The sequence below is a fragment of the Chryseobacterium jejuense genome, assembly GCF_017877355.1.
Taxonomy (GTDB): Bacteria; Bacteroidota; Bacteroidia; order Flavobacteriales; family Weeksellaceae; genus Chryseobacterium; species Chryseobacterium jejuense_A.
Window position 1 is genome coordinate 1 of record NZ_JAGIPR010000018.1, and the last position, 57671, is coordinate 57671.

At 36.0% G+C, this 57671-nt stretch carries 57 protein-coding genes and 2 tRNA genes; 28 read left to right on the plus strand and 31 right to left on the minus strand.

Annotation, left to right across the window (positions count from 1 at the left end):
• Positions 1-18 precede the first annotated feature (18 nt).
• Both J2772_RS23190 and J2772_RS23195 read left to right on the plus strand, forming a co-directional pair.
• Positions 19-91: transfer RNA gene (locus J2772_RS23190), tRNA-Lys, on the plus strand.
• 67 nt (positions 92-158) lie between these two features.
• Positions 159-231 (plus strand) — tRNA-Lys (locus tag J2772_RS23195).
• A 53-nt stretch (positions 232-284) separates the two neighbouring features.
• Here J2772_RS23195 and J2772_RS23200 read toward each other — a convergent pair.
• Complete coding sequence (locus J2772_RS23200) at positions 285-464, minus strand: hypothetical protein (RefSeq protein WP_209921179.1); 180 nt, start codon at positions 462-464, stop codon at positions 285-287.
• A gap of 399 nt (positions 465-863) precedes the next feature.
• Between J2772_RS23200 and J2772_RS23205 the strand changes: the two genes are divergently transcribed.
• The 3 genes from J2772_RS23205 to J2772_RS23215 all read left to right on the plus strand — a co-directional run bounded on the left by J2772_RS23205 (position 864) and on the right by J2772_RS23215 (position 5165).
• Entirely contained in the window at positions 864-2279 is a 1416-nt protein-coding gene (locus J2772_RS23205) for a tetratricopeptide repeat protein (protein ID WP_209921182.1), read from the plus strand.
• A 116-nt stretch (positions 2280-2395) separates the two neighbouring features.
• Positions 2396-3817, plus strand: a complete 1422-nt coding sequence (locus J2772_RS23210; protein ID WP_209921185.1) for a tetratricopeptide repeat protein — start codon at positions 2396-2398, stop codon at positions 3815-3817.
• A 1138-nt stretch (positions 3818-4955) separates the two neighbouring features.
• Positions 4956-5165, plus strand: a complete 210-nt coding sequence (locus J2772_RS23215; RefSeq protein ID WP_209921188.1) for a hypothetical protein — start codon at positions 4956-4958, stop codon at positions 5163-5165.
• A 269-nt stretch (positions 5166-5434) separates the two neighbouring features.
• Here the strand turns inward: J2772_RS23215 and J2772_RS23220 are convergent, their stop codons facing one another.
• Together J2772_RS23220 and J2772_RS23225 are read right to left on the minus strand one after the other, a co-directional pair.
• Positions 5435-6595, minus strand: coding sequence for an FAD-dependent oxidoreductase (locus tag J2772_RS23220; protein WP_209921191.1), 1161 nt, complete (start codon positions 6593-6595; stop codon positions 5435-5437).
• 25 nt (positions 6596-6620) lie between these two features.
• Complete coding sequence (locus J2772_RS23225) at positions 6621-7376, minus strand: helix-turn-helix domain-containing protein (protein WP_209921194.1); 756 nt, start codon at positions 7374-7376, stop codon at positions 6621-6623.
• Between the two features lie 306 nt (positions 7377-7682).
• Here J2772_RS23225 and J2772_RS23230 point away from each other — a divergent pair, with 306 nt between their 5' ends.
• The gene (locus J2772_RS23230; RefSeq protein ID WP_209921197.1) at positions 7683-8159 is read left to right on the plus strand and encodes an alcohol dehydrogenase catalytic domain-containing protein; all 477 of its coding nucleotides are present in this window, start codon (positions 7683-7685) and stop codon (positions 8157-8159) included.
• On the opposite strand, the gene J2772_RS23235 is transcribed toward J2772_RS23230, so the two are convergent.
• Positions 8144-8686, minus strand: coding sequence for a GNAT family N-acetyltransferase (locus J2772_RS23235; protein ID WP_245365313.1), 543 nt, complete (start codon positions 8684-8686; stop codon positions 8144-8146). The two genes, J2772_RS23230 and J2772_RS23235, sit on opposite strands and share 16 nt — an antisense overlap.
• 196 nt (positions 8687-8882) lie before the next feature.
• Here J2772_RS23235 and J2772_RS23240 point away from each other — a divergent pair, with 196 nt between their 5' ends.
• From J2772_RS23240 to J2772_RS23255, 4 genes are all read left to right on the plus strand, one after another.
• Positions 8883-9128 carry a hypothetical protein gene (locus J2772_RS23240; RefSeq protein ID WP_209921203.1) on the plus strand — a complete coding sequence of 82 codons (246 nt, stop codon included), beginning with the start codon at positions 8883-8885 and terminating at the stop codon, positions 9126-9128.
• A gap of 115 nt (positions 9129-9243) precedes the next feature.
• Positions 9244-10056, plus strand: coding sequence for a class I SAM-dependent methyltransferase (locus J2772_RS23245; protein WP_245365314.1), 813 nt, complete (start codon positions 9244-9246; stop codon positions 10054-10056).
• Between the two features lie 195 nt (positions 10057-10251).
• A complete protein-coding gene (locus J2772_RS23250) occupies positions 10252-10830 on the plus strand; it encodes a Crp/Fnr family transcriptional regulator (RefSeq protein WP_209921205.1) in 579 nt (192 codons plus the stop codon).
• 431 nt (positions 10831-11261) lie between these two features.
• On the plus strand, positions 11262-12197 hold the full coding sequence (locus tag J2772_RS23255; protein WP_209921208.1) for a ketopantoate reductase family protein: 936 nt from the start codon (positions 11262-11264) through the stop codon (positions 12195-12197).
• A 204-nt stretch (positions 12198-12401) separates the two neighbouring features.
• Here J2772_RS23255 and J2772_RS23260 read toward each other — a convergent pair whose 3' ends face one another.
• The 6 genes from J2772_RS23260 to J2772_RS23285 all read right to left on the minus strand — a co-directional run bounded on the left by J2772_RS23260 (position 12402) and on the right by J2772_RS23285 (position 16007).
• Entirely contained in the window at positions 12402-12752 is a 351-nt protein-coding gene (locus J2772_RS23260; protein ID WP_209921211.1) for a 4Fe-4S dicluster domain-containing protein, read from the minus strand.
• Between the two features lie 137 nt (positions 12753-12889).
• On the minus strand, positions 12890-13189 hold the full coding sequence (locus J2772_RS23265; RefSeq protein WP_209921214.1) for a 2Fe-2S iron-sulfur cluster-binding protein: 300 nt from the start codon (positions 13187-13189) through the stop codon (positions 12890-12892).
• Positions 13190-13218: 29 nt separating this feature from the next.
• Positions 13219-14271 carry an NAD(P)/FAD-dependent oxidoreductase gene (locus J2772_RS23270; protein ID WP_209921217.1) on the minus strand — a complete coding sequence of 351 codons (1053 nt, stop codon included), beginning with the start codon at positions 14269-14271 and terminating at the stop codon, positions 13219-13221.
• 1 nt (position 14272) lies between these two features.
• A complete protein-coding gene (locus tag J2772_RS23275; RefSeq protein ID WP_209921220.1) occupies positions 14273-14842 on the minus strand; it encodes an NADPH-dependent FMN reductase in 570 nt (189 codons plus the stop codon).
• A gap of 6 nt (positions 14843-14848) precedes the next feature.
• Positions 14849-15349: a DUF2480 family protein gene (locus J2772_RS23280; RefSeq protein WP_209921223.1), complete on the minus strand. Its 501-nt coding sequence runs from the start codon at positions 15347-15349 to the stop codon at positions 14849-14851.
• Between the two features lie 31 nt (positions 15350-15380).
• Positions 15381-16007 (minus strand): superoxide dismutase, encoded by a 627-nt coding sequence (locus tag J2772_RS23285; protein ID WP_209921228.1) that lies wholly within the window; start codon positions 16005-16007, stop codon positions 15381-15383.
• Between the two features lie 192 nt (positions 16008-16199).
• Here J2772_RS23285 and J2772_RS23290 point away from each other — a divergent pair, with 192 nt between their 5' ends.
• Positions 16200-16820 (plus strand): helix-turn-helix transcriptional regulator, encoded by a 621-nt coding sequence (locus tag J2772_RS23290; RefSeq protein ID WP_209921231.1) that lies wholly within the window; start codon positions 16200-16202, stop codon positions 16818-16820.
• Positions 16821-16851: 31 nt separating this feature from the next.
• Entirely contained in the window at positions 16852-17493 is a 642-nt protein-coding gene (gene hxpB / locus J2772_RS23295) for a hexitol phosphatase HxpB (RefSeq protein WP_209921233.1), read from the plus strand.
• Between the two features lie 55 nt (positions 17494-17548).
• On the opposite strand, the gene J2772_RS23300 is transcribed toward hxpB, so the two are convergent.
• A complete protein-coding gene (locus J2772_RS23300; protein ID WP_209921237.1) occupies positions 17549-18175 on the minus strand; it encodes an RNA polymerase sigma factor in 627 nt (208 codons plus the stop codon).
• 242 nt (positions 18176-18417) lie between these two features.
• Here J2772_RS23300 and J2772_RS23305 point away from each other — a divergent pair, with 242 nt between their 5' ends.
• From J2772_RS23305 to J2772_RS23340, 8 genes are all read left to right on the plus strand, one after another.
• On the plus strand, positions 18418-19365 hold the full coding sequence (locus tag J2772_RS23305) for a FecR family protein (protein WP_245365315.1): 948 nt from the start codon (positions 18418-18420) through the stop codon (positions 19363-19365).
• Positions 19366-19417: 52 nt separating this feature from the next.
• Positions 19418-22699, plus strand: a complete 3282-nt coding sequence (locus J2772_RS23310) for a TonB-dependent receptor (protein ID WP_209921241.1) — start codon at positions 19418-19420, stop codon at positions 22697-22699.
• A 317-nt stretch (positions 22700-23016) separates the two neighbouring features.
• Positions 23017-24321, plus strand: coding sequence for a hypothetical protein (locus tag J2772_RS23315; RefSeq protein ID WP_209921245.1), 1305 nt, complete (start codon positions 23017-23019; stop codon positions 24319-24321).
• Between the two features lie 73 nt (positions 24322-24394).
• On the plus strand, positions 24395-25321 hold the full coding sequence (locus J2772_RS23320) for a T9SS-dependent choice-of-anchor J family protein (RefSeq protein WP_209921247.1): 927 nt from the start codon (positions 24395-24397) through the stop codon (positions 25319-25321).
• A gap of 178 nt (positions 25322-25499) precedes the next feature.
• The gene (locus tag J2772_RS23325; protein WP_245365316.1) at positions 25500-26240 is read left to right on the plus strand and encodes a hypothetical protein; all 741 of its coding nucleotides are present in this window, start codon (positions 25500-25502) and stop codon (positions 26238-26240) included.
• A gap of 6 nt (positions 26241-26246) precedes the next feature.
• Entirely contained in the window at positions 26247-27593 is a 1347-nt protein-coding gene (locus tag J2772_RS23330) for a S41 family peptidase (RefSeq protein ID WP_209921250.1), read from the plus strand.
• Between the two features lie 36 nt (positions 27594-27629).
• Positions 27630-27899 (plus strand): hypothetical protein, encoded by a 270-nt coding sequence (locus J2772_RS23335; RefSeq protein WP_209921253.1) that lies wholly within the window; start codon positions 27630-27632, stop codon positions 27897-27899.
• 161 nt (positions 27900-28060) lie between these two features.
• Positions 28061-28786 (plus strand): sterol desaturase family protein, encoded by a 726-nt coding sequence (locus J2772_RS23340; protein WP_209921255.1) that lies wholly within the window; start codon positions 28061-28063, stop codon positions 28784-28786.
• Positions 28787-29057: 271 nt separating this feature from the next.
• Here the strand turns inward: J2772_RS23340 and J2772_RS23345 are convergent, their stop codons facing one another.
• The 3 genes from J2772_RS23345 to J2772_RS23355 all read right to left on the minus strand — a co-directional run bounded on the left by J2772_RS23345 (position 29058) and on the right by J2772_RS23355 (position 30633).
• Entirely contained in the window at positions 29058-29336 is a 279-nt protein-coding gene (locus J2772_RS23345) for a hypothetical protein (RefSeq protein ID WP_209921258.1), read from the minus strand.
• A gap of 26 nt (positions 29337-29362) precedes the next feature.
• Complete coding sequence (locus J2772_RS23350) at positions 29363-30124, minus strand: hypothetical protein (RefSeq protein ID WP_209921261.1); 762 nt, start codon at positions 30122-30124, stop codon at positions 29363-29365.
• Between the two features lie 86 nt (positions 30125-30210).
• Entirely contained in the window at positions 30211-30633 is a 423-nt protein-coding gene (locus J2772_RS23355; protein WP_209921263.1) for a MarR family winged helix-turn-helix transcriptional regulator, read from the minus strand.
• Between the two features lie 50 nt (positions 30634-30683).
• On the opposite strand from J2772_RS23355, the gene J2772_RS23360 reads away from it, so the two are divergent.
• The gene (locus J2772_RS23360) at positions 30684-32936 is read left to right on the plus strand and encodes an ATP-binding cassette domain-containing protein (RefSeq protein WP_209921266.1); all 2253 of its coding nucleotides are present in this window, start codon (positions 30684-30686) and stop codon (positions 32934-32936) included.
• 310 nt (positions 32937-33246) lie between these two features.
• Here the strand turns inward: J2772_RS23360 and J2772_RS23365 are convergent, their stop codons facing one another.
• The 8 genes from J2772_RS23365 to J2772_RS23400 all read right to left on the minus strand — a co-directional run bounded on the left by J2772_RS23365 (position 33247) and on the right by J2772_RS23400 (position 41619).
• Positions 33247-34284: a phytase gene (locus J2772_RS23365; RefSeq protein WP_209921268.1), complete on the minus strand. Its 1038-nt coding sequence runs from the start codon at positions 34282-34284 to the stop codon at positions 33247-33249.
• A gap of 4 nt (positions 34285-34288) precedes the next feature.
• The gene (locus tag J2772_RS23370; protein WP_209921270.1) at positions 34289-37099 is read right to left on the minus strand and encodes a TonB-dependent receptor; all 2811 of its coding nucleotides are present in this window, start codon (positions 37097-37099) and stop codon (positions 34289-34291) included.
• Positions 37100-37218: 119 nt separating this feature from the next.
• On the minus strand, positions 37219-37602 hold the full coding sequence (locus tag J2772_RS23375; protein WP_209921271.1) for a hypothetical protein: 384 nt from the start codon (positions 37600-37602) through the stop codon (positions 37219-37221).
• Positions 37603-37754: 152 nt separating this feature from the next.
• On the minus strand, positions 37755-38111 hold the full coding sequence (locus J2772_RS23380) for a nuclear transport factor 2 family protein (RefSeq protein ID WP_209921272.1): 357 nt from the start codon (positions 38109-38111) through the stop codon (positions 37755-37757).
• Positions 38112-38113: 2 nt separating this feature from the next.
• Complete coding sequence (locus J2772_RS23385) at positions 38114-38695, minus strand: FMN-dependent NADH-azoreductase (RefSeq protein WP_209921275.1); 582 nt, start codon at positions 38693-38695, stop codon at positions 38114-38116.
• 44 nt (positions 38696-38739) lie between these two features.
• The gene (locus J2772_RS23390; RefSeq protein ID WP_209921278.1) at positions 38740-39573 is read right to left on the minus strand and encodes a sigma-70 family RNA polymerase sigma factor; all 834 of its coding nucleotides are present in this window, start codon (positions 39571-39573) and stop codon (positions 38740-38742) included.
• Between the two features lie 354 nt (positions 39574-39927).
• A complete protein-coding gene (locus J2772_RS23395) occupies positions 39928-40650 on the minus strand; it encodes a hypothetical protein (RefSeq protein WP_209921280.1) in 723 nt (240 codons plus the stop codon).
• 87 nt (positions 40651-40737) lie between these two features.
• Positions 40738-41619, minus strand: a complete 882-nt coding sequence (locus J2772_RS23400) for a cupin-like domain-containing protein (RefSeq protein WP_209921283.1) — start codon at positions 41617-41619, stop codon at positions 40738-40740.
• A gap of 395 nt (positions 41620-42014) precedes the next feature.
• Between J2772_RS23400 and J2772_RS23405 the strand changes: the two genes are divergently transcribed.
• The 3 genes from J2772_RS23405 (at position 42015) to putP (ending at position 46369) form a co-directional block, all read left to right on the plus strand.
• Complete coding sequence (locus J2772_RS23405; RefSeq protein ID WP_209921287.1) at positions 42015-44585, plus strand: M1 family aminopeptidase; 2571 nt, start codon at positions 42015-42017, stop codon at positions 44583-44585.
• Positions 44586-44611: 26 nt separating this feature from the next.
• Complete coding sequence (locus J2772_RS23410; protein WP_209921292.1) at positions 44612-44800, plus strand: hypothetical protein; 189 nt, start codon at positions 44612-44614, stop codon at positions 44798-44800.
• 69 nt (positions 44801-44869) lie between these two features.
• On the plus strand, positions 44870-46369 hold the full coding sequence (gene putP, locus J2772_RS23415; protein WP_209921295.1) for a sodium/proline symporter PutP: 1500 nt from the start codon (positions 44870-44872) through the stop codon (positions 46367-46369).
• Between the two features lie 212 nt (positions 46370-46581).
• Here putP and J2772_RS23420 read toward each other — a convergent pair whose 3' ends face one another.
• Positions 46582-47361 (minus strand): MBL fold metallo-hydrolase, encoded by a 780-nt coding sequence (locus J2772_RS23420; protein ID WP_209921297.1) that lies wholly within the window; start codon positions 47359-47361, stop codon positions 46582-46584.
• A 175-nt stretch (positions 47362-47536) separates the two neighbouring features.
• Here J2772_RS23420 and J2772_RS23425 point away from each other — a divergent pair, with 175 nt between their 5' ends.
• Positions 47537-48643, plus strand: a complete 1107-nt coding sequence (locus J2772_RS23425; RefSeq protein WP_209921300.1) for a hypothetical protein — start codon at positions 47537-47539, stop codon at positions 48641-48643.
• 77 nt (positions 48644-48720) lie between these two features.
• On the opposite strand, the gene J2772_RS23430 is transcribed toward J2772_RS23425, so the two are convergent.
• Complete coding sequence (locus J2772_RS23430) at positions 48721-49863, minus strand: MFS transporter (RefSeq protein ID WP_209921304.1); 1143 nt, start codon at positions 49861-49863, stop codon at positions 48721-48723.
• A gap of 104 nt (positions 49864-49967) precedes the next feature.
• On the opposite strand from J2772_RS23430, the gene J2772_RS23435 reads away from it, so the two are divergent.
• Together J2772_RS23435 and J2772_RS23440 are read left to right on the plus strand one after the other, a co-directional pair.
• Positions 49968-50324 carry a winged helix-turn-helix transcriptional regulator gene (locus tag J2772_RS23435; protein WP_045495896.1) on the plus strand — a complete coding sequence of 119 codons (357 nt, stop codon included), beginning with the start codon at positions 49968-49970 and terminating at the stop codon, positions 50322-50324.
• Positions 50325-50589: 265 nt separating this feature from the next.
• Entirely contained in the window at positions 50590-51156 is a 567-nt protein-coding gene (locus tag J2772_RS23440; RefSeq protein WP_209921306.1) for an AAA family ATPase, read from the plus strand.
• 48 nt (positions 51157-51204) lie between these two features.
• Here the strand turns inward: J2772_RS23440 and J2772_RS23445 are convergent, their stop codons facing one another.
• The gene (locus J2772_RS23445) at positions 51205-52284 is read right to left on the minus strand and encodes a DUF418 domain-containing protein (RefSeq protein ID WP_209921309.1); all 1080 of its coding nucleotides are present in this window, start codon (positions 52282-52284) and stop codon (positions 51205-51207) included.
• Positions 52285-52296: 12 nt separating this feature from the next.
• On the opposite strand from J2772_RS23445, the gene J2772_RS23450 reads away from it, so the two are divergent.
• Positions 52297-52464 (plus strand): hypothetical protein, encoded by a 168-nt coding sequence (locus J2772_RS23450; RefSeq protein WP_209921310.1) that lies wholly within the window; start codon positions 52297-52299, stop codon positions 52462-52464.
• Positions 52465-52502: 38 nt separating this feature from the next.
• Here the strand turns inward: J2772_RS23450 and J2772_RS23455 are convergent, their stop codons facing one another.
• The 6 genes from J2772_RS23455 to J2772_RS23480 form a co-directional block, all read right to left on the minus strand.
• Complete coding sequence (locus J2772_RS23455; RefSeq protein WP_209921312.1) at positions 52503-53069, minus strand: Crp/Fnr family transcriptional regulator; 567 nt, start codon at positions 53067-53069, stop codon at positions 52503-52505.
• Positions 53070-53100: 31 nt separating this feature from the next.
• Positions 53101-53841, minus strand: a complete 741-nt coding sequence (locus tag J2772_RS23460) for a GNAT family N-acetyltransferase (protein ID WP_209921314.1) — start codon at positions 53839-53841, stop codon at positions 53101-53103.
• A gap of 171 nt (positions 53842-54012) precedes the next feature.
• Positions 54013-54348, minus strand: a complete 336-nt coding sequence (locus tag J2772_RS23465) for a nuclear transport factor 2 family protein (RefSeq protein ID WP_209921317.1) — start codon at positions 54346-54348, stop codon at positions 54013-54015.
• Between the two features lie 78 nt (positions 54349-54426).
• Positions 54427-55152, minus strand: a complete 726-nt coding sequence (locus J2772_RS23470; RefSeq protein WP_209921320.1) for a class I SAM-dependent DNA methyltransferase — start codon at positions 55150-55152, stop codon at positions 54427-54429.
• 47 nt (positions 55153-55199) lie between these two features.
• Positions 55200-55616 (minus strand): GNAT family N-acetyltransferase, encoded by a 417-nt coding sequence (locus tag J2772_RS23475; RefSeq protein WP_209921323.1) that lies wholly within the window; start codon positions 55614-55616, stop codon positions 55200-55202.
• A gap of 217 nt (positions 55617-55833) precedes the next feature.
• Entirely contained in the window at positions 55834-57336 is a 1503-nt protein-coding gene (locus J2772_RS23480) for a hypothetical protein (protein WP_209921326.1), read from the minus strand.
• Positions 57337-57671: the final 335 nt, after the last annotated feature.

Genomic DNA, 57671 nt, shown 5'->3' on the forward strand with positions numbered 1-57671 from the left:
TTGAAAAAGTAGGTGGCCGACTCGGTAGCTCAGCTGGTAGAGCAATACACTTTTAATGTATGGGTCCTGGGTTCGAATCCCAGCCGGGTCACAAACTAAAAAGCTGCTGTTTTTAGTAGTTTTTACAAAAAATAATTTACTTGAAAAAGTAGGTGGCCGACTCGGTAGCTCAGCTGGTAGAGCAATACACTTTTAATGTATGGGTCCTGGGTTCGAATCCCAGCCGGGTCACAAATGAAAAGAACTACAATTTTGTAGTTCTTTTTTGTTTTATACTGTATATTTCATGACAGTAACTTTTGATATTTTTGATCAGCAAAAGCACCAAAGACAAACTTTTCAACAGTTTGATTTTCAATATCAGTTTCCATTCTGAGTTTCTCAGTGTTCATCGCTTCCTGATAGGTGGCTTCAAAGGATTCAGGGAATTGTTCAAGGCTTTCCAGACGGATCGTTCGATACATTGAACTCTCATAGGATAAAAGTTTCCGATATTCAATATTAATGTTGGATTTTATGATGATAATTTAAAGTTATTTTTTTTAATATGTGAATATAGTTTAGTGTTTTATATTTAATAAGTTAAAATTATACATAGTTTTTCGAATGTTGTACAGAAAATGTAACACTTTAAACTTCAGGTAGTCTTATTATATAGATATTGATGATATAAATTATGTATATTTATATCATGAATTAAAGAGAATATCAAATTATTGACAGGTTTTTTAACTTATCCATAAAAAATGCATAAGTAGGTATATGAAAATACCATTGAAAAGAAAAAAGTAAATTAAAAACTAGTTATTATTAAAAATATTGTAACATATTCAATACTCATAAAAGAGATGATGATCTGTGCAATGAGCATAGGTATATTGTGGTGTATTGTCTCATGTAATAAGAACTCTCAGGACAAAGAGAGGGATAAGTTTGACTCTGTTCTGATAAAAAAGAGTGCAGACTTACAGCTTGGAGGTGAGTACGAAGCACTTATTGAACTTAATGTTGAGTATCTGAAAAAAGCAAACAAAATGAGATATAAAGAAGGAATTGCCCTTTGTTATCTTAATATGGCAGAGGTAAATATTTCTGCAGGAAACTATGAGAAAGCTTTATTTTTTTTCAATAAGGCAGAAAACGACCTGAAAAATTCAGAAAATGGTTTTCATAAGGCAGCTTTCTATGATGATTATAGTCTGTATTATTCTCATCTTAAGTTGCATGATAAAGCCATAACATATAATAGTAAAGCATTTTTATATCTAAAAGAAGCAAAAGATTCAGAACTTAAAAGAAAACTTCTTCCCAGGCTTCATATCAATAAAGGTATTAATTATATTTTTAAAGGATGGTATGGAACTTCTCTGAAATCCTTTCTAAAGGGAAATGCATTGGAAAACTCAGCATATAGTAACTGTATGGTTGCTCAATACTATCTATTCAGGCACCAAACGGATTCTGCAGAGGTATATATTAAACGGGCGGATGAAAAGATGCTCAGCCAAAAGACAAGTGATGCAGAATCTCTATGGGTGTATTATACCATGGGATACTACTATAATGAGGTAAATAATAATGAACAGGCAGAAAAGGCACTTAAAAAAGCTCTTGAAATCAATATTAAAACAAGACGTACTTATTCTTCACATATCCAAAATGTTTATAAATCTCTTGCAGAGCTTTACAAAAAAAAGAATGATGGAGGTAAAGCTTATTACTACTTGAGAAAATATATGGAAGAGGAAGGGCGTTTGGATGTGGCACGCCTCGATACAATGAATAAAGCAACGGAGAATTTTATTTCCGAGCTAAAGCCTGAGTCTGACTGGCACAGAAGTGATTTGCCTCTGGCTATTGCGCTATCCATCACTGCATTAACTGTTTCCGGTATATATGTTCAGAAAACAATTAAAACTCAAAGGCTCAGAAAAAGAGCTTTAAAGGAAGAAACAGAAGAATTGAAAAGCCATGTAAGAGCAAAAATGCTGAAGGAAGTGACTGAGCTCGCCCAAAAAAACGATTCCTCATTCCTGATGAAATTTAAAGACCTGCATCCGGATTTTATAAATACTCTTTTAAAAATCAATCCGGATCTTGAAAACTCTGAGCTTACCTTTTGTGCCATGCTGAAACTTCATTTTTCATCCAAAGAAATTGCCGATTATACCTTTGTACAGCACAGATCTGTTCAACAAAAAAAATACAGAATAAGGAAAAGACTTAATATTCCCGGAGAAGAGGACATTTATGTTTTTTTTGATAAAATTAGCAGTTAAAAGAATAATGAACTAATGCTGTTATGTGCAATTTAAAAAAATGTAATACCGCTTTGTTTAAAAAGTCATTTTTTAATCTTAATTTATACAAAAATTCAGTTAAAGGAAAAAGCATTATGATCCGCGTTTTACTTTTTATTGTACCCATTATTCTGATGTCTTGTAACCCGAATTCCAGGGAATACGAAAAAAGCTTTGACATCCCTTTAATGAAGCAAAATGAAGAATTCAGATTAGCTGGACAATATGATTCTTTGGTTGATCTTAATAAAAAATACTACAAAATAGCAGAGAAAATAGGGTATGAAGATGGTAAAGCTTTATGTTATATAAATTTAGCGAGAGTCAATATATCCCTGGAAAATTATCAAAAATCCAATATTCTTTTTAATAATGCTCAGGAAATTCTGGAAAAATCAGACAATCCTTTGCATAAAGCTATATTTTACAATTATTACGGTAGACTTAATTCTGAGCTGAGAAGAATTGATAAAGCATTTGAGTACAATAATGAGGCATTAAAGAATATTGAGAAAAGTGAGGATTCCGAATTAAAAAGGAGAACTCTTTATAATATTTATATAGAACAGGGAGATTATTATACCCAAAAAAAGAATCCCAAGGCTGCTCTGGAATATTTTCAGGAAGCAAGAAAATTTGATAAAACCGGTATTGCAGATTGTACAATAAGTGATTATATATACATGCATAAAAATAAGGATTCAACTTATAAATATATAACAAGTGCTTATCATAAAATGATTGTCAGAAATAAAGAGGATGCTATTGCTCTTAATATTCATACAATTATGGGGGAATATTACCTTTATTATAATGAACATGATAAGGCAGAAAAAGAATTTTTAAGGGCTTTGGAGATTGATAAAAAAACCAGACATATTTTTGCTCAGTATACAAAGTATATTTATAATGATCTTAGGACTTTATATGAAATAACAGGAGATAAAGAAAAAGCTTACTTTTATCTGAATGCTTACACTGAAGCAAAAAATAAGACCAATGCAGCATTATTGGCAACCATTAATCAGGATATGGAATCTTTTATTTCAGTATCAAAAACTGATGCTGAACAACATAGAAGTAAGGTTCAATGGGTTATTTTTCTGTCTCTTGCAGGACTTTCTTTACTGGCAGTCTATTCGTGGAGAATCATCAATATTTTGAGGAAAAGAAAGGCTGACCTGAGATCTGAGGCTGAAAACCTGAAAAACAGGATTCATGATAACAGGCAGGAAGAAATCATTGAGATGGCCAAAAGGAATGATTCTGGATTTCTTATTTGTTTTAAAGAAGTATATCCTGGATATATAGAACAACTTTTAGCCATTAACTCTAACCTTGAAACTTCAGAGCTGGTTTTCTGTGCCATGCTGAAGCTGCATTTTACTTCTAAGGAAATTGCCAATTATACACTTGTTCAGCATAGAACCATTCAGCAGAAAAAATACAGGATCCGGAAAAAAATGAATATTCCCACAGAAACAGATATTTATGTTTTCTTTGATCGTATTAAATGATTAATGAACGTTGTTCTTAATAAAAAAATTATCTCTCTCTTAGATTAAGATAATAAAAACATCATATTCCGTGTCTTTCTTTACTTGTTACTTCTTTTTTTATTTCATGCAGTTTTGATGAAGAAGGGAAGATTCCGGACGCTGGGAGAGTATGATTCTCTGGCTACTCTAAACAAAAATTATTAGCGGCAGACGGAAAAGTGAAGTATAAGGCCAGAAAAGCTTTATGCGGTGTGAATTGGGTGTTCTGTGCTCTGCTGAAACTTCATTTTACTTCCAAGAAAATTGCCCAGCTATGCTTCTATCCAGCACCGGACTGTTCAATAGAAAAAATATAGAAGCAGAAAACAGTTTAACCTTCCAACAGAAACCAATATTTTGATCAGTTTTTTGATGACTTAATGTAGAAAAAAAACTGTCTGATGCATCACATCAGACAGTGTTTCGAAATGTTTTTTTTTCGCCACCTGAATTTTCTTAGTGGTCTTGAGTCCAAATATGAAAATTTTTAATCAAATAATAAAAAATAGGTCTACTACACGAGTACTACAGATCATGTTTTTGTGTTTAATACATTGAAAATCAATCTATTGATTATTTTGTGTGTTTTTGATGTTAATGCATATGAATTTTAGGAAGCTCTATGAAATGAAGTCCTAAGAATATAAGATATGAACTATTTCAAAAGAACTTTTTGTATTTTTTATCTAAACATTTCCTATTATGTTCTATTTATAAAAGTAGTATTTACTTTTTTTGTTTGATTATAGTTGTTTGATAATCAGTGCTGTGTGTTAGTGCTGTACAAGTGTAGTAGGTGTTTTTTTTACTTTTTTCGATTTAAAATATAGATTTGTAACCGTATCTCGAACGTGATGTGATGAATGATTAAAGTTTTTGAGATGATATAACTTGCTAATATAAAGGAAAGTATGTGGTGATTATCAAAAACGATAAAACACTTACAATACAGTTAATTAAAAAATAAAGCACAAATGGGGACTCCGGTAAAGGAATCTACCGGAGATAAAAGTAGCATTTAATTTAGTTGGGAAATAGCTGTCTCAATATTTGAGGCAGCTATTTAATCCGCAAATTATGTTGAGTACATTTTTTAATCATATTTTTTTAAACACAAATGATAGAAAATGAAAGATACTATGATTCAGGATGTTCATATATAGTACATTATGTATATCCTGAAGCATTGGCTGATAAAGCAATGTTTTTTACAGTTGAAGTGTTTAGGGTTTCATTATGTTATCAGAAGAAAGCTGTTGTATTGGCTGAAATCTCGTATAAAACTCTGAAATCAGTGCTTTGTTTAGTATGGTGTATGTTACAGTAATGATGAAACTTTAAAAATATAGTTATAAGAATAAAAAAACACACAAAATAGACCAATCCAAAAACACAAATGAATCTCCAAAATCAGGATCTTAAAAGGAGAGAAGAAATATTTATTTTTTTAGAGGGAAAAACGGCTGTCTCAGTTGAGGCAGCCTTTTTATTATAAAGTTAGGAAGATGGAGCAGGGAAGCAGGAAGTTATTGTGATGTATAAAACAATGATATTGTGACAACCTAAGGAAATTTTGAATTTTATTCTTCCAGTTTTTTATCTTAAATGTCCGTTAAAGAACTCCAGCATGGTTGCTAAGGCCGTTTCAGAATGCATACGCTCTCCGTTTTCAAGAGATTCTTTGGTTGCATCTGCAGCTCGTTTCTGCATATGGATTTCATAATGGGAAATAGCTTCCTGTAAAGAGGTATAGCGGCTATCTGTTAAATGTTCACTGAGTTCCAGGGCATCAAGCATTGCCATATTGGCTCCTTCTCCCGCAAATGGAGGCATAACATGGGCAGCATCACCCATTAAAGTTATATTTGATTTTGTTTCCCAGCTTTGATTCAATGGCATAGCATAGATAGGACGGGGAATGAAAGGAGTAGCAGCATTTTCAAACAGTTCATGCCATATTTCATTCCATTCCGGGTATTCTGTTTTAAACCATTGAAGAATGGCTGTATTATCTGAGAAATCCAGTTCGGAATTTGCTGCCCAGTTTTCATCAGCTTTAAAGCTTGCATAAAATCCAAGATCACCATTTTCCTTTTGGCCCATCAGTATATTTTTAGAATTCCCAAAGGCCATTATTTTCCCACCATTAATCAATGCATTGATACGGGGAGCATGTTGTTTCGAAACAATTCCTTCCAGCATAATAACTCCCGAATACACCGGTTTGTTACCTGTGAGATAAGGACGGATCTTGGAATGAGCTCCATCTGCAGCAATCACAAGGTCTGCATAAGCCGATGTCCTGTTTTTAAAATGAATCAACCAGCCCTCGTTTTGAGGTTCCATGGAGATAAAGTGACTGTCCCATACAACGGTGTCCTGCTGAAGAGATTCCAGCAACATATTTCTCAAAGGCCCACGATCTATTTCAGGACGGAAATGCTCAGCTCCGAAATCCTCGTCTGGTTTGGTATCATGGTCACTGAATAGAATTTCAGCCTGTTCATTCATGATAAGTGTTTTATCTGCCCCGGGGCGGAATGTCTTTTTAAATTCTTCTAGTAAATCAGCTTTACTTATGGCTGCCAGTCCTGAATTTTCATGCATATCAAGGGGAGAACCTTGCACACGTGCTTCTTTATTTAAGTCTCTTTCGTATACTTTTACATGGGCATTTTTAAGCTGTAAAAGTCTTGCCAGTGTCAATCCGGCAGAGCCACCACCTACGATAGCTATTGATATATTGTCTATCAGCATTGTATTTAAATTTTACAGGACAAAATTACTGTCCCTTCAGCACTGATAATAGTATAAATCGGTCATCTTTATTTTTGGATAATTCTTTGGGAGCAACACCAGAAAATTTTTTAACCTCCTTAATGAAATGATTCTGATCTGTATAATTAAGTTCCGGAAATAATCTGCCTTGTGCAATATGCTCTAAAGAAGCTCTGAAACGTAAGATCGTAGAATAGGCCTTTAAAGACAGGCCCAGTTGCTTTGTAAAATAACGATTGATCTGCCTGCTGTTCCAGTTCACTTTTTCAGACAGTTCTTTCACGCTCATTTCGCCTTTTGATGCATAGATCAGCTTAAAAAGCTTACGTTTTTTCTCATCTGTTTTCTGGGGAATAAGTTCCTTTATCTTTTGTATTGCTTTGGTACAGCAAAGTTCAAAATTCTGTAAATCATCAGCTTTAAAGTTCCAGAAATCCTTGGGAAGCTCTTTTGTTGTATTAAGTATGTCGGCAATGGTTGTATTTAAAATATATTCAACGGCAATAGGTTTAAAACTGACAACAAAAGCCTGTGTTTGTGGCAGAATCTGCCTTTGTTCAGGATATGTTTCCAATCCGATAAGAGCCACCTGAAAAGGTTCCGAAGAAGATTGTATAAAAAATAAATCAACCCTTCCATCCGGAATAATAACCACTTCCTTCGCCTCATCCGACCGGTTATGGAAAGTCCCCAGATTTTCTACAAAATCTGCAATACTTTGATCTGGTTCAATGAAATGAAACTGAAAGTCACGATCCATAATAAATAAAAGGGAGTAATATTCTTTAACAGATTAAATTACAAAAATATGCCTAATCCCAGATAAATTATTATTTAAATTAGGTTGAACCAAAATCATATGCCTAAATGAAACCTGTTTATTAGTAGCTCAAAGTCTATGCGCTTATGTAGTTTAATTTTCCACCACATAAGGACACCGAAAATATCACAGGATTTTAAAAATATTTGCGCATTTGTGGGCTTAAAATATACCTGAATATATAAGAAATATACCTGTTTTAATACTTTAAACCAGTCTATTTTTGTGGGTATAACGTAAAAGATTATGAAAGCAATCGTATTGGAACAGTTCGGTGGAACAGAGCATCTTGTTGAAAAAGAAATTGAAAAACCGGGCATCAAAGATCATGAAGTTCTTGTTAAGGTAAAAGCCTTCAGTATCAATCCTGTAGATGTTAAAGTACGGGGTAGAAAGGCTCCACTAGCAGAAAGTCTAGCTCAATATAATCCGTTGATTTTAGGTTGGGATATTTCCGGAGTGATTGTTGAAGCAGGAAGTGAAATCACTTCATGTAAGATCGGAGATGAAGTCTTTGGGATGGTTAATTTTGCCGGACACGGTAAAGCCTATGCTGAATACGTAGCAGTTCCGGCAGAACATTTAGCAGTTAAGCCTAAAAATGTTACACATACTGAAGCGGCGGCCAGCACTTTGGCAGCATTGACTGCCTGGCAGGCTTTTGACAGTTATGGTAAGCTAAGATCAACTTACTCAATAAAAGATCATCATTTCGAAAAATAGTCTTCTTCAAGAATGGCATATTCGTAGTTATCGCTCCATCCGCTTTGTAAGGGAAGTAATTTTCTGCGATGTGCTTCCCTTATCATTCCACATTTTTCCATAACTTTATAAGAGGCAATATTATCAATAGCGCAGCCTGCTTCAATTCTATGGAGTTTTAAATCTTCAAAACCAAATTGGATGATTCTTTCAAGTGCTTCGGTTGCATACCCTTTTCCCCATGTGTCAGGGCTAAGTTTATACCATGTTTCTGCATTTTTGTAATGAAGCTTAATAAGATCAATACCAATAATGCCTACAAATGTATGGTGAATGGTTGTCTCTATTAAAAAAGTAAACTTTTTCTGGTTTTGTCCGGATTCTGTTTCTGATTTCCAGATATCGATTAACTTTTGGGTTTCTGCTATATCTTCAGAGTAAGAACTAGGATTAAATAATGTACTTTCAGGCCTTAATAACATTTCATGTACATTAGAAGTATCGTTTTCGTTGAATGCTCGCAAGATTAACCGCTTGGATTCCAACATAAGGTGATTCATTTTAATAATCTATTTTTTGATTGAATATGGAAAAGCAAGATATAAATAATAATTAGCATTTAGTCTTGGAAAGCTGTTTGAAATATAAATGCAGTTAGAGAAATCATATTTTTTATAATTACGGTTTCCCATAAGTTACATATCGGGGCGTTGCCTAATATTGCAATATAATCCCATATTGACCATGGAAATTGTATTCATTATTATTTTGATCCTATTGGTGTTTTATGCATTCGGAGCATCAGGAAAATTAAAAAAGGAAATTCTTAAAAAAGACAATCAGATTGCAACGTTAAGTAGAGAAAACAGCCAATTAAAGGCTGATGTATCCAAACTTCAAATGGATAAAGTGACTTTGACTAAAAAAATAGCAGAGTTGCTACAGCATAATGATGCTAGCTGGTGTTTCACATTTGTTACAATAAGATAAAGAATAATAATACTCCATTGGTTTTCATGAAAACAGATAGGGTTTCCCATATGGGTTAGTAGCAAAGTCTCTATATTTGAATGATGTAACGCATTATAAATGTTTTATGATGCCAATGAAAAAGAAGAATAATATGCAAGAAGAGAAAATTGACTTTTTACACCATAATGAGTCAGCATGGAACAAACAGGCATTGGAACAGAACGAATGGTCGCAGGCTGTAAGTACAGAACTCATCAATGATGCAAAAGAAGGAAAATGGGAAGTACACCTTACGCCAAAGCCTTTAAATAAAGCATGGTTGGGAGAGGTTAAAGGAAAGAAAATTTTGTGTCTGGCATCAGCTGGAGGACAACAGGCTCCGGTATTGGCTGCTATAGGTGCCGAGGTTGTTGTTTTTGATATTTCGGAAGAGCAGTTGAGACAGGATGAAAGGGTAGCAGAGCGCGACGGATTATCTTTGAAAACCGTTCAGGGAGATATGAGAGACCTGAGCGCTTTTGAAGATGAGTCTTTTGATATGGTTTTTCATCCCATATCCAATCATTATGTGGAAGATGTAAATCCTGTATGGAGAGAAGCCTACAGAGTATTGAAAAAAGGTGGCTCTTTATTGTCCAGTTTTTTCAATCCGGTTGTCTTTGTAGCAGAACGCAATCCACAGGATATGGCAGACGGAATTATCAGACCTAAATATACTTTGCCTTATGCAGATATCAGAGACCTGGATCAGGAGCAGATTGCCCGGAAAATGGAGAATCAGGAAGCTTTGGTATTTGGACATACTCTTTCAGATCTGATTGGCGGACAAATGAAAGCTGGTTTTGTTATTGAAGACTTTACAGAAGAAATGCAACCAAATCCAAGGTTTTTAATAGATAAATTCCTGCCAACTTTTATGGCGACAAAGGCTGTTAAATTAAGCTAAGAGTTTTAAACTTCTAATATTTGCTGAGAGTATAATTGAAGACATAATCGTTCCCCTTCCTCGGAGGGGCGGCAAAAGTTCAAAGAATTTTTGGCGGGGTGTTTCCTCAACAGATCTTCGATGTATATTTTAAACCAAATTCACAGAATTATCCCTATTTTAGACGGCTAAAAATAGATAGCGCTGTAATTTCCAATGGATAAATCATCGATTAATAATTATTTCCATTCCCTGTTCAGTATCAAAGATGAAGTGGTGGAGAAAATCACGGAAACCTTCAAATCTTTTGATGTTAAGGCTAATGCTGTTTTACTGGATCAAAATACCATCAGTACCAAGACCTATTTTCTGGAAAAAGGATACGTTCGTTCCTATCTGCTGAATGAGGATAATGAGGAAATTACCACCAATATTTACGCTGCACCGTGTTTTGTGAACGATTTTTTATCCTTTTTCAGACAGCAGCCAACCAAAGAAATCTATCAGGCTGTTACAGACTGTACATTCTGGGAAACCGGATTGGAAAACGTGCAATATAACTTTCACAATATTCCTGAATTCAGAGAGTTCAGCAGGCTTCTTTTTGTCCTGAATTATCACAATATTCACGACAGACTGATTGAAATGGCAAGCCAGAAAGCTTCAACACGTTATGCTAATCTGATGAAGAAAGATCCGGATATTTTTCAACATGTTCCGTTGAAGATTATTGCTTCTTACTTAGGAATTAAGGACAGTTCATTAAGCAGAATCCGAAGAGACATTAATAAGTAAAAGGCTGGAAGCTGGAAGAGGGAGGCTGGAAGTTATTGCAGACGGAGTATTCATGATGATTTTTTATTTAATTGAGTATTTGTAAAGGTTGGAAGCGGGAAGCTGGGAGTTATTGCATACGGATAGTTTATGATGATTTTTATTTAATTAAGCATATATCAAATCTGCAGTGTACAATTTTATCGTAGATAAAATTTTTGCGCCTTAAAAATATTCTCAGTATCCAAAATCATTTGCGCCTTCGCAATTTCCAACAAACTCATTCATATAACAAGAAAATCTTTAAAAGTAGAGTAAAACTTATTTTAGGACCTCCATAACTCCCAGCTTCCAGCCTCCTTCTTCCAATCTTAGCCTCCAAATTATCATTTCTTTTCATTTGTCAAGTGATAGATTGAAATTTGTCATCCATCTTTGCTAAAAATAATTTCATGAACAAAAAACATATAGTAGTTGTCGGATTAGGAGGTGTAGGTGGATATTTCGGGTTTAAAATTAACCAGAGTAATGAGACTTCCGGAAAATATACTGTTTCCTTTGTAGCAAGGGGAGAAACTTATGATAAAGTAAAAGAAAACGGATTAATTTTACTTTCACCGGAACACCCCAATGATCGCACCCATCCGAATGGAATAGAACAGAATATCAGTGATATTAAAAATCCTGATCTTGTCCTGATCTGTGTAAAGGAATATGATCTGGAGAATGTCTGCAGACAGCTGAAAGAGGTCATCACTAAAGATACAATATTACTTCCTATGATGAATGGAGCAGATATTTACGACAGAATCCGAAAAGTAATTCCGAATCATGTTATTCTGCCAACCTGTATTTATGTAGCTTCTCATATTAAAGAAAGAGGAACGGTGGAACATAAAGGAAAAGCAGGAAAGATGATTGTAGGAAGAGATCCGGAGCATTTTTCCACTGATATTGCATGGGTAACAGATCTTCTTCAGGAAAGCAAAATTGATTTTGATTTTAAAGACAATTCTACAACAGATATCTGGACTAAGTTTATCTTCATTGCAAGCTTCGGACTGGTAACTGCTAAGTACAATTCATCCATAGGAACCGTTTGTACTGATGAGCTGCAGAAACAGGAAGCAACAGAAATTATGAAGGAAATAAAACGGATTGCAGGTCAAAAAGAAATTCATCTTTCCGAAGATATTATAGAGAAAACCTTTGAAAAAGCGTCTACATTTCCTTTTGAAACGCCAACATCTTTACAGCTGGATATTCATTCCGGAAAAAAAGAGAATGAACTGGAACTGTTTGCCGGAGCGGTTTTGAAATATGGTGCAGAGGTGAGTATTGAGACTCCTTATACTCAGAAAATCTACAGTGAGATTAAAGGGAAATAGGTAAGCAAAATCAAAAAGAAATTATAAAGAGGCTGTCTCAAAAGTGTCATTCTGAACGAAATGAAATGTAGTGAAGAATCTCATGTATTTGTTTATCAAAGAGATTCTTCCTTCGTCAGAATGACAAAAGCCAAATTATTTGACTTTTGAGACAGCCTCTTTATTTATAAAAGCAGAATAGGCATAGTAATTTGTAGCTTTGAATTAAGCTCCGTGCATGAATTGCTGTCGATCCAATAATACTTCTTCTGTTTCTTTATGATCCGGATCATCAATACAGCAGTCTACCGGACATACCGCCTTACACTGAGGCTCTTCATGAAAACCTTTACATTCTGTACATTTTCCGGAAACAATATAATAAACATCATCAGAAACTGCCTGATTGTAGGTATCTGCGTCTGCTTCTGTACCATCCGGGAAGGTGATATGCCCTGAGAGTTTCGTTTTATCCTGCCAACGCCAGTCGATGGCTCCTTCGTAAATGGCTGAATTAGGGCATTCAGGTTCACAGGCACCACAGTTGATGCAGTCATCTGTTATTTTAATAGCCATATTCTTTATTTTTAAAATGTTGTAAAAAAGGGATTCCTTCAACATTGAACTGTTTTAGAAATCCCTACTAAACTTAATTAAAACAGTTCCAACAATTTATTACATCATAAACTGTGCAAACTTGTATTTTGAATCTGTTAATCTGCCGCAATCTCTATGGAAAGGCCATCCATTTGGGCGGTCAGATAGATTTGACATGCTAACCTGCTGGTTTCCTTGGAAGTGAAGAGCTCTGAAAGAAGAGCATCCTCCACATCATTTTTTTCAGGCAATGACGGTTCATTGTTCAGAATAAAACAATGGCAGGTGGCACATATTGCCATTCCGCCGCACATGGCTTCCATAGGGAGTTCATAGGCTTTACAGATATCTTTTAAAGTGAGTCCCATCTCCAGTGGGCAGATCAGAGTATGTTCAATACCGACCTGATCTGTCACTGTGATTGTAATTTCATCTTTCATGGTTATTAGTCAATTGTTGCTACTACTTGCTTTTCTGCTTGTTTCTTCGTTCCGTCAAAACCTTCGATACCGCTTACCGTAGTATATTTCAGAACAAACTTTTTATTAGGATTCAGTCGCTGGTAAATGCTTTGGCAGGCAATAGCCGCTTCATGGAATCCACATAAGATCAGCTTCATTTTAAAAGGATAGGTATTAATGTCTCCTACAGCATAAATCCCACCGATATTCGTCTGGAAATCTGTGCTGTTATCCACTTTAATGGCATTTTTTTCCAGTTCCAGTCCCCATTCTACTAAAGGGCCAAGTTTAGGAACCAATCCGAACAAAGGAATGAAATAATCTGTTTCAATGGTTTGAATAGCGCCTTCTTTTTCCACCACAATTTCCTGTAGCGAACCTTCTCCTTTAATACCGATAACTTCTGCCGGAGTAATCAGGTTGATTTTTCCTTCATGCTTTAATTTTTTCACCTTTTCCACGGAATCCAGAGCTCCTCTGAATTCATTTCGTCTGTGAATTAAAGTTAATGAGGAAGCTATTTCTGCTAAATGTATCGTCCAGTCCAGAGCAGAATCACCACCACCGGCAATCACCACACGCTTTCCGGTATAATCTTCCGGCCTTTTGATAAAGTAATTAACCCCGCGGTCTTCATACAGAGAAATGTTTTCAATAGGCGGTTTTTTAGGTTCAAAACTTCCGAGACCCCCGGCAATAACTACTGCTTTAGCTCTGTGTTTTGTTCCTTTATCGGTAATCACTTCGAATAGGTTTTCTTCCAATTTCAGAAGATGTACAGCTGTTTCATTGAGAGTGAATCCGGGTTCAAACTGTTTGATCTGTTCATATAAATTATCAACCAGTTCACCAGCCAATACACTCGGGAATCCGGGAATATCAAATATGGGTTTCTTGGGATATAATTCTGATAACTGGCCTCCCATCTGGGGCAATGCATCAATAATATGGCAACGCATTTTGAGAAGGCCGGCTTCAAAAACCGTAAATAACCCTGCAGGGCCGGCACCAATGATCAGTATATCTGTTTCTATCATGTTATGAGTGATTTATTATCGTTTTTTCAATTTTCTTTGTGGTGGCTATGCTGATAAGTTTATCCAATTTACCGGTATAGAATGCTGAGATCTGCTTTGGATTTTCACTATCAAATAATGAAGCTCTGAGAATCGGAACACTGAAGGGAAGCGGCCATGCCCGTAATGACTTGGCAATAGCATCCATCGCATTAATTCCCTGCATAGCCTGTAAACCATCTGCCCAGCATACCAGTCCTATAGTTTTATCGGTTAGATAAGGCTCATAAGAATTAGCGGTCACTTCCAGCCAATCAAGGCAGTTTTTCATCACTCCCGGAATGCTTCCGTGATAGAGTGGAGCCAGCCAGAAGTGAAGATCAGCATCCTGAAATAGTTGAGTCATTCGTTCCACCGCCAAAGGTGTTTTGGTGAGCGTTACATCAAATAAAGGAATCCCGGAATCTGCGAGCGTAAAAATATCAGTGCGGATCCCAAGTGTTTCAAGTTGCTCTGATATATAGGCAGAAATCAATCCGGAAGTGGATTCTGTTCTTCTTTCCAGAGATCCGTTGAATATAATTGCTTTCATTTTGTTTTATTTTTTGAAAATTACTTTTGGAAGTCCTATTTCGCCATACATCAGGCTTTTCACCAAAGGTTTTAAAAGTTCAGTAGCTAATACATAAAGGGCCGGATCATGAGAATTACTTGCCCTTACAACAACTTTCTGATCTTTAAAATGTTTTAGATCTGCATAGATCAGGCGGCGCTTCCAGAGATCAAGCAATACCTTTTCGGAACTGTTTAAATCTACATAAACCGCATAAGGTGATAATTTTTCCATGAGAAGCATATAGGCCCAAGGGGGAATAATAGCATCAGTGGAACAAATAATTCCGACAGCCTTGTTTTGATACACAGAATAATCTACTGCCGAAATGGACTCTTTAAATTCCTTTTCCTTGACAATCATTCCCATAAAAAGATGATCTTTAATATCTAATTCTACAATTTCTGTAGTAGGCTTATAATCTAAAAAGTCAAAAGCAATAATGCCTGAAGCAGCTGCTTTATTGACGAAAACCTGAGTATCCATTGCTTCTGTTTTTATCTTGAAATGTTGTGTGCTATCTTATTTTTGAAAGTGCTTCTTCATATTTTTTCTCTACCGATGCCCAGTCTAATACAGACCAGAATGAATCCAGATAATCTGCTCTTTTGTTCTGATAAGCCAGATAATAGGCATGTTCCCAAACATCGATTCCAAGGATTGGAAAACCTCTGTTCACCGGAAGAACATCCATCATAGGATTGTCCTGATTAGGAGTAGAGCTTACCGCAAGAGAGCCATTAAATTTTACATACAACCAAACCCAGCCGGATCCGAATTGTCCAAGCCCGGCCTTTTTCATTTCTGCCTTAAGATCTTCAAGGCTTCCAAAAGTGGAGATGATAGCTTCATTGAGTTTTCCTTCGGGAGTTAATTTTGGTTGTGGAGAAAGGATTTCCCAAAATAAAGAATGGTTGAAGTGCCCACCGCCATTATTTCTCACTGCCGGACTGTATTCGCTGATTCTTTGTAGTAAGGAATCAAGATCCGGATTGGTTTCATTGGTTTGTTCCAGTGCTGCATTCAGGTTATCTACATAAGCCTGATGGTGGCGCTGGTGGTGAATAGTCATTGTATTTTTATCTATAAATGGCTCCAGTGCTTCATACGCATAGGATAACTGAGGTAGTGTAAATGGTTTCATTGCATTTATTTTTGATTAATGTAGGACAAAGGTAGAAATATATTTTAATTAAACAACTTTTTAGTTGTTTTATAGATTGACTGGTTTACGATTTCAAATTGCTGTAAATTAGCTATTTGTGTTTTGTATTTGAAGATTATAGAAAATGACTATCTTTGTTGTTGGAAAATAAAACAACCTAAATATTGTCAAATGAAGAAACCGGCAGCAGATCGCATTCTGATGTTTTTAAAGATGAGAAGGGAAGCCACTTCACTTCTGATTGCTAAAGAATTATCCATCACAAAAGAGGGAGCGAGAAAGCATTTGCTAAACCTTGCAGAGGCCGGATTGATTGAACCGACAATGAAAAGTGAAGGAGTAGGCCGCCCTTCTACTTACTATATTCTTACAGATAAAGGCTTGGCACAGTTTCCGGATACTCATGCGGAAGTAACGGTTCAGCTTTTACAATCTGTAAAAAATTTGTTAGGGGAAAATGCACTGGATTTACTGATTACTGATCGCGAGAAGAGTACTTATGAGCGCTATGAGAAGGTTCTTTCAAAGACCCAAACTTTAGAGCAGCGTCTGGAAGTTCTTACCGAAGCCAGAAGCAAAGAAGGCTATATGGCGGAATGGAAAAAAGAAGGAAAAGACTATTTCCTGATCGAAAACCATTGCCCAATTTGTGCTGCAGCTACTGAATGTCAGGGATTTTGCCGGGCTGAGTTATCCAATTTCCAGTCATTGATTGGGAATGAATATACAGTGGAAAGAGTAGACCACATTATTTCAGGAGGACAGCGGTGCGTGTATAAAATCAGTCAGTAATATATTTCATTATTAATACTTATTCTTAGATATGGCTTTAAAAGCAGTAATTTTTGATATGGACGGGGTTCTTGTGGACTCAGAAGGATTCTGGGCAAAAGCAGAACGGGAAGTATTTTCATCATATGGAGTTCAGATCACGGATGATTTGGCTGCACAGACGAAATATATGACTACGAAAGAGGTAACCGACTTCTGGTATGGACGATTCCCTTGGGAAAACCTTGATGTGCCTACTTTGGAACGGGAAGTAGTCTCCAGAGTTATTGAACTGATCCAGTCTGAGAACTGTACCATGTCCGGAATTCAGGAATTTATTAAAGATCTTAAAAGCAAAGAATATAAAATAGGGTTGGCTACGAACGCTCCTTTACGCGTTGCAGATGCTGTTCTTGAAAAACTTAAGATTCGGGATTATTTTGATGCCGTTCACTCCTCTGAATTTGAAGAGCAGGGAAAACCGCATCCTGCCGTATATCTTAGTTCTGCCCAGCAATTGGGAATCTCACCTGAATATTGTATTGCCATTGAAGACAGCCATTCCGGATTGAAAGCAGCTAAAGCAGCAGGGATGAAAACCGTTGTTTTTACGAATAATGACGAAAGCATAAACTTTGAGCATGCAGATTTTAAAATCCTAAACTTTGAATCCGTTCAGCTGCCTGTCTTCTAAATGTACAGAATATTTACTTCTATCCTCCATCTTCTGACTTTCATCTTATTTAGAGTCAGTATTTTGTAAGGATTTCCATCAGTATTAAAATGGAGATTAATTTTTTGGAAGACTGATAATCCGGATTGAGCTGTTCACGGATTTCCCCCAGAGCCTTACTCAGTTTATTGCTTACAGTTTTGTTGCTTATTCCCAACGCTTCTGCTGTTTCCTGAACAGACATATTTCTTCGGATCCTCATATCATATACCTGCTGTTCAGTGGTGGGAAGCTGAGAAACAACTTCATCAATCATGGATAATAAAGTACTGATCTCATTTTCTTCCAGAATTTCAAAATACTCTGTGTCTGATGCATCTATTTCTGCAGGGATATCAAATTCATCAATACTCAATGTTGGAGGTATTTTTTTAAAGCTATTGTAGTAATCCAGAATCCGGTAATGCAGATGGCGAAGCAGATAGCCTTTTGCACTTCCTGACTCATCCGTTTGTATCATTTCTGTATGTTCAAGGATCTTTATCCATAAATTCTGAAGCAGTTCTTCGGAAACTTCCTTATCCTTTGTCCGCACGAAAACGAAACGGTACAGACTATCCCAGTACCGGTCATACATCAGCATAAATGCAGGTCTGTCACCTGATTTTATTTTCTTTAATAAAGTAGAATCTGTTAGGCTCATATTGCTGCAACAAAATTACCTAAAGGAAAATTAACTTTTTGTGAACTTTAATTATGGTAAGGTTAAATATTTCTGATGAATATCCCTTAATTGTGAATTTAATGTTTAATAAATGTAAAATAGATTGAAAAATCTCAAGATGGTGATATTAGTATGAACTGAATGTTAAAAATGTGTTGGGGAAGTTTCTCATTTTCATAGTCTTATTGATAGAAGTATCGGTGAATACTATAAAATATTTTATGAAACGTTTTAATTATAAAAATATCGAGGCCTTTGTTTTCAGACTCTGGACACGTGAAGTTTCAGAGGAAAAAATCTCTGAAAAAGAAAAGGAAATTTTAAAGAAATGGAAGTCTCATGCAGAAAAAGACCTGGATGAAGCCCATCTGCAGGAATCTAAAAAAAGAGTGCTGGCTGGACTGGAACATTATTTTGTTCCTTATGAAAAAATAGGATACAGAAACCGTTTTCAGAAGAATGTGTACAAAATTGCAGCGGTCATTATTCTGCTTTTAACATTGGGCGGAGTCTTTACGTATCATACATTCATTAAGCCGGATGTTTATTTTGCCATATCAGAAAACAGGATTGTGCATCTTAAAGACGGATCTGTGGTAACCTTATTACCCGGAGCAGAACTTACGGTGGAGAAATCATTTCCAGCTTCTACAAGAATGGTGGATTTGAAAGGAGATGCAATTTTCTCCGTAGCGAAATCAAAAACTCATCCTTTCATTGTTCATGCTGAGGGTTTCAGTACAAAAGTATTGGGAACGGTATTCAAAGTTTCTCAGTCCGGGAAGAAAAAAGCAGTAGATCTTTATGAAGGAAAAGTGGCAGTATCTTCAGCAGGAGTACCTGTTTCTTATCTGAAACCCAATCAGAAATGGACCAATCTGGGGGTTGCCCGTACAACAGCTATTATTTCATTCGCTCCCGATGGAGTTTCAGGAAAGCCGCATCCTAAATTATTGTCTTTAAGTTTTAACGATGTTTCTCTAAAAGAAGTGATTACAGTGCTGGAAGGCAATTATGGTACAAAGATTCATTATCCTAAAGAAGCCGAAGACAAAAAGATTACAGCAGATTTTACAGGAGGAACTGTGAGCGAAAATATAGAAGCACTGGCCTTTATTCTGGGGTTTGAAGTTCAGAAAAAAGATAATGCCTACATCCTGAAACAATAATGATCAAAAAACAAATAATCAGATAATCTTAATTAAAAGAGAACACTTACGTATGAAAAGTTTGAAATGTGGTTTTACCATAGCAGCCTTATTTTTTACTGTTGCAGCAGAAGCACAGGAATTGGTTCAGAAAGTGTCATTTTCTGTTCCAGCAAGCAGGCCATTAATTGAAGTTCTGGAAGAGTTTGCCGGAAAAACAGGAATGAGGCTGGCCTATTCAAAATTTGATATCAAAGAGCTGAAGGTAAAAGGAGCAAAATGTGAAAATTCTACGATCAATAGCTGCCTGAAAGATATTACCAATGGACTTCCTGTAGTGTACCGGTTACATGGAGATCTTATTTCAATAAAATATGAAGGCTCTACTACTTCTATACCGGGAAACGGGCGTATATCAGGGAAAATAGTAGATGAAGTGGGAAATCCTGTTGCGGGAGCAGACGTGATTATTACAGGGAAAACAACGGTAACGGATAATAATGGAGATTTCTCTATGGATTTACCTTCCGGGCTTTATAATATGATGGTAAAAGCACCTAAATACAATACGCTTCGGGTAGAAAAATTATCGGTCATCAACAAAGAGACCAATACGGTTTCATTTGCGTTGAACAGAGCTTCGGATAAAATTACTGATATCAAAGAAGTAGTGGTTACAGCAACCCGTAAAGCAGATACCCAAGCAGGATTATTGGCTCAGCAGAAAAAAGCAGCCCAGATGAGTGATGGAATTTCTGCCGAACAGATTTCTAAAACCCCTGATAATGATGTGGGGGGAACTCTGAAAAGAGTAACAGGAATTACAACTATAGATAATAAATATGTAGTTGTAAGATCTATGGGAGAAAGATGGAATACTGCAGCGATGGATGGGATCAACCTGCCGAGTACCGAAGCCTACAATCAGAACTTCTCTTTCGATATTATTCCTACATCAATGGTGGAAAGTGTTGTTGTAAGTAAAACTGCAACGCCGGATATGAATGCCAGTTTTGCAGGAGGTTTTGTAGAAGTTAGAACCAAAGATATTCCCAATGAAAACTTTACCACCGTAAGCATGGGAACTTCTTATAATGATCAGTCTGCTTTTAAAGAATTCCTGACCCGTAAGCGTGGAAAATATGATTATTTCGGGTACGATGACGGAACAAGAGATTTTCCACAGGGTCTTCAGGCTATAAACTGGAATAATCCTATGTTCTTTGAAGAATCCAGTCAGTTTAAGAATGATAATTTCACAACGTATAAGACAAGAGGAGATATGGGGTCCAATTTGCAATTGGCATTGGGAAGAACGTATGCCCTTAAAAATAATAACAAATGGGGTTTTGCCGGAGCATTTATTATCAGGAATGAACAGAATAAACTGGATATAGATCATACCGGAAGAGGAAACTGGCTGGATACTACCGGGACAGCTTTTGATGCCAACGGGAAAATGCCTTTTTATAATTTTAAGAATTCGGGAGCATCCTATAATTATAATTCTACGGTAGCAGGAATGTTGAATGTTGGGTTGCAGTTAGGAAAGAGTAGGTTTTCATTCCGTAATTCATATACCCACATATATGATAATACACTCACAAGAATTACAGGCTGGGATGAATATACCAACGGAAGTGGTTCACCTGCCGCTGCAGAAGCTTCATCCAATTATTTTTATCACGGAATAATTCCCAACAATGATCCTTCACAAATTGCATCTTTAGACAAACCTTTTACAAATAATACTGTTTATCCTGTTTATCAGATGTTTTTACAGAATAAGCTGGAAGGTAATCATAAGTTCGGAAATATGGAAGTTAACTGGTTTGCTGCCAGAACGGGAGTTTCATCAGACACTAAGGATTATACCCAATACAATACTTTATATAAATTTATAGGACATGAGATCCTGAATTATCATGTAGCTAATAATTCTTCAAGTGATTTTGCGAGGGGATATATTGCCAGCAAAGAAACAGATTATAATTATGGAGCTTCTTTTAAATGGAGTATGGACAGAGGAAGCTTTAAAAATGATATAAAAGTAGGATATGCCGGAGCTTCAAAAACCAATACCAATCAACAGCAGAAATTTTTATTGAGAGTAGATGGAAACAGAAACGTTCCGAATCCGAAAATTTTAGAAATGTACGGATCTCTTGCCGATTGGTTTGATGGTTCTCATTATGCACCTGGAGGTATTGGATGGGAGACCAGACCGTTGTATGTAGATGGTAAATATGAAGGTGAAGTTGAGCAGCATGCGATGTATGTGATGTTTGATAACCGCTGGAAAAATAAATTCAGGTTAGTCTGGGGATTACGTGCAGAATATTTTCAATATGACCTAGTTTCTCAGCAAATGGAATCTAAAGACTCCAATAATTTTCCTAAAACGGGTATAGATGATAAGCCATGGCAATGGATGCCTTCTGCTAATTTTACTTATAGTCCCACCAGTAAAATAAATCTGAGATTAGCCTATAGTAAGACTGTAATTCGTCCCCAGTTTAATGAACGTACCGGATTACCTTATTTTGATCCGATTGCTAATGGGCAGATATTCAATACTCATATGGTATCGTCTACAGTTAATAATTACGATTTTAAATTTGAGTGGTTTCCGGGATTAGGGGAAATATTTTCAGCAGGGCTGTATTACAAAGATATTGATAGACCTATTGAAAGAGAAGGATACATTACCGGCGAAGGAAATTTACAGCTCTACAACGGAAATTCTAAAAATGCAAAATTGAAAGGATTTGAAGCAGAAGTTAGGAAAAATCTGGGCTTCATTGCAGCCAATCCTTTCCTGGAAAAGCTCTTCATCAATGGAAATTTTACCTATAATATTACGAAAGTGATTGCCTTTAAAGATAAGGCAAAAACAACAGATCAAGATGCCACCTATGAAGTAGACAGACCTCTTTACGGGCAAACTCCTTACGCTTATAATGTAGGATTAATGTATGATGGAGAAAGATTAGGATTCAGCTTTTTATATAATGCTAAAGGTGATCAGTATATTACTGTAGGATATGCTTATAACGGAGAAGAAATCCAACGTCCCTATGCTGTAGCTGATGCACAGATCTCATATAAATTCTTAAAAAACAGGAATTTGGAACTTAAGCTGAATGTAAGGAATATGTTCAACAGGGTAAAGGAATATTATAACAACTTCAACTCTTATCTAGGATATACTGATAATATAGGGAATAAAACTGCCAGAGAATTGCAGGAACTTGTACCTGGTGCTACCACTAAATATGATAAAGATATTGATAAGATTGTATTTCGTGCTTACAGTGGAAGAATATTCGGGTTAAGTGTCAACTATACATTCTAGGATATTATTCAATATTAATCAATCAAACAATGAAAAAAGAGCTCTCAATATAGAAGCGTACAGGTTTCGGAAACCTGAAAAAAGCTTCGGAATAATACTGATGATGCGCACAGCAGTACCGGATCAATCAAAAACCGAACGCTATGGCCTTTTCCCGGAAAATAGCGGCTCAACAGGGAACTCAGACAGCTCAGCTCCTCCTGATCTGTAGGATGAAAACAATAACCAAATCGCAGGAATATAGAGGCGGATATTTCTGAATATTAAAAAACTTCCGGTCATAAAATAAATAACCGGATCTATCAAAAATTATAACAATGAAAAGATTAACTCTAATTGCAGCTGCTGCATTATCTCTTACAGCTTGCCAGAACGATCACTTAGCAGATTCTTCAACTCCTTTTGAAATGAAATCTACTTCAGCTGAATATCTTACAGCTTCTGCACTTCCTGTTACTAAAGTGAGTGGACCTATTACTTCCAATACAACGTGGAGTGGAGTCATTGAAATTGATGGTACGGTAGCCGTTAAAGACGGAGCAACCCTTACTATCCAGCCTGGAACATTCATCAAAGCAAAACCTAATGCAATAGGAGAAGGTTCAGGGATCCTTGTTATTACGAAAACAGGAAAAATCAATGCTACAGGAACTGAATCTCAGCCTATCGTTTTTACAAGTTACAGACTTTTAGACGGAGATGAAGATACTACAGCTACTGCGGGAGATTTCGGAGGGGTGATTCTTTTGGGAGATGCTCCTACCAACGTACCTTTTACAACAACTGTAGAAGGTCTTCCTACTAATAATCCTGAATTTTATTTTGGTGGAACAATTTCCGGACATAATGCAGGGATCATGAAATATGTTCGTATTGAATTTGCAGGTTATGATTTCGTAGGAGCTAATTCCGGAAACGAAGTTAATGCTTTGACTTTAGCTGGCGTGGGAAGTGGAACTACTTTAGATCATATCCAGGTATCTTACGGACAGGATGATTCTTTTGAATTTTTCGGAGGAACAGTAAATGCTTCCAACCTGATTTCTTTTGCTGCAGAAGATGATAATTTCGACTTTGACAACGGATATACAGGAACTATTACATGTGCTCTTTCTTTAGCTGATTACAATTCATCGCACACGGTAAGCGGAGGAAGCCCTGACTCTAACGGTATTGAGCTTGATAACAATGCTACAGGTACATCTACTGCATTAATCACAAACCCTGTTATCAATAACCTTACTATTATTGGAGCTAAATTCGGAGCTGCAGGACAAGGAGCTGCTTACGAAAACGGTATCCATATCAGAAGACATGGTAAATTAACTTTAAACAATGCTGTAGTAACAGGATATCCTGTAGGAATTAAAGTAGAAAATACTGGATCTGAGCTTTCTTCAGTTTCAAACTTAGCTTCAATTCAGGTACACGGATTTACAACTTCTGTTACAGGAAATGGTACGGCAGGAATCCCAACTGCTAACCTTCTTACAGGAAGTACAGCTGCATTATGGGGAATGAACCAGCCATTCTTTAACGAAGGAAGCTGGAATGTATCTCCAAGAAACTGTGGTGGATTCCAGGGAGCTTGGACAAAATACAATTTTGCAATTGTAAACTAAAAAACTATAAAAGCAGGGAACGGCTTATACCCATTCCTTGCTTTTTTTCTTAAAAATCTTAATAATCAGTATCATGAAAAAAATAATTTTATCATCTGTTTTGTTTTTATCTCAGCTGGCCACAGCACAAACTCTGGTATGGGGAAATACTTTTGACACTCCTGCCGATCTTCAGGGATGGACATTCCATGATCTGAATGGCAACAATAACGGGTGGCTTCAAGGAGCCAATATTTATCACAATGGTACCTCTTTAACCTATGGAAGTGCCGGTGTTCTTAGACACTCTACAAACCTGGTTCCCACTGGAAGCGCAGCAGGGTTTGGGACTGAAGATGACTGGATTATTTCTCCACAGATTGACCTTACAAGTGCATCTGGAACAATCACTCTTACTTCTTCTATTGGAAGACAGAGAGCTTCCCATCTTATTGTGGGTAGGGATCTTTATATCTATGTAAGTACACCTCAAAAAGAAGTTCCTGTTTTAGCAGATTTTAAGGCCCTGGCAGTAGATGGAGCAGGAAATTATCTGCAAAGTCCATATAAAATACAGGTGGGTTCATCAACTAATCCTTTTCCGGCAGACCTCACTCAGTTTGTAGAAAATCTTGTTGATCTTTCAGCTTTTGCAGGAAAGAAAATTTATATAGGAATGTGGGCCAACAGAAATGCTAGCGGGAATAATATCATGAATATCAATATTGATGAAATGGCTATTTATGCTGCATCAAATACCTTGAGCACAAAGGATGTAAAAAAGAAAGAAAATCTGACAAAAATCGCAGAAAATCCTGTAAAAGAATACTTACAGTTACAACTTAACCCCGCATTAAAAGAAAATAAAACAACCGTTCATCTTTATAATGCAGCAGGGCAGAAAGTTCTTACCACTCAGTATTCAAAATTAATTAATATCGCAGGTTTATCAGAAGGAGTATATATTGCAGAAATAACTGATGGAAAAATCACGGAACGTTTGAATTTTATTAAAAAATAAACATTCTGCTTTTTTTAACTGACCATGAAACAAAACATGAAATTTTAATATACAATAATGGATGGCTGTTTTGAAAAAAGAGGCTATCCAGAACATATCCAACTAGTTTTTTTATAATTGTGTGTTGCCCTGCACAATAAGCAGGGCAATATTTTTTAAGTTCAAAATACTATAAAAGATGAATAAGATCTTTGCACTACTATTATGTATCCTATTGTTTTCCTGTACAGACAATACTGTAATGGAGAGATATGATGTAGCACAAAAACCAGGAGAAGTAACTGTAAAAGGATTCTCCAAACCTGATGTACTTCAGCTGAGGTTTAACGGAGAACCTGTATCTATTGACGGGGAAATCTCCTATACCAATAAAATAGAAACCACGCTTCAGTTTGTAATGGATCAGGGAGAAACCAACAAGCTGGCAATATATAATAATGAGACAGGGAAGGAAGTTGTACAATATAATATTACCTATGATAATATAGAGGAATATAAAAAATTATACTTCTTCAATCTTCCGGGAATCTTCCTGCAGGCTGAGGTGATAAAACCACAGGTTAATTTTGGGAAAGTAGGTTTTGAATTTATTTTCCCGAATCTGGGTGAATTTTCAGGATCATCCCTTAAAAATGTAAAAGGCGTTTTAAAAAGAGAAAACGGAACTGTACTGGCAGAATTTGATAATATCGGAAAAGATAGTTTCACTCCAGTAAAAATCTATAGTTCTTTCAGCTCAACGGCTCCGGTGTATCTTGAATTGTACAAGCCGGGAACTACAGAACCTTATGCAGGATCTGCAATGATTAAGGTGAAAATAAAACAGGATATGGGGGCTAATATGATTGTACTCCAGGAAAAATTAGAAAATGGAGTATGGGTAGTAAAAGGAGATGTAGATGTGGCAGAATATTTATAATCAGGGATGAGAAAATTTTTAAAACTTCAGTTCATAGCGATTATAATCATCCTTATTTCCTGCACGGAAAATGATGAAAATGCACCTGTCTTTCCTGAAGGAAGTACAGAATCTGTTAATCTTTGGGTGCAAGATAGTCTGAAGCGATATTATTACTGGGCAGATCAGATGCCCGCTAAACCGGATTATCACCTACCTGTAAAAGATTTTTTTAAAAGTCTGCTGGCTCCTCAGGATCGCTTCTCTTTTATTGTCAATACTGAGGAACCTTCCAGTTATCCACGTTCGATCCGGAATATGTATGGCTTTGATTATACCGTTATTCAACAGGCAAATGGAGATGTAGTAACAGTAATTAAATTAGTTCTTAATGACTCTCCGGCGTCTAATGCAGGGCTTGAACGTGGAATGATCATTACCAGAATTAACGGGAAAACAGTGACGGCAAGCAATGCTGAGTCTATCACTTCAACCATGAAAGATCTTACCGTTCTGGATCTCACCGTAGGAAATTGGAAGAATGATACTGTTGCTGATGAAAAGGAGGTTAAGGTATATTATGGATTATCTTTTGAACAACCGCTATTGTCTAAAATATTTGAAAAAAACGGCAAAAAGGCAGGCTATCTGTATGTCTATGATTTCCCGGATGGGATGACGCAGAAACTCAGCCAAACTTTTGCAGAATTTAAAGCTGCCGGAGTACAGGAATTGATTCTTGATCTTCGGTACAATTATGGCGGATCAGTATCTGCAGCCGCTGCTCTTTGTTCTCTGATTCCTTCCGGAATAACATCTGCTTCTCCATTCATTATTTTTAAAGGAAATAAAAATGGCGGCGAAGTAAAAAGAACATTCTCTCAACAAATTGCCTATGACCCGAAAGCCCTTGATTTTAATACGTTACGCACAAATGCTTTAGGCTTGAATAAAGTTTATATTCTGACTTCAAACAGTACGGCCTCTGCTGCTGAAATAGTTATCAATAATCTGAAGCCTTATATGCAGGTTACTCAGGTAGGAGAGGTAACACTAGGAAAAGATATGGCAGGCTTCACTGTAGAAGACAAACGTAAGCCTCAAAAAATCCGTTGGCAGATTCATCCGGTAATTTATAAAGTATTTAATGCCAATGGAGTGGGTGAGTACAGCAATGGGATTTCCCCACAGGTTCCAGTTAATGAGTATGCTGTACTGCCTTTATTATCTTTAGGGCATCCTGATGAAACTTTGATTTCTTCTGTTTTGAATGGAACTTATTTTAAATCTGGAAATCAAAAAGAATCTGCTGAAGGAGTGAAGATTTTATATCAGAGCGATGTTCCTCCTATAGCTGTTGGAAAGGATTTATAGAATATGCACTGACATTAAAAAAGAAAAATTAAAACCATGCAGGGAATAGAACCAAAACTCCACACCAGCCTAACCAGTCGTATAGAGTATTACCGTTTGCTGATAGAAGCAGCAGATGATTCTGAAATCCGTTCATCTGACGTCAATACACAGATTGCTGAGTTGAGTAATTTGTATGAAGAATACCTTATGAATAAAAAAAATCTTGAAGAGAGCATAAGGAAATACAGGGCATATCATAACGATCTAAGAAGAAAACTAACGGTGAGGCTCCGGGAAATTAAGAGAAAAACGAGAGAGAAATAATATGTTTTTAAAACTTAATCATGGGTATTAGATAACAGAATTGTCTTTTTGAACCAGAGAGGGTTCAATGATCTTCCATCTGATGTTTACATTGGCTTTATTTCCTTATTTTATTTCAAAATTCATACATTTATAACATCAAGTTGAAAGAAGATGCTTTTATGAATATTAATGAGACTGTACTTTCTGATTATTTAAATATATTTTGGCAGTTTTCCTGGCCACAATGGATGGTGTTCAGCCTGATTAGCAATGTTTTTTTGTATTTATTTTCCATTGGATTGTATCTTTTCATAGATAAAACCTGCCGTAAAAGCCCATTGCAGGAAAAAGATCATCCTGTTTCAGCATCAGATTTTTATCTTAGCCTTTTTACCGTTGTCTGTAATAGCATGGTCATGCTGATAGGTGTTTTTCTATGGAAGAAAGGCTGGATTGAACTGGGAAATACCCAATCGGGGATGAGAATCAGCCTGGAGGTTATAGTATTACTTCTTTTAATGGATCTCTTCATGTATTTCTTTCACTATGCCGCCCATTTACCTTTTGTCTATAAAATGATCCACGGAAAGCACCATGAGCATGTAAGTACCAATTATTTGAGCCTTTTTGTTCTTCATCCTTTTGAAACCATAGGGTTTGGATTGATGATGCTGATGTTATTACTATGTTATGATTTTTCGGTTATTTCCATTTCTATTTACCTGTTCATTAACCTTATTTGGGGAACCATTGGACATCTGAACCGTGAATTTTTTCCAGCCCGCTTTGACAAGTTCTTTGTAGGAACTACCAGATTCCATAACCAGCACCATGTGGATGAAACTAAAAACTTTGGATTTTATACCTCCATTTGGGATAGACTGTTTGGAACATATAGAAGATAATATGGGCCGGGAAAATATTTGAATAAAATTAGGAGTGATAAATTCTCTTGCAGATATTTGATAGCATTTTTAGCCACTACGAATGCCAAATAAAATAATCCAACATTTTAAAAACCTATGTGTCTATCTGGTAAAAAACTGAAACATATAGGAATTTTAATGATTATCCATTGCTGAGTGAAATGCCTTTGCGGTCTTTTACATTATAGATTACAAAAACTTTGAGATCTTTGTGTTGAGAATAACAGCTTCTATCTTCTGTTTCCCAGTACTAATTTTCATTCAGTTCCTTGGCTTCATCCCAGCATGCTGCACAAAGGATTTTATAATCACAATTGGTAAACCAGTTTTCCTGTTCCTGATCCGTTTCAACCTCTTCCTGAGCTTCTTCACACTTATTGCACCAGGCATCAGGACGGCCAAGATCACCTTCGTCATATTGATGAAAACCAACAGGAACCCGATCCAAAAGACTATGGGCAAGATGGGTACATAGCAAACCTATTTTCTGCTTCCCATGCAGGGAACATTCAGTATATTTTTTTGACATTTTTTAATAAAATTATGATGTAGATCTTAAGTGTATTCAAAGCAGATCACTGCTTTTTTGATTGAATCATCATGGAATAAATAGATCTGATCAGCAGCATTTTCTTGAAAATCATAGCCTTCAATACAGCCTATATAGTCTAATGATTTATCATTCAGAGTGGGTTTGTTTATAAGGTTATCACCACCAAAATCACTGTCTTCAAGGCTCTTTTTCTCAATATTAAGCTCTTCAAAGATACCATGTAATTTTTTCTCTGCTCTTTCAACCATATACTCCGAATCTTCATCTTTTTCAAGATCTTCAACGGTTAGCTGGCGAAGTCTTTCCAGTCTGCGGATGTCATCTACGGTTAGCCCAGGTCTGTAAGAGTATTTGTCATATAATTTACCATGTTTGTTGTAGTAAGCTTTTTTCAGCTGGTACATGGCTTCATTCATATTATATTCAATGTCCAGATCAGAGAACTCTTCACCATATTGTTCCGGAGTGATTTCTGTAGAGGTTTGAAAATAATTCCAGTCTGCATCGAATTTATATTTGCCATCAATAATATCAAAACCCAGCATATCTGCTTTCGTAAATTGAGTATGATATTCTTCACGCCCTTCTCCTACACAGCCATCATAAATTTCCTTTACAGAAACAATATGAAGCCATTCATTTTTAGAAGGGTCAAGCAGTTGAAGATTAAAAGAACAGATAGGCAGAAAATATTTTTTATGGTTTTCCAGGTCATCATAAAACACATCTTCATAAGCCGGAAAAAGTTTGATGAGTTCATTCATAGAGTTGAAATTAATTTTTTTAATAATTTAGTGTGTTACAAAGAGTATCTTTCAAAAATACGATTAATTACAAGGAATCTGGAGTATTAAAGCTTGATTTCACTCAAAACCTTGCTTAACAGATAATTAAACTGTTCAAGTTCAGCCGGACTAAGTATTGTTGTAGTTTGCTGGGTAATTTTTTTTCGGAATGTTTCAGAGTTTTCAACTACAAATTTTCCTTTTTCAGTGACGGAAAGTATGAATTTTCTACGGTCTGTCTCATCCTGCTCCTGAGTAATAAAATCATTGTTGATGAGAGGTTTCAGTTGCTTTGAAACTGCTGCCGGTGTGATTTTAAAAGCAGAAGATATCTCTTTTCCTGTTGATCCTTTTTTACGAAGAATAAATTCTATGATATTGTAATGAGAGGCTGTTATTCCGTTAATATCTCCTCTGTTCATATGAGCGAGAATAAGGCATTGGAAATCGGTAAAAGTATCAAAAAAATTTTTTTCAATTGGTTTCATGGAATAAATTAATTAACTTGGTTAACTATTAACAAAGTTAATAATTTAAAATGGAAAACATAGAAATTACCCATGCGAGACAGAATAATCTCAAGAATATTTCCATAAAAATACCCAAATATAAGATCGTTGTTTTTACGGGAGTATCAGGTTCCGGGAAATCTTCTCTGGTATTTGAGACCATAGGAGCCGAGGCACAGCGGCAGATTAATGAAACACAGAACAGTTTTATCAGAAACCGGTTACAGCATTACGGAATCCCGGATGTAGATAAAATTGAAAACCTGAATGTTCCTATTATCATCAATCAGAAGAGGTTGGGCGGAAATGCACGTTCCACAGTAGGAACCGCTGCAGATGTTTATGCTTCTCTGAGGCTTTTGTTTTCAAGAATGGGACATCCTTTTGTAGGGTATTCCAATGTATTTTCGTTCAATAATCCGCAGGGAATGTGTACTGAATGCGAGGGGTTGGGTTTTGTACAGACAGTGGATGTTAAAACCCTGATCGATCAGACAAAATCTTTAAATGAGGGAGCAATTCAGTTTCCAACCTTTCAGCCCGGTGGATGGCGTTTAACAAGGTACACCCAGTCTGGCTATTTTGATAATGATAAAAAGTTGAAAGATTTTACTTCCCAGGAACTAGACATCCTGTTATATGCACCTGAGCATAAACCCAAACATCCGGATGAAAATTGGGGAAAAACTGTAAAATATGAAGGAATTATTCCCCGGATTGAAAAAACATTTCTTAAAAAAGATTCCAAAGAAAATCTGACAAGAAAAGATGCTTTGCGTAATGTGGTGGTCACAAAGACCTGTCCATCCTGTCAGGGAAAACGGCTAAATGAAAGGATTTTAAGCTGTGAAATCAAAGGCAAAAATATTGCAGACTGTACAGCATTTTCCATTGATGAGCTATTGGAGTTTATCAACAGTCTGGAATCAGAAGCATATGAAGTAATTATTAAAGAACTTTCCGGAAAGCTGCAGAATATCATTGATATAGGTTTACAGTATCTTACACTGGGCCGAAGTACCAATACACTTTCAGGAGGAGAATCTCAACGAATAAAAATGGTGAAAAGTTTGGGAAATAGTCTCGTAGACTTACTCTATATCTTTGATGAACCAAGTATTGGTTTACACCCTAAGGATCTTGAGAATATTAATCACATTATACAACAGATCAAAGATAAAGGCAACTCTGTTTTGGTAGTGGAGCATGATCCGGATCTTATTAAAAGAGCAGATTGGATCATAGATATGGGCCCGGGTTCAGGAAAAAATGGGGGTGAAGTGATCTATGAAGGTGATTTCATCAATTTAAAAAAATCTAAAGGAAAAACAGGGGCCTATTTTAAGAAAAAGACTGCTATTAAAGGCTTGTGCCGAAAACCTAAAGGTTATCTTGAGATCAGAAATGCTAATCTCCATAACCTTAAAAATATAAGTGTCGATATCCCGGTAGGGGTTATGACTGTTGTTACCGGCGTAGCCGGTTCCGGAAAAAGTACTTTAATTAACCATGTTCTGCCTGCATTTTATCAGGATTTAACGGTGATAGACCAGTCTTTGTTTACAGCAAGTAGCCGCTCAAATCTTTTAACCTACTTAAACCTCTCTGATACTGTGCGAAAATTGTTTTCAGAATGTAATCATGTTTCGGAAAAACTTTTTAGCCGGAATAGTGAAGGAGCCTGTAAAAACTGTAAGGGATTGGGAGTGGAAAAGATAGATTTAGCTTTTATGGATGATATAGAACAGCCATGTGAAGTATGTAGTGGTTCCGGTTTTGATCCGAAAGTTTTTCAATATCAATATCATCATCAAAATATTGTAGAAGTGATGAATATGACGGTATTAGAGGCAAAGGATTTTTTTACCGATAAAAATATTGCCAAAAGCATTGATCTGCTGATAAAGCTGGGGCTGGATTATCTGACATTAGGGCAACGGCTGGATAGCTTTTCCGGAGGTGAAAGGCAGCGTTTGAAACTCACCAGAGAACTGAAGAATACGAACCAGATTATTGTGCTGGATGAGCCAAGTACAGGGCTCCATCCAAGCGATACTCAAAAGCTGCTGTCTTTTTTTAATGATCTTGTAGACCAGAATAATACATTAATTGTTATAGAACACAATCTGGACATCATTGCTCAGGCTGACTGGATTATTGATATCGGTCCAGGTGCCGGAAAATTTGGTGGGAAAGTTCTGTTTGAAGGAACGCCTGCAGATTTATTGGAAAATAACATATCCTATACTGCAGAATTTCTGAGAAAACATATTATTACGTAAACACAAATTGAAGCACAAATTTTCACTGGTGTTGAAGACAGCATTGTGCTGTTTGTGAAAATATGAGTTGAGAAGAATTCTAAAAAAATAAACCATTAAAATTTTGAAGAGGATAAGAAAAATTAAGAGTAAATCTTTCGGTTTTGGGTAAATTTCAACCTTCAAGCGAAACTTCTCTTAATTCTTCTTAAACCCTTATTAATCCTAATGATTTAGAGTAATTATCTAAACACACATTTAATTATAAATAACCATGAATGCTGACAATGGTAATATTGTGTTATTTATGAAAATATTAGTGTTTAAAAAATTATTTTTTTGCTTTTATAGCATTTTGAATTCTCTCTTCAAGAAGCCTCCAGTCATACATATGAAAAACTCTACCATTACTCATGGCTACAAAAACTCCTTTGGGGAATTTTGGACCTAAATTTACATTCGTTACTTCCGAACCATCACTTTCAAGGGTAGAAACCGGGATGGCAGCAATTCTTCCTTTTGCCGGGTTTTCTCTCAGATAGACATTGAAGGAATCATTCTGCTGATCGGAAACCAAAATATATCCTTTGCCTTTGGAAGTAGGATAGATGGATATACCTTCCACATCAGATGTAAAATCGCCTTGTCCAAAAACAACAAGCTCTTCATTTCCTTTTGCCGGGTCTGCATGATATTGGTGAACGCCAAATTGTTCATCAGAATAATAAATATATCCCAGTTCATCATCCACTGCGATACTTTCAATCTCCTTCAGACCGCTGTATTTTCCAAACTTACGGACAACATCTCCTGTGATATGTCCATTCTTTTCCGAAAGCTTATATTGCCATACATAACCGTCTTTTGGTCCTGATTTTCTTCCGACAATCACAAAAATATCTCCTGTTTTTGGATTTTTATACATGGAAATTCCCATTGGTCCACGTTCTGCTTCACCCTCGAAGACAGAAATTTCGCCAACTTCTTTCAATTCAGGAAGAGAATACAGCTTTACCTTATTGGTTTCACGTTCTGTAACCGCTGCGATATCTGTCTTTTTTCCATTTAAATCAAAACCATATTCAATATCCACATTATTGGGACGTTTCAATCCTGATACTTTATGGGTGATTTTACCATTAAGATCAAAGGCATACAGTCCGCCATCGGTATCTTTATCTGTTCCAATGATGATACTCTTTGATGCATCTTTAGGATTGATCCATATGGCCGGATCATCAGTATCATGCACCACAGTTTCTGTAATAACGGTTGGCTTTAATTTTTCTCCTGCTTGAGTCTGTCCTTTGCAACTCATTACAAAAGGAACAACAGCAAGTGCTGCGATATAATATGTTATCTTCTTCATGTTCTTAAAAATCGAATTTCACTCCTAAGGTAAATCGTGGTCTGTAATATTCTGCCTGTGCCGTTCTGCTTGGAATACCCTGGTAATATCTTAACGGCTGATTGGTGAGATTATTGGCTTCTGCAAAAACTCTTAGCTGGCTTGTAATTTTATAGGAAGCATTGGCATCCAGAAAAAACTGTTTATCATAATAACGGTCATCAAAAGGTTTTCCACCCAGTTCATCAATATAGTGAGAAGCGTAGTTCATAGAAACTCTGGCAGAAAAACGTTTGTTTTCCCATGAAAGTGATCCGTTGAACATATGGGGAGCGGCTCCCGGAAAACCTACATCTGTTCTTTCAGTACCTTCATCATTGGTGATTCCTTTGGCTTTGGAATGGGTATAAGTATAGTTGACATAGATTCCCATACCTTTCCAGAATGCTCCAGGGATGAAATCTAATTGTCTTTGTAAAGCGACTTCAAAACCATAGATATTTACATTATCTCCATTGCGCTGCTGGGTAAATTTCCAGTTGCTATCGCCTGCCGGAATAGGGTTGGATTGCCCTGAAAAGTCGCTGGCAAAGTCATTCGTTGTATAATTTCTTCGGGAAAAAGTATAAATAAAGTCTTTCAGGCTTTTGTAAAAAATCCCTCCGGACAGAATTCCCACAGACTTAAAGTACTTTTCTGCCATGAAATCGAAATTGTAAGCGTAGGTTGCTTTCAGGTTAGGATTTCCTGCTGAAATAATTTCGTCTTCTGAAATAACGTTAAGATAAGGTACCAACGAGTAATAATTGGGGCGTGCAAGGGCAGTGGTAAATGCTGCACGAAGGACAAGATCCTGAACCGGAACATACTTGAAGGATAAGTTCGGAAGTACGTTTGTATAGGTATTGGTATTGTTGATTTTTCCAACCAGATCACTTTCGTTCATGACATAATTTCCGGTATAATCAATCTTGGTAGTTTCCACACGTGCTCCTACGATCATGGAAAGTTTATCATTGAAATCCTGGTCCCAACGGATATATCCGGCATAAATCTGCTCTTTTGCATTATAGTTGTTGGAAAGGAATTTCGAAGGTTTCGATTTCCCATTGAATAAGGCAGGGTTAAACAAATCTAATCCACCTAAATAGGCGGGATCAACAAATGTTCCCGGAATATAATTTCCTGGCTGAAAGTTATGACCGTCAAGATATTGGGTGGGTACAGACAGAAGGCTTCCCATGCTGCTTGTAGGTGTGAATGCATAAAAGTCATTCTCTCTTTCTTTTTCTTTCAAACGGAGTCTTGCTCCGGTACGAAGTCTTCCTTTTTGGCCATCAATCACAGAAAATGGGAAACGTACATTCACTTTAGCTCCAAATTCCTTTTCCTGAGTGTAACTATTAGCATCAGAAAGGTCACTTAGTTTATAGCTCCCCAGATTATCCGCTGCAAGAAGATTGAACATAGGTGTTCTCGGATTGCTAAGGTCCGGTGAGAAGTTCATCTTACTGTTTTCGAATTCGATATATCGCTGATGAGGTTTATCTTCACTTGCGGTAGCGTAATTCATAGACCAGTCAAGATCTACCTTAGAGCCAAGCAAATGCTCTCCTCGTAAAGCATAGTTTTGAACTTTTTGCTTTTCAAGACGGGTATTGTCATTAGCGGCATCTCCACCTTTGTTTTGTCTGGTGATACTGCCTTTCCAGTCTATAATTTCAGATTCATCCGCATTGTAAACCGGTTTTATTTTATAACCGAGAGCAAATCTGTTTTCCTTGTCATTTCTGAAATTATACATGGCAGAAGCATAGATCTTATTTTTAGAATTGAACTCGTAATCCATATTCAAATCAAAACTATGTCTGATACGGTGCTCATTATAGTGGCGAACGCCCATTTTGCTTATATAAACCGTTTGAGCACGGTCATTGGCCTGGCTCCACACAGGTTCTATATTGTCTGAACCAAAATTATTGTTGTTATAGGAAAAACTGAATACGGCTCCCAGTTTTTTATTCAGAAAACGGTTTCCATAGACCAATCCTGCCGTATAATTTCCTTTTTCACGGATAGGGTTGTATCCTCCGGCTAAGGTAGCAGAAATCCTTTGTCCGTTAGGAGAAGCTCTGGTAATAAGGTTAACGGAACCACCAATGGCATCAGCATCCATATCAGGAGTAAGGGTTTTATTAACTTCAATCGTGGAAATCATATCAGAAGGAATAAGATCCATCTGAACATTACGGTTATCGCCTTCAGCAGAAGGAATTCTGTCGCCATTTAAGGTTACAGAGTTCAGATTGGGAGCCAGACCTCTGATGATGAGGTTTCTGGCTTCCCCCTGATCGTTCTGTATCGTAATTCCGGGAACACGTTTTAAAGCATCTCCAATATTGGCATCAGGAAAACGTCCGATTTGGTCAGCAGAGATAACATTGGTAATGTTGGAATTGTTCTTTTGCTTGTTCAAAGCTCTTGCCTGGTTTTTCAATGTAGCTCCGGAAACCACTATTTCGGCAATGCTTGTTTCTTTTTTATCGAAAACAATGTTTTGCTTCGTATTTTTTTCAGATTCTACAATCACATTATACTGATGGGCTCCATATCCCAGATAATCTACCTTCATGGTGTAATTTCCTGGAGGAACATTTAGAAACACAAAATTTCCATGTTCATCGGATGTTGTATAGATATTGCCTGGATGTAAGGAAATTTTGGCTCCTGGTAGGGCAATTTTAGAGTCGTCATTGATGTTTCCGGAAAGAGTTCCGGTTTGTGCATAGAAAAATAGAGAAGCACAAAACAAAACAGATGTAAAAATTTTCTTCACTTTCTTTTATTTAGATAAAAATCACAACAAAATTAAACGTCTGTTTGGGGAATGCTTTGAAGTTAAAATTAACGTTGTTTTAAGATTTGTTCATACTGAAGCCGAAGTGCAGGACTTTATTAAACTTCGGACCCAAGATTTTTTGCAGAAAAGTCTCCTTCCAATAACAGAGTTAATTCATCACACCGTATAATCTTGCCTTTCTGAATCGTAAACTCAGCCAATACTTTATGCAGTACAATGCTTCCATTTTTCAATACTGATTTTGCTACATGATGGGTAAAAATGATATTCCCATTTTCAGCATAATTAATGAAGTCAATTTTTTGTTCAGCTACTTTTTCTTTCAGCTTCTGAATATGCAGAATGAACTCTTCATAATTAAGTTGGGTATGATCTACAAACTGAATGTAATCTTTCGAGAAATATTTTTCAATTAATGATAAATCAAATACAGGATTTTCTAAGATACTGATGAAAACCTGTTGGATAATCTGTTTCATAAGGTATTGTTATGACACAAAGTTATATCCAAAGTTGATGAGCAAACGATAACATTTGTAAACGGTTTATTGAGAAAATAATTATAAAGCTTCTTGGTGTAAGCCACGGATGTACGAATCAAAAATTTATTCGTACATCCGTGGCTTGTGAATTATTTAGTTTCTATAGAAGGAACATTCGTAATAACCTGCCATTTTCCATTTTCTTTTACACAGGTAATGAGAGATGAAAACCGTAAGGCTGAACTTTCAAGAGAAACCTGGGCATACGCAATATTGTTTTTCTGTTCCAGAGAATGAAAGGTAATGTGACGGGGCTTTCCACCAAATATTTTATTACGTACGAAGCTTATGTATTCCTGCTTAGGGATGATGAAAATTCCCGGTTTATCAAAAAATCCATCCTGAATATTCTGATAATTTTCATGAAGAATTTCTTCTAAAAATGCTGGGTCATTATTGTCACCACCTTTAATAAATTGTTCGATGGTCTGTTTGATATGTTCCATAGTTAATTGAGTTGTTTTAAAATTTTGGATCGCTGTAAAGTGATCTTTTCTGTATTATTGATCTCATCTACCACAGTACCATTCAATGGGAAATAGCAGATATCAGTAATTCCTATATGATTTAATAGTAAGGTCAGATGGTTTTCCAAAGGATTTCGTGTTTCGGAAGTCATACCTCCCATTGAAGAAATGATATAGGACTTTTTGTTTTCAAGCAACCCTTTAAGAGATATATTTCCTGTAAACGTTTTCTTGGTTCTGATAACGCTGTCAAAGTATGCCTTCAATGAAGAAGGAATCCCATAATTGTACATGGGACAGGTAATTAGAATTTCGTTACATTGGTATAATTCATCAATCAGTTCGTCAGATAGATGAATACTTTCCGTGTCAGGATTTTCACTGAAGAAAGCATTTACGGTCTGTTGGGTAATGTGAGGGATAAGCTGTCTGGTAACATCTCTTTCCAGGATCATTCCGTGTGGGTTCTTTATTTTCCATTGCTGAATAAAATAATCCCCTAATGTTCTTGAATAAGATTGCTCTGTTCTTAAACTGCTGTCGATTCTTAGAAGTGTGTTCATTCTTTTTTCTTTAAAGACACACTGCCTTTCTGAAACGTGACAGATTATTGCAGTCTTTTTAGTTTTTCTGGGTCTACAATAGAATAAATTTCACGGATCATGCCCTCAGCATCAATATCCAGGATGTGACAGTTATAAATACGGCTGTCCTGCCAGAAACAGATTGCAGGCTGATGATTGATGATATGAAAAGTATGAGGCTTTTTACCTAAAAACTGCTGTTGTACATAAGCCAGAAGTTGTGCTGTAGCCGATTTTCCAACTTCCACTGCTTTGATAACACGTACACGTTTTCCACCGTCTGCGGACAGTTTGATCTCGTCAATAAGCAGCTTTTCAATATTGAGAACATCTCCTTCACTTAGAGCTATTTGATATTGCTGAAGAATATCAGTATGAGCAGAGATGTTTATGCTATCCGGTTTGTATTTTATATCCTGCAATTGCTTTCCAGCACGGCTTAAGAGCTTTCTAGAATTTTCCACTGAAATATCGAGGGTTTCTGCAATCTCCTGATGAGAATAATCAAAGGCTTCCTTTAAAATGTATACGGCACGTTCTCTTGCATTCAGTTTTTCTAAAAGAACAAGCAGGGTATAGCGGGCAGTTTGTTCTTTAATCAATTTATTTTCTGCATTTTCAAAAGAAAGAGGCTCGGGTAGCCACTCACCATAGACCATTTTTTTGCTGTGTCTGTTTTTAAAATTAATCGCATGATTAATGGTGCTTTTGATCAGAAAATTAGTCTCATTCCTGATCTCAGATTGATCCAAAGAAATATATTTTTCGATTACATCCTGTACCAAATCCTGAGAATCCTCATAGGAGCCGGTAATATTATAGGCATAGGTAAGCAGCCTGTTGTAATTTTCCTGCATGACATTTCTTTTTAAGACAAACTTAGTGAAGAAAACGTGACAGATAATTAAAAGATAAAAGATAAAAGATAAAAGATAAAAGATCTTCTCGTTAAACTTCAATAGTTACTTTGCTACATCATGATTAACAAAATATACATCATGATCTGTGAAAATCTGGTCATCTGTGGTTAAATAGAAGGGAAAGTTATTATTGTTAAATTTTTGATAATTGTGCTGGATTAATCTGAATAAGTTTCAATAAAAAAGGTTACAGTTTTCATTAAATCTTAATAACTCCCTTTTTAAGGATGATAAATTGCATGATATAATGACAGGAATAAAAATAGATTATTCTGAGTTCAGATTGTATTTCTATACAAAACCTTTGGCGTAATAAAGCTGTATAAGAAAAAACAATAAGGTAAAGAACCATACCACATAAGGATGATAACGGAAGTTTTCTTTCAGAATATGATGAAGGGCTTTGAATAGTTTAAACAACCCAATGATTCCTATGGCAAAAAACAGAAAGAAAATAATAAAAAAAATGTAATCTCTGGAACTATAGGCTCCGGAACTTGCAATTTTGTCAAGATGGTCAATATAGGATTGTACATCTATGGTCTGTCCAAGGAACATCACCGAAAAGATAAGGATAAAAAAAGGAGTAGAAGTATAAACAGTAGTATAGATAAAAGAAAAAAGTAAGGTACGGAAAGCCACAGTATTCACTTTTTCTTTTTTATACCATAACAATACAACACTGAATACTACTGCCGTAAAATTGTTTGTCAGGAAGATAAATAAGGCTTTTTCTACCATACTTAATCCCTTGATCTTCGATAGGAAATTATGTTGCCCGCCATAATCCATTAACAGTACAGATACAATAACAGAAGTATATACAGAGAGCTTAATAGGCGACAGATAATCATGAAATCGTTCGGTTTCTTCTTTCTCCATTTCATGAACAGACAAATCATAACAACGGCGGGGATCCTGAAACAATTTAAAAATAGTTACCGGGACCAGTAGAATTTCAATAATAATCTGAAGACATAGCTTCTCGAAACTGTCAATCAATTTTTCGAACATACACGAGGTATTAAGGGAACGGGTTCACTATGCAATTTAATCATTTTTAAATTGCAGATCGCATAAAACCAGTGATGTAGATGTAATTTATTTCGGAAGTCCCTTCTTCAGAGCGATATTGGCTCTTTCAACAGATTTTCTTTCCTTCCAGTCCATGTATCTTTTTTTATACCTGCCTTTCATGAAATTGTCAAAATTACGTTGAACAGCAAGATTCCATAAAGAATGTGCTTTTACAGCCCAGCTTTTATCCCATGCACGAAGAGAAAGAGAGAAAGATCCATCCAGATATTTCATCCAGTGCCACCAACCGGTAGGCATGAACAGGGTGTCTCCATGTTCAAGGTAACATTCTATCCCTTCAATACCATCCAACGCCGGGAATTTTTCAAAATCAGGGTTAGAGATATCATAATCTTCCAGTGCATAAGTTGCATAGGGAAGTTTATACAAACGGGTTTTCCACTTGTATTCGAAGAGAAGAACATGCTTTCTTCCGTTGAAATGCGTATGGAAGATATGAGGCATATCAATATCATAGTGAAGGAACGTTACCGAACCTTTACCCCCGAAGAACATACTCGGATATTTATCCAAAAATCCACCCATTAGATTCTTAGGCGGGATATAATCATCCAATAATTTAGGCGCAAATTTAATAGGATCAAAAAAGAAAATTCTTAAATCTGTAGGTTCCCTTTGGATCAGGTCAACGTATTCACCAAATGGCATTTTGGTAGTGGGAGTGTTGATGGGAGCTGCAGGATCAGCTTTAGCGCTGTCATATAAAGGAACAACAACATCACCAACTACTTCTTTCATATACTCCATTGTCCATTTCTGATATGCAGGCCAATTTCTTGCCATGTTTTTGATTACCACTGGCTTGCGAGGCTTCAGATATTTTTCACGGAAATCTTCTTGTGAAATGTCATCTACAATATCAATTGGTTTAAGGAGTATGCCCATTCGTTTTAAATTATCCTGCTAAATTATTAATAATTTATGATAGTAAGTGAAAATAATTTCGTTTATCTGGAATTAATATAAATAAATAAAACAACAGGATCAGATATTTTTATGTAACGTCTTTATTGATAGGGTTATTTGGTCTTTTTTTTGGAAATATATTCAATTCCATGAAAAAATATTATGGTATGGTGAGATCATCGTTTAAAGCTTTATGAAAGTGAATTAGTAAAGCTGTTTATTCAATAATAAAAGAGAGTAAAAGAAATTCTGAATTTTGTAGAATTTATGAAGCTAAACCAATGGAAAGGGAAACATTGGCATTTTGAAAATAGTCAACAGGTATAACCGAATATAATGTTTTGCATCACAATCCCAATTCTTATATTTGATGTATGAAAAAAGTACGTCTGTTAGCATTATTCTTAGTTGTTTTCAATACAGGTTACCATGCACAAATGAAATCTTTGCCCAAGGTTGAATCTGGGGTTTCGTATGAGCTGGCTCAGTTTAGAAAAAGTACATTAAGTGAGATTAAATATGAACTCAGTCTGAAAATTCCGGAAAGTAAGTCAGAAAGGATCTCCGGAACTGAAGTTCTTCGTTTTCAGTATAAAAAGCAAAACGAATCTCCATTGCTGATAGACTTTAAAGAAGATCCTTCATCACTTTTATCCGTATCAGTGAACGGGCAGGTGATAAAACCGGTTCTGGAAAACGAACATGTGGTTATTGATGCCCAATACCTGAAATCAGGATCCAATCAGATTAATTTTAATTTTTTAGCAGGAAATGGTGCGCTGAACAGACGTGACGGTTACCTGTATGCCTTATTTGTGCCGGATCGTGCCAGAACCATGTTTCCATGTTTCGATCAGCCTAACCTGAAGGCTCATTATTCACTTACTTTGATCATTCCTGAAAAATGGAGTGCAATATCCAACGGAAAACTGAATGATACCACTGTAGAACAGGGACAAAAGACATTGAAGTTCAATCAGTCAGATCTACTTCCAACCTATCTGTTTTCTTTTGCGGCCGGAGATTTTAAAAATCATACAGAAAAGATTAGCCAGCAGGATTCCAGAATTTTATATCGTGAAACTGATTCTGCGAAAATTAAGAACAGCATGGACTCTATTTTCACGCTGTATCGTAATTCTCTTGCTTATTATGAAAAATGGACAGGCATCAAACATCCTTTCCAAAAGCACGGAATGGCTGCCATTCCGGATTTCCAATTCGGAGGAATGGAACATCCTGGTACTATATTATTTCAAAACTCTACATTATTTTTAGATAAAAATGCAACACAGAATCAGCTGAATAACCGTTCTAATTTGATTGCCCATGAAGTGGCTCATCTTTGGTTTGGAGATCTTGTAACGATGGATTGGTTTAATGATGTCTGGATGAAAGAAGTTTTTGCCAATTTTATGGCAGATAAAAGTACCGGAGCATCTTCAGATAAAAGTACATATGATCTGAAGTTTTTAACCACCCATTTCCCGGCTGCTTATTCTGTAGACCGTACATTAGGAGCGAACCCTATCCGTCAGATTTTAGATAATCTGCAGAACGCAGGAATGATGTACGGCCCGATTATTTATAACAAGGCACCTATTATGATGCGACAGCTGGAATTATTGATCGGAGAGGAGGATTTCCAAAAAGGAGTAAGTGAATACCTCACAAAATATGCCTACAATAATGCAAGTTGGCCGGATCTTATTGCTATTCTTGACAAGCATACCTCAAAAGATTTACAAAGCTGGAATAAAGTATGGGTAAATGACCCTGGGAGACCTACTATTGATTATAATGTAAAATATAAAGGCAACAAGATAGAACGTTTTACCATTGTCCAAAAACCGGAATATGGAAAAGAACAAAAACTGTGGCCGCAGGAATTTGAAATCAGCCTTTTTTATGCCGACAAAATCGAAAAGGTTAATGTGAAACTGGATGGTAAGCAACAGGATATTTCCGAATTAATAGGAAAAGCAAAACCTCTGTTTATCTTACAAAATTCATCAGGAATAGGGTATGGCGTGTTTAAAACAGACAAAATGGTCGTGTCGAACTTTTCTTTGATAAAAGATCCTATCAATCGTGCCAGCGCCTATATTTCGTTATATGAAAATATGTTGAACAGTTCAGGTGTTGATACTCAGGAAGTATTGAGCTTTTTTGCAGAACAGCTGCCTAAAGAAACTACAGAACTGAATCTCCGTTTGATTACAGGTTATATTTCTTCTATTTATTGGAATTTTTTACCTGAAAACACCAGACTGAAGGAATCCGGAAATCTGGAAGACAGGCTATGGAAAGCATTGCAGGTGCAGACTGCAAAAAATAACAAGAAAATTGTATTTGATGGTTATCAGAATATTTTCCAGTCTCAACAGGCGTATGATAATCTGTATACGATCTGGAAGTCTCAGACACCACCACAAGGAGTATCACTTAATGATGAAGATTTTACCAACCTTGCTCTTGCCTTATCATTAAGAAATTCAAATAATAATGAACTGTTGCAGGAGCAGCTGACAAAAATTAAAAATCCGGATCGGGTAAATCGTTTTAAAATCATTATGCAGGCTGCTTCATCAGATCGGAAAGTGCGTGATGATTTCTTCAACGGACTTATGCAAAAACAGAACAGAACCAACGAATCTGCTGTTGGTTCAGCACTGGGCTATCTGCATCATCCCTTAAGACAACAGACTTCTATCCATTATCTTCCTAAGTCTTTGGAAATTTTACAGGAGATTCAGAAAACCGGAGATATATTTTTCCCGGATAACTGGCTTCGTTCTACATTCAGCAGCTATCAGGATCCCAAAGCACTTGAAGTGGCTAATCAGTTTCTTCTGAAAAACCCTGATTATAATGCTATTCTGAAAAATAAAATTCTACAGGCAACAGATAATCTGAGAAGAGCTCAGGAATTAGTAAAGAAATAGACAAGTATTCATTAAGAGAAAGCAATATGAAGTATTATGCAGGTGTACATAATTATTACTTAGCAGAATATTTAAATTCAGAAGTATTGGAGCAGTTCACAAGTTCATGGTGCTTTTATGATCCGGCTGAAGAACTCAGGCTTTCAGAATTATTGGATATTGATACCAATGCTTTCTCTTTTTTATGGGAATATTCAGATACTGCTTTATTATAGTACTGCTTGTAGGCAGAATCTTTTCATTTTTCAAAAAATGGTTATCTTCGGCTTCATAAAAAAAATGATATGCAAGTATATGAAGGGATTTCTGTGGGGTTGTATCTGTTGTTAATGATAGGTATAGGCATATATTCTTATAGAAAATCAACAAACAGCTCGGAAGAGTTTTTAATTGGAGGAAGAAAAATGGGACCTGCTGTTACAGCCCTGTCTGCAGGAGCTGCAGATATGAGTGGCTGGCTGCTGATGGGAGTTCCGGGAGCAATGTATCTGTCTGGTATTTCCAGCTCGTGGATTGCGATAGGGCTAACAATAGGAGCATTTCTCAATTACATTATTGTGGCACCAAGGCTCAGGATTTATACCGAAGTTGCTCAAAACGCCATCACCTTACCCGTATTTTTTGAAAACAGGTTCAAAAATAAAAACCACCTTCTGAAGATTACTTCTTCTATTTTTATTCTGGTATTTTTTACCCTTTATACGTCAGCAGGAATGGTATCCGGTGGAAAACTTTTCGAATCAGCTTTCGGAATGGATTACACCGTAGGATTATTGCTGACTAGCTTAGTTGTGGTTTTATACACGTTTTTGGGTGGATTTCTGGCAGTAAGCCTTACCGATTTCGTACAAGGAACCATTATGGTGTTGGCATTGGTTATAGTGCCTATTGTAGCCATTATTCAGATTGGAGGTGTAGGAGAGACTTTATCATTAATTGAGGCTAAAGATCCCAAATACCTGGATTTATTCAGAGGAACTACTACAGTGAGTATTATGTCTTTATTGGCGTGGGGATTAGGATATTGTGGCCAGCCACATATTCTGGTTCGTTTCATGGCTATTGATAAACCAAAAGATCTGGTGAAAGCAAGAAGAATTGGGATTACATGGATGATCTTCACTGTTGCAGGAGCTTTAGCTATTGGTTTGGTAGGAATCGCTTATCTGCAGAAATTCGATATGGAAACCATGATGAAATTCGATGGATCAAAAACAGAAGCAGAAACTATTTTCATTTACTTCTCCCGTATTTTATTTCATCCATTTATAGCAGGATTCCTATTGACTGCGATTCTGGCAGCAGTAATGAGTACTATTTCTTCGCAGTTATTGGTAACTTCAAGTTCATTAACAGAGGATATTTATAAAGCTTTCCTGAATAAAAAAGCAACACCCAAGCAGCTTTTGGTGGCCAGCAGACTTTCCGTTTTATTGGTAGCAGTTATTGCTGGGCTTTTATCATTAGATCCTAAAGACAGTATTCTTAATCTGGTAGGAAATGCCTGGGCAGGTTTTGGTTCAGCATTCGGACCATTAATCTTGTTGTCTCTTTTATGGAAGAAAACAACATGGCAGGGAGGTTTTGCCGGAATGTTGGTAGGAGGAATTACAGTTCTGGCATGGGTATATCTTCAGCATCCGTTGAAAGACTGGTATGAAATTATTCCGGGATTCATCCTTTCTTTAGTAACTAATATTATTGTTTCTCTATTGACCTACAAACCTGATACGGTTATTGAAAGTGAATTTAATGAAGTTAAAAAAATTATGCAGGAACCATAATGGGAACGACGAATTAATATAAAAAAACAAACCCTTGCCAATAAGCGAGGGTTTTGTGTTTTTTGTAATGTCAGGAAGCTGGAGGCTGGAAGGGGGAAGTAATTCTGGTCTTGAAATTAAAAGTGATCTTCTGTAGAGGATTTAATTTATTTATCTTCAGAAGTTAAATGAAGGAGAGTAGCTTCCAGCCTCCCTCTTCCAGATTCCTTACCCTATAACACAACTGGACTTTTTGCACTGTACCTCATAAACTCCTCACGGTCATGATAACCGAAAACTTCTACTTCCGGATGCTTTTTCATCAGAATCTTTATTTTTTCCATAGATTCAAGGCGTCTGTTATTATCGTCGGCTCTGGCTTCCGCTAACTGACCTGCAGGATGTTGTTCGTCTTCCAGTTCAGCTCTCAGATAGTAGGCGTCTCCAACATAGAAAATCCATTTTCTTTCCCATTCTAGGGCAATTCCGCAATGTCCTAATGTATGGCCAAATAAAGGGATGAGATAGATTTCAGTCTTCAGGGAAGTGTTCACCTTTCTGGCTTCCAGCCCAAACCATTGTTCATCAGATATTCCATACTCTTTAATGGATGGGTTATGATTTAAATGACTTTCAATATACCTTGGATTATCACTGTAAAAATTGATAAGTTCTTCTGCTGAAACATGTACTGTGGCATTAGGAAAATCGGCAAGTCCTCCGGTATGATCGGGATCCAGATGGCTCAAAATACAGTCCTTTACATTAGCTGGATCTAGCCCAAGCCCAAGAATCTGTTGAAAAGCGGTAAGCTTTCTGTCCAATTGAAATCCTACAGCTTCTATCAATTCAGCACCAAGCCTTTCATTAGGGTGTTCTACATCCTGTATACCCACTCCGGTATCAATCAGCAGCAGGTTATCATCTTCTTTAATCAGCAAACAGTGCCCAATGACATCATCATTCATAGGAATGGCTACTTTCACACAATTGAGATGGTGTATTCTCTTCATATTTTCAATGGTATTTGAGAGTTTTAATTTTATTGACAAATTACAAATTATAAGTAGAATTTCCTTTCTGTTTCTAATGAATACTGCTTTATTTAGCTGTATTCATAGCTTATCATGAAGAATTTTCCGGTATTTTGAAGGGAATTTAATTATCTTTAAATAATCATAAGTTAAAATGAAAAAAATATCGCTTATTATAGGAGCTGTTCTCCTGCTAGCTGTTGTTTTATTTTACAATTTTGGTGGATTGGATGTCTATCTGCTCAATAAGATGAACCGTTCTGCACTGCCTGAAAAATATAAAAGCTACCAGAATATAGACAGTACTAAATCCATCACTTTCGGACATCATGAAATAAAACTGATGTGGGAAAGTTATACACCGATTCAGCATTTCATAAGCTCAGAGGGAAATGTGATTGTTGTAACCAATGAAATTCCGAAAGACAGAAACCAGAAAGAAGTAGGAACAGATGGTGAAATGGGAAGTACTCGTTTTTATATGGATTATCATTTTTATAAGTTGGATAAGGATGGAAACATTATAGATCGTTATACTTATAAAAGCACCCGTGGAAATTGGAACGAGCTTTTGTTTGGTGACTTTATCGTGAATTATAACAAAAGATACTATAAAACCTGGATCAAAGACGGCGATACAATAAGAAAACCTATGATTGCTCAGAATGAAGATCTGAAATGGAGCGAGGAAGAACAGAAGAATCAGTATTATAAAATTGTTGAGAATGCTGATGATTATTTTGGCGAGAATAATAGGGATGAAGAACGAATAACCTATTATATGAATGGGAAATGGTATCAGTGGTATACCAATGTCAAACTTTCGTCAGGAATATATGGAAGGGTAAATCCTGGGTATAACAATAACCTTTTTGGAGTAGAGGATTTCGGTAGAAGAGAACTGGATCCGAACCGTTTTCCGAATATTATGCCTGTCTATTTTCAAAGAACGGAATTGAACAAATTTACGTCCAGTGCATCAGGAGGTGGGATATCCAATACTTCAAAAAGTTGGGATGGAGATTTGTACTGTCAGCTTTTAGTACAAGGAGATACCTTAAAGTTTAAAAAAGCGATGTTTTTTAATGAAAATTATACCACTGAAAAATTTTATAATACAAAAGGCAAAGATATTCAAAAGCTTAAGGCTGAGCTGGAGAAAGAATATGCTCCCTATTTGTTTTTCTCCGATAAAAGTCTCAACTTTCAGCTCTTTACAACCAATCAAAATAAGTTGTATATCATCAAACCCATTAAATAAATCAAATCCTTATGGATTAAAAAGAGATCACCAGAATCTTTTAGGAGATGTAATCTGAAACTCTGATTTCATACTGTTTATTTTACAAGTTTTACTTTAATAAATAACATTATCAAAGCGAGTGTTATAAAGATAATGCTTGCCCCAATACTATTTTCAATACCATAATGAGCAATCCAAAATCCGCCGAATAAAGTTCCGGTGGTTACAGCAAAATTTCCGCAGGAAGTAAAGATACTATTAATGAACTCTGATGAGCCGGAAACAGAAGAAGTAATATTGATGTTACTGATGAGAAACCCTCCTGAATGAATAAACCCCCAGAATCCGATGATCCAAACCATGGGTGCAAAAAAACTGCCATAATAATAGATCAATACATGGATGGCTGTCAGTACAATCAGAAATATGCAAGTGGTTTGAAACGGAATCCTACTCATGTATTTTCCTGCAATTTTATTTCCCAAAACCCCAACCGTACCAAACATAAAGAGCATGATACTGATTTGTTTACCATTCATATGTGTTACATTTTTCAGGAATTCTGCCATATAGCCGTAGGTAGAATACATTGCTGCAATGGTGAAGAATGCGATCAATAAACCAATCCATAAGTTTTTATTTTGAAAAATGTTAAGATCAAATACCATTGGAAATTCTATTCCTTTTTCGATGGCTGGTAATAAAAGCTGAACTCCAATTAATGCCACAATATTAATGACAGCTGTTAATAAAAATGAGGACTGCCAGTAAAATAGGTCAGACATTAAAGTAGCTAGAGGAACCCCCAACACAGTAGCCAGTGTAAGCCCGGAAAAAATGATACTTACTGCCTTTGATTTGTCTGAAGGATCGGAAGTTTTTTCAGCAAAAGATAAAGCAATGGACCAGTAAACAGGATGAAAAAAGGCAGGAAGCATCCTGACTACCAGTAATGCATAAAAATTTCCAATATAAGCAGAGAGAATATTGGCTACAGCAAAAATAAGCAGAGAAGAAACCAGCAGACTTTTTCTTTTGAATGATGACAATACAACAAGCATAAATGGACCAAAAACGGCTACAATCAAAGCAAAAGCACTCAGAAGCCAGCCTGCTTTTTCAATGGAAATGCCAAAGGTAGATGCAATTTCCGGCAATACTCCAATGACTCCAAATTCTGTTGTAGTGATTCCGAATACACCTAACGCAAGCACATAAAGATTTCTTTTCGATTTCATAATTTTTTTGTGCAAATTTGCAGAATAGACTATCAGAAAACTATATACTTACCTTTTAGTTCTATACTTACCTTTTTGAAAGTGTAATAATAAAAAACAGTATTATGCCCCAGTTTTTCCACGATAAAAGATTGTATTATACGCCGATTGAATTTGCTTTAAGCCATATTGGCGGAACCTGGAAGATGCCTATTTTGTGGAGATTGCAGGAAAAACCGCTTCGTTTCAGTGAACTTAAAAAAGATATTCCTCATATCACAGACAAAATGCTGACCAGCCAGCTAAGAGAGCTGGAGAGTAAAGAAATGATCCACCGTGAAGTGTATCCTGTTGTTCCTCCAAAAGTAGAATATAGTCTTACCGAAAAAGGGAAAAAAGCAATTCCGGTTATTGAAACTATTATGAAATATGGATATGATCTGATTCAGGATGAAGGAATTATTTTTCCGCCTAAAGAATAGCAGATGTTTCACGATTCATTTTCATAAAAATAAATTAACTTTACAGATATTCCGTTAGTTTCAATATTTCTTAGAGTTTCTATCGGAATAATAACTTTGTTCCGGAAATATTCTGATTTTCTATACCTGTTTTCGGGCATTCATTTATACCTTACTTTACGTTCTCAGTATTTTCTCTTGTTTCCCACTGTAAGCAGAAATATCCTTTTCTGATTTCGTTTTCTGAATGTTATCCTGAAAAAAATTAACCCAATAAAAATTGAAAATGAAGAATAACAATACAATTCAAAAACTCTACATTCTTACCGGAGGCCCTGGGGCGGGTAAAACCACTTTGCTAGAAGGATTAAGCGACAATGGATTTACAACTGTGGCAGAAGAAGGCAGGAAAGTTATCAGAGAACAGCTAAGTTCCCATGGAGATGGACTGCCTTGGATTAATAAAGCTTTTTTTGCAGAATTGATGTTTGGGGCTTCTGTAAAAACGTATGAGAATATAATTAAAACAATAGATGCTGGTCCTGTATTCTTCGATCGTGGAATATTGGATACAATTGGTTATCTCAAACTGGAAAAAATTCCTGTTCCTAAAGAAATGGAAATAACAGCCCGGGAAATGCAGTATAACAGAAATGTCTTTATTCTTCCACCTTGGAAAGATATTTATGAAAACGATTCCGAAAGAAAGCAAACTCTGGAAGTGGCTGAACGTACCTTTGAATGTATGTATGAAACTTATGTAGAATATGGCTATCATATTATTGAAGTTCCGAAAGTAACAGTAGAACAACGAATTAGATTTATTCTTGATCGTATTGAAAGCATTCCATAAAACATGAATTTCACAAGGCTATTTCTTGTAAATGTATACGTGATATTTTTAATCTGTAATTTTTCGCATCAGCATTTCCAGCGGACCCTGTTTGAATTTTTTACCCCAAATTTTACTGAAATACATACTGAGCATAAAAAATCCTACAGAATACAGTAAAATGTAGAGAGGTTCTACCGTATTTTTTCCACTAACGACTTCCGAATAGTTTTTGCCTTGGAATAATGCCGGTACAATAAGGCCAATGCTGAGGTGAGATACATAATGGGTAAGAGTCATTTGTCCTGTTCTTGCCAGATCCATCGCCCAGGTTTTTTCAGAAATGTACTGACTGATCAACATAAAACCCGTAATAAGCATCATCCCAAAACCAATTGTATTCAGGAGAAAAGGCAACACAGGCGGAATATAATCTGCATAGATGAATTCGCGGGTTTCTGTACTCAAATTCATAAAATTACTTCCATAGCGAATTCCTTCAACAATAAGATATAAGATAAGACCAATGCTGAAGGTTTTTTGCTGAGTTTGTCTCAGAGTCCAATCCAGTCTTCCCAGATAAAGTCCAATCGCAAAATAAGCAAACCATGGAAATATAGGATTCCAGCCATTGTAAAATGTATTTCTGATAAATCCGGAAAGCTTCCAGAAATCCGAATATTCAAGAGTCACCAGATTCCAACCGGTTTCAAACGGAATCACCAGAAGCAAAAGATGAAATATCACAATAACAATTGCGGCGGCAATCAGATAATACTTTTTATCCATGAATACCAGCAATGCCCCAATACTCATATAGCCGCCATAAAGATGGAGGATATCCGCCGGCCACCACAAACAAAATAACATTCCGAATATAAAAAGGAAAGCTGCTCTTTTAAGGATGGTATGGCGAAGTCTTCTTCTGTCTTCCTGAGTATATTCCTGAATCCGGTTGGTCATGAGGGCAACACCCATTCCTGCAAGGATCACAAATACCGTACTGGAATGCCCGCTGAAGAGTACCAGAAATTTTCCAAGAAATGAGGAGTCATCATGATTCCCGAATACCATATTAAAATTGACAATAAACATCCCGAAAATGGCGTACGCCCGGGCAAGATCAAATCCGATAATTCTTTTTTTCATACTGCATGATAATTGGCAGCAAAAATCAAGGTTAAGATTGGATATTCCTTTGATAAAAATCAAAAAATGGTGGTGGTGGAAGGGTTGGAGGCTGGAAGCTGGGAGAGGGGAGTTATTGAGGTTTCTGAATCTATATTAGTTTCTGTTAATTCAAAAGAGGTACATAGGTGTCAAGCCTAACAGTATTTCCAGCCTCCCGCTCCCAGCTTCGTTCTTATTCACTTTTTAGCCCGGATTCTGCTCAGTGTTTCCAGGGAAATTCCCAGATAAGAAGCAATATGGGTAAGTTTCAGGTGATGAAAATATTCCGGAGATTTTTTCAGAAGTTCTTCATATCGCTCTGTTGCATTCAGGGCATGGAAGTTAAAAAGCCTGTCCTCCAGCCAGATAATGTATAGTTCAGTCAGAAGAATATCATATTCCATCAATAAAGGGAACTTTTGCTTTGCGGTTTCAAAAACTTTGTAATCTACAGTTTCTACGGTTACATCAGTGAGACATTCAATAACCTCTTTGCTGGGTTTTTGATTGATATAGCTCTTAAAGGAAATGGCAATATCATCTTTAAAGAAAAACTCGGTCGTTATCTCCTTTTTATCCGCGTAAGTGAATTTTCGGGCAACACCATCAACAATGAGATGGCTTTTTCTGCATATCTCATCTTGCTGTAACAGGATCTCTCCTTTTTTAAACTGTTTTGTAACGGTTATTTTGTCAAGAGCTTCAAGAGTTTCTTTGTCAAATCGGGAAATAAGAGTCTGAATTTTTTCAATATGTTCTGTCATAATAGACTTTAATCTTTTAAAGGTTCCCCAATTATAATTTTTCAATAGATTCCGGTGAAATAAAGTCCCATTTGGCAAATAAGCTCAAATGAAGTTTCTTTGCCAGTGCAACAGAAGCTGTATTATCCACCTGGCAACGATATTGTGGTTCATAACCATCTTCTAAAGCAGCCTTTGAAATGACCTGAACAGCCTGTTTAGCATACCCTTTTCCTCTGAAGCGATTTAGTGTAATGACACCAATATCAGATAATTTAGTGTCCTGCCATGGGTACATACTTGTTGCGGCAACCAGTTGATGTTCTTCAAAGATTCCATATACCTTCCAATGATCCAGTTCTACAAAAGCTCCATCCAGATCTTGTTCCGTAGAGAAAGATTCAAACATAGAAAAATGCTCAGTATCATCTTCTGTTAAAGGACGGATGTTTTCCGGTGAATTAAGATTTAAAATGTTGGATTTCTCTTCTTCAGGGAAATAAAAAATATAGTCTGCTCCATACAGAAAGATTTCTTTATCCTTTAAAGTATTGATAAACTTGTCAAAATCAAGGGTGATAAGGTTGTTTTTTTTGAAATAACGGGCAACTTTTGAATTGATGATCGCCCAAGTGTTTCCGGATGGAAATTCCAGAGTCATAATCTGGCTGCCTTCCTCCAGATCTTCATTCAGAAATAAAGTGAAAGTAGGATTGTTGCAGAGAACTTCGCCCTGAAACTGATCTTTCCAGTATTCCTGAACAATGGGTGATGTGATTTTGCTGGTGTACATTATGGATGTTGAATGGATGCTTTTTACATATATAGAAGATTTGTATAAGAGATTGTCTCAAAAATTTTAAAATGGTTCTTTGTTATTTCTATTTTTCAAACAATCCCTGAAAACAAATATTGAATTTCTTTACTTTTGAAAAAACTCCGATATTATACTTTAAAGATACTACTAATCGTTCAATAATGGTCTTGGATCAAATACTACTTTTAAAGAATGGATCTTTCCATCCATAATCTGATACCATCCGGAAGCCTCTATGGTTTTATTTCCCATATCAATCATATACCAGAATGAAACATCTTCTCCTGCTGTGAAGGTTTTCATAATCTGATACTTAAATTTCATCTGCCTCATGTCTTTCATATACACTGAGGCTCCCTCTCTTGTTCCCAGTACTCCTATGAATTGGAATTCAGGATCAAGGCAGCTTTCCGCTTTGTCAAAATCTTCCTCATTTAAGTACTGAATAAACCGTTCTGCGATATTTTGGGCTGTATTGCTCATACTATTTTTTTATACAAGCAAAATTAGCAGATCAGTAGCAATCTGCTTTGTGACGATTGTCACAAAATGGATGCAGATTTAATTTTTTTCAACATTCAGAATCACAATAGGAGGGCGGTGGATGTGTTGTTCAAAATCAGGGCGAAGCTGTAAGAGTTCTTGAGCCGGGCTTGGCTCTTCAAGGTTTTTTATGATAAATCCTGCCTTCAATAACCCATTAACAATTGTGCTTAACTGATGATGATATTTTTCAACATCCTTTACGAACCAATCCTGTTTTCTGAGACTCTCCTCCGAATAACGATTGATTAACCAGTACTTTTCACCATTCAATTCTTCCCAAGGCTTTAATGCTGCCGTGCAGATAGGATGTTCCATAGAAAATAAAAACTGTCCGCCTGATTTTAATCCATTATAAATTTTTTGAAAAAGTAAGTTAAGGTTTTCAATATAATGTAAAGTCATCGAACTGATAACAAGATCAAATCTGTTTGTACCAAAATCATAATCCTCCAATGCAGAACATATCCATTCTACAGTTGATGAAGAAGTTCTGCTTTGGGCTTCATTCAACATGTTCTGTGAAATATCCAATCCTATAATTTTTTTTGGATTTTGTTTCAATAACTCCCGAACCTGATGACCCAGACCACAGCCCATATCCAGAATAGTTTTATCCTGAACAGGCAGCAATAAACTCTTCATTACCGGTTGTTCCAATAATTCATTTAATCCTTTGTCTCCATCGCGGAGAGCTTTATATCGGCTGAAAAAGTTTGGGTGGTCGTAAATGTTCTGCTTCATCGTCTGATCTTAAAATTATGGTGATAAAAAATTCTCTTTATTAAGGTTTATAAAGTTTTTCTGTAATAGTATTTTTCAAAGCCTTTTGGGAAATCGTGTTCAGTTCCTATTTTTTCAAACCCCACTTTTTCATAAAATTCAGGAGCCTGAAAACTGAAGGTATTTAAAGCAATATAGCTGCACTTCCTTACTCTGGCTTCTTCTATTGCTGCATGAACAAGCTGTTTTCCTAATCCATTATTTTTATAATCTTCAGCAATGGCCAGCTTTTGAATTTCCAAAGTGCCCCAGATAGAACGACCATACAAACCACCCACTACCTTTCCCTGATCATGAATGATGATTTCTAAAGGTTTGTTGATACTGTCAATTTCTTTAGTATTTTTCAGGTTATGCTGATAAAGAAGCTCAGATATAGTATCATAATATTCTTCTGTAATTTCGTCTTTTTTTATTATTTCCATGGATAATTTTTAGAGAAATGCTAATGGATTAATTTTTTGCTTAAATTACAAAAAAGAAAAGAAACCAATACCAATGAAGCTGCTGAATGAGGATATGAAATATTTGAAACCACCTGGAGCAATATCAAAATAACCAAACTGCTTAATGTCACAGAAATTAAGGATTTTGACGAATTGAAAACGGTATATTAATCTGATCTTTATATCTTAACGAGTCTTATTCTAATGCTGTGTTTTTTATATATTCTTTAATCCAGAGAGAAAGATCTTCCTCTGAAGAAATATTAATTTTTTTTCTGAAGTTGTGCCGGTTGTTTTCTATTGTTTTTACAGATTTAAAAGTATATTGAGAGATTTCTTTTGTTGTAAAACCAAGATAAAGGTAGGCGGATAGTGTAAGTTCGGAGGTCTTAAACTTAGAATCGATTTTTAACATTTTTCCGGTGAAGTCAGGAAAAATCATTTGAAATCTATTCCAAAATTCAGGCGAATTGTTTTTGGCCATCAGAATGAGCTCTGATACTGAATCGTTAACTTTTTCCTGTAATGTAGTGATGGTTTTCTCTTTTACTGTCAGATCATATTTTGTCTTTTCCAACAAATCATTTTTGTTTTCAATGATTTTATTTTTCTTCTTTTTAAGTTTATAGAAGATGTAGGCCAAGATCAGTAAGAAAAGGAATATCACTGATGCGAAAATAAGAATACTCTTATTTCTATCTGCCTTTCTTTTTTCTATTTCCTCTTTTAAAAGATTTTCTGTAACCCGAACAATATCTTTTTTGATTATCTTTTCATCATACCTTCTTTGGTCCGAGGATATCTTTAAATATTTTTTTTCATTGGAAATATCTCTTATTTCTTTATAACAATGGGAAATTTTTAAGTTGATGTCGGCACATGGATATAGATATTTTTTCTTATTATCAATGGCTTTTTTATAATAACTGATGGCTTTTTTGTATTCTTTTGAAAGAAAATAATAATCTCCGTACGCTTCCAAAATAGGGTATATAAAAGTATGTTGTTCTGCTATGGCTTGATGGTATGCCTTATCTATAAAAGGGAGTGCCAATTTTTCCTTATGTTCCCTATTGTATATCTGAGCCTTATAAAAATAACTGTAGGCCTTTCTTCTGAACATCCGGTTTAATGACAGATACTGATATTCAGGGATTTCCTCAGCTAGCTGTATCGATTTATCAATATATAGATGAGCAGAATCATATTTGTAGTTTTCTGTATAACAGTCTGCCATCCACATATATATTCTGGAAACAAAAAGTTTTGATTCAGCATTTTTGTTTGGATCAACAAGTTTTAATGCTGCTTTATTTTCCTGCATTTCCTGAGGAATCATGCTAAGCCTGGAATAGTAGATACTGGTTAATTCTATAAAAAGTGCTGTTAAAAACCGATCATTTTTTACAGCGCTTTCTCCTTTTCCTTTTCTTATAAATGGATAACTCTCATGGTATTTACCCATAAAAATCAGGTTCCGTGCCATATAGTAGTAAGCGTAAGCTTTCTGCCTTGAAGTTCCGGATTTCTCTGCAAGAAGACAAGCTCTTTTGGAGTATATAAAGGATTTTAATGGATCCTTATAGCTAGTGTCATCAGATAACTTTATAAGTATATCAATATTATTATTGTTACTATGAGCTGAAGGAAAATAAAAAATAGGTATAATCAACAAAATAATAAAAGACCGGAATTTCATTATGACAGTTTTAGAACAAAAGAATATAGTAAATATATCAATTTTTAGTGAAAAATGTTCATTTTTTTTTAACCTGGTTACGGAATTTTACTGAGAATTATAACAACGTGAATAAATATAATTTTATTACTCAGCAAAATGGCTGTAGATGTATTTATTGTCAAATCTATTATAGAATTTATATATTTTCAGTAGAGAACTTAAATATTTGATTTTCAGTTATTTTAATAAATAGGGTAGTTGTTGGGGGGAGGTTTTTTTAGCTATTTTTAAATATTTTCAATTGTTTTACAAAACTTTTCAAACCAAAGTGGTTTTTAACTTTCAACCTGTAG

Coding starts and splice junctions, on each gene's coding strand:
- J2772_RS23320 (WP_209921247.1), top strand. CDS start 24,395: ATGAAAAAAATAATTTTATCATCTGTTTTGTTTTTATCTCAGCTGGCC.
- J2772_RS23390 (WP_209921278.1), bottom strand. CDS start 39,573: ATGCAGGAAAATTACAACAGGCTGCTTACCTATGCCTATAATATTACC.
- J2772_RS23325 (WP_245365316.1), top strand. CDS start 25,500: ATGAATAAGATCTTTGCACTACTATTATGTATCCTATTGTTTTCCTGT.
- J2772_RS23205 (WP_209921182.1), top strand. CDS start 864: ATGAGCATAGGTATATTGTGGTGTATTGTCTCATGTAATAAGAACTCT.
- J2772_RS23440 (WP_209921306.1), top strand. CDS start 50,590: ATGAAGAATAACAATACAATTCAAAAACTCTACATTCTTACCGGAGGC.
- J2772_RS23340 (WP_209921255.1), top strand. CDS start 28,061: ATGAATATTAATGAGACTGTACTTTCTGATTATTTAAATATATTTTGG.
- J2772_RS23275 (WP_209921220.1), bottom strand. CDS start 14,842: ATGAAAGCAATTATATTCAACGGATCTCTGGAAAGAAGAACAGAATCC.
- J2772_RS23300 (WP_209921237.1), bottom strand. CDS start 18,175: ATGAGCCTAACAGATTCTACTTTATTAAAGAAAATAAAATCAGGTGAC.
- J2772_RS23455 (WP_209921312.1), bottom strand. CDS start 53,069: ATGACAGAACATATTGAAAAAATTCAGACTCTTATTTCCCGATTTGAC.
- J2772_RS23475 (WP_209921323.1), bottom strand. CDS start 55,616: ATGGAAATAATAAAAAAAGACGAAATTACAGAAGAATATTATGATACT.
- J2772_RS23230 (WP_209921197.1), top strand. CDS start 7,683: ATGAAAGCAATCGTATTGGAACAGTTCGGTGGAACAGAGCATCTTGTT.
- J2772_RS23385 (WP_209921275.1), bottom strand. CDS start 38,695: ATGAACACACTTCTAAGAATCGACAGCAGTTTAAGAACAGAGCAATCT.
- J2772_RS23210 (WP_209921185.1), top strand. CDS start 2,396: ATGATCCGCGTTTTACTTTTTATTGTACCCATTATTCTGATGTCTTGT.
- J2772_RS23480 (WP_209921326.1), bottom strand. CDS start 57,336: ATGAAATTCCGGTCTTTTATTATTTTGTTGATTATACCTATTTTTTAT.
- J2772_RS23235 (WP_245365313.1), bottom strand. CDS start 8,686: ATGTTGGAATCCAAGCGGTTAATCTTGCGAGCATTCAACGAAAACGAT.
- J2772_RS23435 (WP_045495896.1), top strand. CDS start 49,968: ATGCCCCAGTTTTTCCACGATAAAAGATTGTATTATACGCCGATTGAA.
- J2772_RS23405 (WP_209921287.1), top strand. CDS start 42,015: ATGAAAAAAGTACGTCTGTTAGCATTATTCTTAGTTGTTTTCAATACA.
- J2772_RS23425 (WP_209921300.1), top strand. CDS start 47,537: ATGAAAAAAATATCGCTTATTATAGGAGCTGTTCTCCTGCTAGCTGTT.
- J2772_RS23215 (WP_209921188.1), top strand. CDS start 4,956: ATGATAGAAAATGAAAGATACTATGATTCAGGATGTTCATATATAGTA.
- J2772_RS23290 (WP_209921231.1), top strand. CDS start 16,200: ATGAAGAAACCGGCAGCAGATCGCATTCTGATGTTTTTAAAGATGAGA.
- J2772_RS23315 (WP_209921245.1), top strand. CDS start 23,017: ATGAAAAGATTAACTCTAATTGCAGCTGCTGCATTATCTCTTACAGCT.
- J2772_RS23305 (WP_245365315.1), top strand. CDS start 18,418: ATGAAACGTTTTAATTATAAAAATATCGAGGCCTTTGTTTTCAGACTC.
- J2772_RS23395 (WP_209921280.1), bottom strand. CDS start 40,650: ATGTTCGAAAAATTGATTGACAGTTTCGAGAAGCTATGTCTTCAGATT.
- hxpB (WP_209921233.1), top strand. CDS start 16,852: ATGGCTTTAAAAGCAGTAATTTTTGATATGGACGGGGTTCTTGTGGAC.
- J2772_RS23460 (WP_209921314.1), bottom strand. CDS start 53,841: ATGTACACCAGCAAAATCACATCACCCATTGTTCAGGAATACTGGAAA.
- J2772_RS23465 (WP_209921317.1), bottom strand. CDS start 54,348: ATGAGCAATACAGCCCAAAATATCGCAGAACGGTTTATTCAGTACTTA.
- J2772_RS23255 (WP_209921208.1), top strand. CDS start 11,262: ATGAACAAAAAACATATAGTAGTTGTCGGATTAGGAGGTGTAGGTGGA.
- J2772_RS23245 (WP_245365314.1), top strand. CDS start 9,244: ATGAAAAAGAAGAATAATATGCAAGAAGAGAAAATTGACTTTTTACAC.
- J2772_RS23335 (WP_209921253.1), top strand. CDS start 27,630: ATGCAGGGAATAGAACCAAAACTCCACACCAGCCTAACCAGTCGTATA.
- J2772_RS23410 (WP_209921292.1), top strand. CDS start 44,612: ATGAAGTATTATGCAGGTGTACATAATTATTACTTAGCAGAATATTTA.
- J2772_RS23220 (WP_209921191.1), bottom strand. CDS start 6,595: ATGCTGATAGACAATATATCAATAGCTATCGTAGGTGGTGGCTCTGCC.
- J2772_RS23200 (WP_209921179.1), bottom strand. CDS start 464: ATGTATCGAACGATCCGTCTGGAAAGCCTTGAACAATTCCCTGAATCC.
- J2772_RS23350 (WP_209921261.1), bottom strand. CDS start 30,124: ATGAATGAACTCATCAAACTTTTTCCGGCTTATGAAGATGTGTTTTAT.
- J2772_RS23400 (WP_209921283.1), bottom strand. CDS start 41,619: ATGGGCATACTCCTTAAACCAATTGATATTGTAGATGACATTTCACAA.
- J2772_RS23375 (WP_209921271.1), bottom strand. CDS start 37,602: ATGAAACAGATTATCCAACAGGTTTTCATCAGTATCTTAGAAAATCCT.
- putP (WP_209921295.1), top strand. CDS start 44,870: ATGCAAGTATATGAAGGGATTTCTGTGGGGTTGTATCTGTTGTTAATG.
- J2772_RS23445 (WP_209921309.1), bottom strand. CDS start 52,284: ATGAAAAAAAGAATTATCGGATTTGATCTTGCCCGGGCGTACGCCATT.
- J2772_RS23430 (WP_209921304.1), bottom strand. CDS start 49,863: ATGAAATCGAAAAGAAATCTTTATGTGCTTGCGTTAGGTGTATTCGGA.
- J2772_RS23270 (WP_209921217.1), bottom strand. CDS start 14,271: ATGATAGAAACAGATATACTGATCATTGGTGCCGGCCCTGCAGGGTTA.
- J2772_RS23420 (WP_209921297.1), bottom strand. CDS start 47,361: ATGAAGAGAATACACCATCTCAATTGTGTGAAAGTAGCCATTCCTATG.
- J2772_RS23285 (WP_209921228.1), bottom strand. CDS start 16,007: ATGAAACCATTTACACTACCTCAGTTATCCTATGCGTATGAAGCACTG.
- J2772_RS23260 (WP_209921211.1), bottom strand. CDS start 12,752: ATGGCTATTAAAATAACAGATGACTGCATCAACTGTGGTGCCTGTGAA.
- J2772_RS23380 (WP_209921272.1), bottom strand. CDS start 38,111: ATGGAACATATCAAACAGACCATCGAACAATTTATTAAAGGTGGTGAC.
- J2772_RS23240 (WP_209921203.1), top strand. CDS start 8,883: ATGGAAATTGTATTCATTATTATTTTGATCCTATTGGTGTTTTATGCA.
- J2772_RS23345 (WP_209921258.1), bottom strand. CDS start 29,336: ATGTCAAAAAAATATACTGAATGTTCCCTGCATGGGAAGCAGAAAATA.
- J2772_RS23250 (WP_209921205.1), top strand. CDS start 10,252: ATGGATAAATCATCGATTAATAATTATTTCCATTCCCTGTTCAGTATC.
- J2772_RS23365 (WP_209921268.1), bottom strand. CDS start 34,284: ATGAAGAAGATAACATATTATATCGCAGCACTTGCTGTTGTTCCTTTT.
- J2772_RS23355 (WP_209921263.1), bottom strand. CDS start 30,633: ATGAAACCAATTGAAAAAAATTTTTTTGATACTTTTACCGATTTCCAA.
- J2772_RS23360 (WP_209921266.1), top strand. CDS start 30,684: ATGGAAAACATAGAAATTACCCATGCGAGACAGAATAATCTCAAGAAT.
- J2772_RS23280 (WP_209921223.1), bottom strand. CDS start 15,349: ATGGATACTCAGGTTTTCGTCAATAAAGCAGCTGCTTCAGGCATTATT.
- J2772_RS23470 (WP_209921320.1), bottom strand. CDS start 55,152: ATGAAGCAGAACATTTACGACCACCCAAACTTTTTCAGCCGATATAAA.
- J2772_RS23310 (WP_209921241.1), top strand. CDS start 19,418: ATGAAAAGTTTGAAATGTGGTTTTACCATAGCAGCCTTATTTTTTACT.
- J2772_RS23330 (WP_209921250.1), top strand. CDS start 26,247: ATGAGAAAATTTTTAAAACTTCAGTTCATAGCGATTATAATCATCCTT.
- J2772_RS23225 (WP_209921194.1), bottom strand. CDS start 7,376: ATGGATCGTGACTTTCAGTTTCATTTCATTGAACCAGATCAAAGTATT.